Origin of the sequence: Desulfosporosinus fructosivorans (assembly GCF_004766045.1) — a bacterium.
Taxonomy (GTDB): domain Bacteria; phylum Bacillota; class Desulfitobacteriia; order Desulfitobacteriales; family Desulfitobacteriaceae; genus Desulfosporosinus; species Desulfosporosinus fructosivorans.
In genome coordinates, this window is record NZ_SPQQ01000004.1 from 346,028 (window position 1) to 403,698 (window position 57,671).

Annotated in this window: 60 protein-coding genes and 1 riboswitch (1 of these 61 cut by a window edge); of the genes, 5 read left to right on the top strand and 55 right to left on the bottom strand. The window is 43.8% G+C overall.

Going from position 1 to position 57,671, the window contains the following annotated elements:
- The 8 genes from E4K67_RS13665 to E4K67_RS13700 form a co-directional block, all read right to left on the bottom strand.
- Window positions 1–275, bottom strand: partial view of a segregation and condensation protein A gene (locus tag E4K67_RS13665; protein ID WP_135547569.1) — the beginning only. 493 nt of this gene lie to the left of the window's left edge; the window shows 275 of its 768 coding nt (coding positions 1–275); the start codon lies at window positions 273–275; its stop codon lies off the left edge, out of view.
- Window positions 276–1,250, bottom strand: a complete 975-nt coding sequence (gene trpS, locus E4K67_RS13670; protein WP_135547571.1) for a tryptophan--tRNA ligase — start codon at window positions 1,248–1,250, stop codon at window positions 276–278.
- 84 nt (window positions 1,251–1,334) lie between these two features.
- The gene (locus E4K67_RS13675; RefSeq protein WP_135547573.1) at window positions 1,335–1,985 is read right to left on the bottom strand and encodes a site-2 protease family protein; all 651 of its coding nucleotides are present in this window, start codon (window positions 1,983–1,985) and stop codon (window positions 1,335–1,337) included.
- Window positions 1,986–2,001: 16 nt separating this feature from the next.
- Window positions 2,002–4,554, bottom strand: coding sequence for a CBS domain-containing protein (locus tag E4K67_RS13680; RefSeq protein WP_135547575.1), 2,553 nt, complete (start codon window positions 4,552–4,554; stop codon window positions 2,002–2,004).
- 144 nt (window positions 4,555–4,698) lie between these two features.
- Window positions 4,699–5,661 (bottom strand): LiaI-LiaF-like domain-containing protein, encoded by a 963-nt coding sequence (locus E4K67_RS13685; protein WP_135547577.1) that lies wholly within the window; start codon window positions 5,659–5,661, stop codon window positions 4,699–4,701.
- A complete protein-coding gene (locus E4K67_RS13690; RefSeq protein ID WP_135547579.1) occupies window positions 5,658–6,134 on the bottom strand; it encodes a PspC domain-containing protein in 477 nt (158 codons plus the stop codon). The genes E4K67_RS13685 and E4K67_RS13690 overlap by 4 nt, the downstream gene beginning before the upstream one ends.
- Before the next feature lie 246 nt (window positions 6,135–6,380).
- Window positions 6,381–6,722, bottom strand: a complete 342-nt coding sequence (locus tag E4K67_RS13695; RefSeq protein WP_135547581.1) for a hypothetical protein — start codon at window positions 6,720–6,722, stop codon at window positions 6,381–6,383.
- A 79-nt stretch (window positions 6,723–6,801) separates the two neighbouring features.
- On the bottom strand, window positions 6,802–7,767 hold the full coding sequence (locus E4K67_RS13700; RefSeq protein ID WP_158408475.1) for a CorA family divalent cation transporter: 966 nt from the start codon (window positions 7,765–7,767) through the stop codon (window positions 6,802–6,804).
- 398 nt (window positions 7,768–8,165) lie between these two features.
- Here E4K67_RS13700 and E4K67_RS13705 point away from each other — a divergent pair, with 398 nt between their 5' ends.
- A complete protein-coding gene (locus tag E4K67_RS13705) occupies window positions 8,166–8,858 on the top strand; it encodes an HAD family hydrolase (protein ID WP_135547585.1) in 693 nt (230 codons plus the stop codon).
- Between the two features lie 185 nt (window positions 8,859–9,043).
- On the opposite strand, the gene E4K67_RS13710 is transcribed toward E4K67_RS13705, so the two are convergent.
- Both E4K67_RS13710 and E4K67_RS13715 read right to left on the bottom strand, forming a co-directional pair.
- On the bottom strand, window positions 9,044–9,226 hold the full coding sequence (locus tag E4K67_RS13710; RefSeq protein ID WP_135547587.1) for a hypothetical protein: 183 nt from the start codon (window positions 9,224–9,226) through the stop codon (window positions 9,044–9,046).
- Window positions 9,227–9,313: 87 nt separating this feature from the next.
- Complete coding sequence (locus tag E4K67_RS13715) at window positions 9,314–10,423, bottom strand: LCP family protein (protein WP_243454463.1); 1,110 nt, start codon at window positions 10,421–10,423, stop codon at window positions 9,314–9,316.
- A 407-nt stretch (window positions 10,424–10,830) separates the two neighbouring features.
- On the opposite strand from E4K67_RS13715, the gene E4K67_RS29755 reads away from it, so the two are divergent.
- Window positions 10,831–11,226 (top strand): hypothetical protein, encoded by a 396-nt coding sequence (locus E4K67_RS29755; protein ID WP_158408476.1) that lies wholly within the window; start codon window positions 10,831–10,833, stop codon window positions 11,224–11,226.
- A 229-nt stretch (window positions 11,227–11,455) separates the two neighbouring features.
- Here E4K67_RS29755 and lysA read toward each other — a convergent pair whose 3' ends face one another.
- From lysA to spoVAC, 8 genes are all read right to left on the bottom strand, one after another.
- Entirely contained in the window at window positions 11,456–12,790 is a 1,335-nt protein-coding gene (gene lysA / locus E4K67_RS13720; RefSeq protein WP_135547591.1) for a diaminopimelate decarboxylase, read from the bottom strand.
- Window positions 12,791–12,899: 109 nt separating this feature from the next.
- A riboswitch (Lysine riboswitch) is annotated at window positions 12,900–13,086 on the bottom strand.
- Between the two features lie 90 nt (window positions 13,087–13,176).
- The gene (locus E4K67_RS13725) at window positions 13,177–14,196 is read right to left on the bottom strand and encodes an acyl-CoA dehydratase activase (RefSeq protein WP_135547925.1); all 1,020 of its coding nucleotides are present in this window, start codon (window positions 14,194–14,196) and stop codon (window positions 13,177–13,179) included.
- Window positions 14,183–15,331, bottom strand: a complete 1,149-nt coding sequence (locus E4K67_RS13730; RefSeq protein ID WP_135547593.1) for a CoA protein activase — start codon at window positions 15,329–15,331, stop codon at window positions 14,183–14,185. The genes E4K67_RS13725 and E4K67_RS13730 overlap by 14 nt, the downstream gene beginning before the upstream one ends.
- Window positions 15,258–16,331 carry an acyl-CoA dehydratase activase-related protein gene (locus E4K67_RS13735; RefSeq protein ID WP_135547595.1) on the bottom strand — a complete coding sequence of 358 codons (1,074 nt, stop codon included), beginning with the start codon at window positions 16,329–16,331 and terminating at the stop codon, window positions 15,258–15,260. Before E4K67_RS13735 ends, E4K67_RS13730 begins: the two co-directional genes overlap by 74 nt.
- A gap of 183 nt (window positions 16,332–16,514) precedes the next feature.
- On the bottom strand, window positions 16,515–17,993 hold the full coding sequence (locus E4K67_RS13740; RefSeq protein ID WP_135547596.1) for a spore germination protein: 1,479 nt from the start codon (window positions 17,991–17,993) through the stop codon (window positions 16,515–16,517).
- A gap of 124 nt (window positions 17,994–18,117) precedes the next feature.
- The gene (spoVAE, locus tag E4K67_RS13745) at window positions 18,118–18,480 is read right to left on the bottom strand and encodes a stage V sporulation protein AE (protein WP_135547598.1); all 363 of its coding nucleotides are present in this window, start codon (window positions 18,478–18,480) and stop codon (window positions 18,118–18,120) included.
- Between the two features lie 17 nt (window positions 18,481–18,497).
- Window positions 18,498–19,505: a stage V sporulation protein AD gene (spoVAD, locus tag E4K67_RS13750; RefSeq protein WP_135547600.1), complete on the bottom strand. Its 1,008-nt coding sequence runs from the start codon at window positions 19,503–19,505 to the stop codon at window positions 18,498–18,500.
- A gap of 80 nt (window positions 19,506–19,585) precedes the next feature.
- The gene (spoVAC, locus tag E4K67_RS13755) at window positions 19,586–20,053 is read right to left on the bottom strand and encodes a stage V sporulation protein AC (protein WP_135547602.1); all 468 of its coding nucleotides are present in this window, start codon (window positions 20,051–20,053) and stop codon (window positions 19,586–19,588) included.
- Window positions 20,054–20,252: 199 nt separating this feature from the next.
- Between spoVAC and spoIIAA the strand changes: the two genes are divergently transcribed.
- From spoIIAA to E4K67_RS13770, 3 genes are read left to right on the top strand one after another with little or no spacing between them, the layout of a single operon-like run.
- The gene (spoIIAA, locus tag E4K67_RS13760) at window positions 20,253–20,597 is read left to right on the top strand and encodes an anti-sigma F factor antagonist (RefSeq protein WP_135547604.1); all 345 of its coding nucleotides are present in this window, start codon (window positions 20,253–20,255) and stop codon (window positions 20,595–20,597) included.
- Complete coding sequence (gene spoIIAB / locus E4K67_RS13765; protein WP_135547606.1) at window positions 20,597–21,034, top strand: anti-sigma F factor; 438 nt, start codon at window positions 20,597–20,599, stop codon at window positions 21,032–21,034. Before spoIIAA ends, spoIIAB begins: the two co-directional genes overlap by 1 nt.
- Window positions 21,035–21,045: 11 nt before the next feature.
- The gene (locus E4K67_RS13770; protein ID WP_135547608.1) at window positions 21,046–21,852 is read left to right on the top strand and encodes a SigF/SigG family RNA polymerase sporulation sigma factor; all 807 of its coding nucleotides are present in this window, start codon (window positions 21,046–21,048) and stop codon (window positions 21,850–21,852) included.
- A gap of 10 nt (window positions 21,853–21,862) precedes the next feature.
- On the opposite strand, the gene E4K67_RS13775 is transcribed toward E4K67_RS13770, so the two are convergent.
- The 37 genes from E4K67_RS13775 to amaP form a co-directional block, all read right to left on the bottom strand.
- Window positions 21,863–23,014 (bottom strand): D-alanyl-D-alanine carboxypeptidase family protein, encoded by a 1,152-nt coding sequence (locus E4K67_RS13775; protein WP_135547927.1) that lies wholly within the window; start codon window positions 23,012–23,014, stop codon window positions 21,863–21,865.
- Window positions 23,015–23,326: 312 nt separating this feature from the next.
- Window positions 23,327–24,094: a VanW family protein gene (locus E4K67_RS13780; protein WP_135547609.1), complete on the bottom strand. Its 768-nt coding sequence runs from the start codon at window positions 24,092–24,094 to the stop codon at window positions 23,327–23,329.
- Between the two features lie 270 nt (window positions 24,095–24,364).
- Window positions 24,365–24,856 carry a CoA-binding protein gene (locus E4K67_RS13785; RefSeq protein ID WP_135547611.1) on the bottom strand — a complete coding sequence of 164 codons (492 nt, stop codon included), beginning with the start codon at window positions 24,854–24,856 and terminating at the stop codon, window positions 24,365–24,367.
- Between the two features lie 268 nt (window positions 24,857–25,124).
- Window positions 25,125–26,426, bottom strand: a complete 1,302-nt coding sequence (locus E4K67_RS13790; protein ID WP_135547613.1) for a pyrimidine-nucleoside phosphorylase — start codon at window positions 26,424–26,426, stop codon at window positions 25,125–25,127.
- A 98-nt stretch (window positions 26,427–26,524) separates the two neighbouring features.
- On the bottom strand, window positions 26,525–27,355 hold the full coding sequence (locus E4K67_RS13795; RefSeq protein WP_135547615.1) for a purine-nucleoside phosphorylase: 831 nt from the start codon (window positions 27,353–27,355) through the stop codon (window positions 26,525–26,527).
- A 5-nt stretch (window positions 27,356–27,360) separates the two neighbouring features.
- Window positions 27,361–28,536: a phosphopentomutase gene (locus tag E4K67_RS13800; RefSeq protein ID WP_135547617.1), complete on the bottom strand. Its 1,176-nt coding sequence runs from the start codon at window positions 28,534–28,536 to the stop codon at window positions 27,361–27,363.
- 22 nt (window positions 28,537–28,558) lie between these two features.
- Entirely contained in the window at window positions 28,559–29,452 is an 894-nt protein-coding gene (gene xerD / locus E4K67_RS13805; protein WP_135547619.1) for a site-specific tyrosine recombinase XerD, read from the bottom strand.
- Window positions 29,453–29,909: 457 nt separating this feature from the next.
- Window positions 29,910–31,025, bottom strand: a complete 1,116-nt coding sequence (gene ald, locus E4K67_RS13815) for an alanine dehydrogenase (RefSeq protein ID WP_135547622.1) — start codon at window positions 31,023–31,025, stop codon at window positions 29,910–29,912.
- A 115-nt stretch (window positions 31,026–31,140) separates the two neighbouring features.
- Entirely contained in the window at window positions 31,141–31,740 is a 600-nt protein-coding gene (locus E4K67_RS13820; protein WP_135547624.1) for a stage II sporulation protein M, read from the bottom strand.
- A gap of 150 nt (window positions 31,741–31,890) precedes the next feature.
- Complete coding sequence (locus tag E4K67_RS13825) at window positions 31,891–32,427, bottom strand: NUDIX hydrolase (protein ID WP_135547626.1); 537 nt, start codon at window positions 32,425–32,427, stop codon at window positions 31,891–31,893.
- Between the two features lie 155 nt (window positions 32,428–32,582).
- Window positions 32,583–33,134, bottom strand: coding sequence for a 2-oxoacid:acceptor oxidoreductase family protein (locus E4K67_RS13830; RefSeq protein ID WP_135547628.1), 552 nt, complete (start codon window positions 33,132–33,134; stop codon window positions 32,583–32,585).
- Window positions 33,134–33,883: a thiamine pyrophosphate-dependent enzyme gene (locus E4K67_RS13835; protein WP_135547630.1), complete on the bottom strand. Its 750-nt coding sequence runs from the start codon at window positions 33,881–33,883 to the stop codon at window positions 33,134–33,136. The genes E4K67_RS13830 and E4K67_RS13835 overlap by 1 nt, the downstream gene beginning before the upstream one ends.
- Window positions 33,883–34,950, bottom strand: coding sequence for a 3-methyl-2-oxobutanoate dehydrogenase subunit VorB (locus E4K67_RS13840; protein WP_135547632.1), 1,068 nt, complete (start codon window positions 34,948–34,950; stop codon window positions 33,883–33,885). The genes E4K67_RS13835 and E4K67_RS13840 overlap by 1 nt, the downstream gene beginning before the upstream one ends.
- Window positions 34,950–35,165 carry a 4Fe-4S dicluster domain-containing protein gene (locus tag E4K67_RS13845; RefSeq protein ID WP_135547633.1) on the bottom strand — a complete coding sequence of 72 codons (216 nt, stop codon included), beginning with the start codon at window positions 35,163–35,165 and terminating at the stop codon, window positions 34,950–34,952. Before E4K67_RS13845 ends, E4K67_RS13840 begins: the two co-directional genes overlap by 1 nt.
- On the bottom strand, window positions 35,159–35,893 hold the full coding sequence (locus tag E4K67_RS13850) for a hypothetical protein (RefSeq protein ID WP_135547635.1): 735 nt from the start codon (window positions 35,891–35,893) through the stop codon (window positions 35,159–35,161). Before E4K67_RS13850 ends, E4K67_RS13845 begins: the two co-directional genes overlap by 7 nt.
- 94 nt (window positions 35,894–35,987) lie before the next feature.
- Window positions 35,988–37,055 (bottom strand): Glu/Leu/Phe/Val family dehydrogenase, encoded by a 1,068-nt coding sequence (locus tag E4K67_RS13855; RefSeq protein WP_135547637.1) that lies wholly within the window; start codon window positions 37,053–37,055, stop codon window positions 35,988–35,990.
- Between the two features lie 338 nt (window positions 37,056–37,393).
- Window positions 37,394–39,124, bottom strand: a complete 1,731-nt coding sequence (locus E4K67_RS13860; protein ID WP_135547639.1) for a sigma-54 interaction domain-containing protein — start codon at window positions 39,122–39,124, stop codon at window positions 37,394–37,396.
- Between the two features lie 571 nt (window positions 39,125–39,695).
- Window positions 39,696–39,860: an aspartyl-phosphate phosphatase Spo0E family protein gene (locus E4K67_RS13865; protein ID WP_135547641.1), complete on the bottom strand. Its 165-nt coding sequence runs from the start codon at window positions 39,858–39,860 to the stop codon at window positions 39,696–39,698.
- A 266-nt stretch (window positions 39,861–40,126) separates the two neighbouring features.
- Window positions 40,127–40,399, bottom strand: coding sequence for a DNA-directed RNA polymerase subunit alpha C-terminal domain-containing protein (locus E4K67_RS13870; protein ID WP_135547643.1), 273 nt, complete (start codon window positions 40,397–40,399; stop codon window positions 40,127–40,129).
- 339 nt (window positions 40,400–40,738) lie between these two features.
- Window positions 40,739–41,563 carry a sporulation transcription factor Spo0A gene (gene spo0A / locus E4K67_RS13875; RefSeq protein WP_135547645.1) on the bottom strand — a complete coding sequence of 275 codons (825 nt, stop codon included), beginning with the start codon at window positions 41,561–41,563 and terminating at the stop codon, window positions 40,739–40,741.
- Window positions 41,564–41,717: 154 nt separating this feature from the next.
- Window positions 41,718–42,989, bottom strand: a complete 1,272-nt coding sequence (gene spoIVB / locus E4K67_RS13880; RefSeq protein WP_199242542.1) for a SpoIVB peptidase — start codon at window positions 42,987–42,989, stop codon at window positions 41,718–41,720.
- 254 nt (window positions 42,990–43,243) lie between these two features.
- The gene (recN, locus tag E4K67_RS13885) at window positions 43,244–44,914 is read right to left on the bottom strand and encodes a DNA repair protein RecN (RefSeq protein ID WP_135547647.1); all 1,671 of its coding nucleotides are present in this window, start codon (window positions 44,912–44,914) and stop codon (window positions 43,244–43,246) included.
- Window positions 44,915–44,924: 10 nt separating this feature from the next.
- Window positions 44,925–45,377: an arginine repressor gene (argR, locus tag E4K67_RS13890; RefSeq protein ID WP_135547649.1), complete on the bottom strand. Its 453-nt coding sequence runs from the start codon at window positions 45,375–45,377 to the stop codon at window positions 44,925–44,927.
- Between the two features lie 78 nt (window positions 45,378–45,455).
- Entirely contained in the window at window positions 45,456–46,274 is an 819-nt protein-coding gene (locus E4K67_RS13895) for an NAD(+)/NADH kinase (RefSeq protein WP_135547651.1), read from the bottom strand.
- 2 nt (window positions 46,275–46,276) lie between these two features.
- Window positions 46,277–47,086, bottom strand: coding sequence for a TlyA family RNA methyltransferase (locus E4K67_RS13900; RefSeq protein WP_135547931.1), 810 nt, complete (start codon window positions 47,084–47,086; stop codon window positions 46,277–46,279).
- A gap of 216 nt (window positions 47,087–47,302) precedes the next feature.
- Window positions 47,303–49,216 (bottom strand): 1-deoxy-D-xylulose-5-phosphate synthase, encoded by a 1,914-nt coding sequence (gene dxs, locus E4K67_RS13905; RefSeq protein ID WP_135547653.1) that lies wholly within the window; start codon window positions 49,214–49,216, stop codon window positions 47,303–47,305.
- A 26-nt stretch (window positions 49,217–49,242) separates the two neighbouring features.
- Window positions 49,243–49,683, bottom strand: a complete 441-nt coding sequence (locus tag E4K67_RS13910) for a divergent PAP2 family protein (protein ID WP_135547655.1) — start codon at window positions 49,681–49,683, stop codon at window positions 49,243–49,245.
- A gap of 14 nt (window positions 49,684–49,697) precedes the next feature.
- Window positions 49,698–50,564, bottom strand: coding sequence for a polyprenyl synthetase family protein (locus E4K67_RS13915; protein WP_338031869.1), 867 nt, complete (start codon window positions 50,562–50,564; stop codon window positions 49,698–49,700).
- Between the two features lie 8 nt (window positions 50,565–50,572).
- Window positions 50,573–50,890, bottom strand: a complete 318-nt coding sequence (gene xseB / locus E4K67_RS13920) for an exodeoxyribonuclease VII small subunit (protein ID WP_135547657.1) — start codon at window positions 50,888–50,890, stop codon at window positions 50,573–50,575.
- Window positions 50,887–52,095 (bottom strand): exodeoxyribonuclease VII large subunit, encoded by a 1,209-nt coding sequence (xseA, locus tag E4K67_RS13925; protein ID WP_135547659.1) that lies wholly within the window; start codon window positions 52,093–52,095, stop codon window positions 50,887–50,889. The genes xseB and xseA overlap by 4 nt, the downstream gene beginning before the upstream one ends.
- 251 nt (window positions 52,096–52,346) lie before the next feature.
- The gene (locus tag E4K67_RS13930; protein WP_135547661.1) at window positions 52,347–52,982 is read right to left on the bottom strand and encodes a cyclodeaminase/cyclohydrolase family protein; all 636 of its coding nucleotides are present in this window, start codon (window positions 52,980–52,982) and stop codon (window positions 52,347–52,349) included.
- Entirely contained in the window at window positions 52,982–53,833 is an 852-nt protein-coding gene (locus E4K67_RS13935) for a bifunctional 5,10-methylenetetrahydrofolate dehydrogenase/5,10-methenyltetrahydrofolate cyclohydrolase (protein WP_135547663.1), read from the bottom strand. Before E4K67_RS13935 ends, E4K67_RS13930 begins: the two co-directional genes overlap by 1 nt.
- A 49-nt stretch (window positions 53,834–53,882) precedes the next feature.
- Window positions 53,883–55,295, bottom strand: coding sequence for an NADPH-dependent glutamate synthase (gene gltA, locus E4K67_RS13940; protein WP_135547665.1), 1,413 nt, complete (start codon window positions 55,293–55,295; stop codon window positions 53,883–53,885).
- Window positions 55,295–56,137, bottom strand: a complete 843-nt coding sequence (locus E4K67_RS13945; RefSeq protein ID WP_135547667.1) for a sulfide/dihydroorotate dehydrogenase-like FAD/NAD-binding protein — start codon at window positions 56,135–56,137, stop codon at window positions 55,295–55,297. The genes gltA and E4K67_RS13945 overlap by 1 nt, the downstream gene beginning before the upstream one ends.
- 281 nt (window positions 56,138–56,418) lie before the next feature.
- A complete protein-coding gene (gene nusB / locus E4K67_RS13950; RefSeq protein WP_135547669.1) occupies window positions 56,419–56,856 on the bottom strand; it encodes a transcription antitermination factor NusB in 438 nt (145 codons plus the stop codon).
- An 11-nt stretch (window positions 56,857–56,867) separates the two neighbouring features.
- Window positions 56,868–57,116 carry a DUF2273 domain-containing protein gene (locus tag E4K67_RS13955; RefSeq protein WP_135547671.1) on the bottom strand — a complete coding sequence of 83 codons (249 nt, stop codon included), beginning with the start codon at window positions 57,114–57,116 and terminating at the stop codon, window positions 56,868–56,870.
- Window positions 57,113–57,628 (bottom strand): alkaline shock response membrane anchor protein AmaP, encoded by a 516-nt coding sequence (amaP, locus tag E4K67_RS13960; RefSeq protein WP_135547673.1) that lies wholly within the window; start codon window positions 57,626–57,628, stop codon window positions 57,113–57,115. Before amaP ends, E4K67_RS13955 begins: the two co-directional genes overlap by 4 nt.
- Window positions 57,629–57,671 lie beyond the last annotated feature (43 nt).

The window sequence follows — 57,671 nt, forward strand, 5'->3', positions numbered from 1 at the left end:
TCTCCTACTTCACCTTGTTCAGTTTTTGGAGGTTTCGGCAAAAGTTCCCTTGATTTAATGTAAAGTAATTGGGCCGCGAGAACTAGAAATTCTGTAGTGAATTCCATGTCCATAGGCCCCATCTGGCGTACGGCTTCCACAAACTGGTCGGCAATACGCGCAATCGGGATATCATAAATATCAACTTTTTCTTGTTGAATAAGGGTCAACAGCAAATCAAGTGGACCGGTGTAAGCTGGTAGATCAACCTGGGGAATGGTTTGTTCGCTATCCATTTACAGGCCCATGACGCAGCGTACTTCTTTCATTGTCTCCGAGGCAGTTATCCGAGCACGTTCGGCGCCTTCTTCGAGGACCTTATCCACGCGACCAGGTTCCGCCCAATAATCTCGACGTTCTCTGAATGGGCTAATTAACTTCTCCAAGTTTTCCGCTAAATGTCGTTTACAAGCGACACAACCAACTTTTCCTGCGCGGCAATTTTCTTCAATTTCTGCGACTTCAGGTGTGTAAATCTGATGAAACTTAAACACAACGCATACTTCAGGATGACCGGGGTCATCTTTACGGAGCCGAGCCGGATCAGTCACCATTTGTTGGACTCTTGTTTTAAGCTCCTCAGGGGATGCCGTGAGGGATATTGCGTTATGGTAACTTTTACTCATCTTCCGCCCGTCAACTCCTGGCAAGAGAGGCACTTTCCCGACAAGATCTTTGGGTTCTGGAAATACCGTTCCGTAGAGATGATTAAAACGGCGTGCAACTTCGCGACAGAGCTCAACGTGTGGGAGCTGGTCTTCTCCAACCGGTACTACACTCGCTTTATACAGCAAAATGTCAGCTGCCATTAAAAGTGGATACCCTAAGAATCCGTACGTACCTAAGTCTTTTCCTTGTAGACTTAATTGTTGAATTTGATCTTTATAGGTAGGAACGCGTTCCAACCAAGACAACGGTGTAAACATAGAAAATAGCAAATGCAGTTCTGAGTGCTCTTTGACCTGGGATTGGACAAAGATAGCGCTTTTCTCAGGATCAATTCCCACACTTAACCAATCTAAAGTAATCTCTCGTCGTAGACTAGGATAGTCTAATCGGTCTTCATACCCTGTCGTCAAAGCATGTAGATCTACGATGGAAAAATAGCAATTATAGTTTTCTTGTAAGGCAACCCAGTTTTGGATTACACTTAGGTGTCCAATATGTAGAGCACCCGTAGGACGCATACCACTTAATATTCTTCCTTTCACGCTAACACCCCTTTTGATTATCATAGTAATCACTTAATATAATGTTTGTTAATTAACCTACATCAGATTGATTATGCAACACAGTTATCCTAAAAATGGGGTTAAAATCAACGTGATGATTGCCTGGTAGGCATAGGCAATCCCATATACAGCAGGAAAAAGAACTTTACCTAAAATATCTGTAAAGAGAAGAATGATTAAGATAAACATCCCATACTGCTCTATCACACGTAGCTGAGGAGTAAAGCGTTGAGGCAATACGCCTGCGAGAACGCCGAATCCATCAAGCGGAGGAATTGGTAACAGATTAAAGATCCCTAAACCTAGATTCATGAACAATGTCGCTTCAAACACATCTCCAATATAGATACTCCACTGTGATCCTTGAATAAAATGCATAGTCAAAATCCAAAGAAACATCACCACAAAGGCCACCAGTAAATTCATAATTGAACCGGCCAAAGAAACCATTATTTGCCCACGCCTTTTATCGCCTCTGTAGTATTGTGGGTTGGTCATCACTGGCTTAGCCCAACCGAAGCGGTATAAGAGGGCCATAAGGGTTCCAAAAAGATCTAAATGGGCGATAGGATTTAAAGTCAAGCGCCCTTGACTACGTGGGGTTGGGTCACCTAAACGGTCAGCGACCCAAGCATGAGCATACTCATGAAAGGCAAACCCAATCAGTAAGGCTGGAATATTAGCGATAATAGTCGGTAAATCAAAACCAAGCAAGTTCTTTAGCTCCTTTCTAACGGCGCAGAGTATTAACCCACTGTCGAACAATGCCCTTCTCTTCTTCTGCAGTACATATTCGACCTTCAAGCCATGCCATGCGCACTCGATCAAGAATTTCTCCTATGCCGGGCCCTTCTTTGATGCCCATCTCCAGAAGTGCTTTTCCATCTAAGGACATGTTAATCCTCTGACTGGCCTCCAACGCTTCCTCAATTAGCTTGCTAAATCGGCCATCCCGAGCTAAAACCATTACGACGCCCTTTGGGGCTTTATTTACCAATCGGTCAAGCTCGCTTAAAGTCAATGGTTCCTTTAAAGCCTCGCGCATACGAACAAAGGTCATGGTATCATCTCGAAGGGATTTGTTCAGGCATACTCGCTCGAGCAATTTACAGATTGCAATCGAGTCCATTTTAGAAAGAGCCATTAACCAACGCGTATTTAAGGACCAACTAGCACAGTCTTCTTGTTCCTCAAAGTCAAAATTCCAATCGTACTCCTTACCAAACCACGCCTTAAACAAGCCACTACTAATTAAGGCCCGACCCATCCCCAGATAGTTTATTTCTTTAAAAATAAGCAGAATTTCCTCAGTAAATCGTTCAACGCTGAGCTTGGAAAGAACGCCTGATTCTATCGCAGTATATAAAGCCTCTCGAGTTTCTTTGTCTAAATCAAATTGATAACGTTCGGAGAAACGTATAGCCCTTAGCATACGAGTTGGGTCATCTATAAAGCTAATATTATGTAAAAAACGAATTTTTCTTTGCTGTAAATCCCGTTTTCCGCCATAATAATCGACGAGTTCTCCATAATGCTCAGCATTCAAACAAATAGCCATAGAATTAATGGTAAAGTCCCGTCTAAACAAGTCATCACGCAAGCAGGATTCCTCTACTTGAGGAAGTGCTCCAGGGAAGGAATAATATTCCCAGCGCGTACTAGCTACGTCAAGATGACTCCCATCGGGAAAGATAATCTGGGCGGTCCCAAACTGTATGTGCTGGGTAAGTTTTCCGTCTGGCATGCGTTTCATCAATGCCGTTGCAAACTGACCACCGCTACCTTCGACAACAAAATCTAGGTCTTGAGTGGGGACAAATAGAAGCAAGTCTCTGACAAACCCTCCTACAAGATAAACGGAACACCCTTCTTCCTCTGCGGTATCTCGCACTGCTTCAAGGATCTTCCTTATTTCCTCTGGTAGGCCTGCTATTAAATCCAAAATATCCTGTCGCATCGCAACACTACGCTCTCGAACAAGTTGCGTTTCCATCGGAACTGAACCCCCATGAACGAGGCGCAAAACATCTGAGCGGGAAACGATTCCCACGAGATTTCCTTCTTCAACCACTGGGAGACGCCCAATATCATACTGGACCATCAAACGCTGGACCTCATCCCAAGGCGCCTCTACATCCACCGTAGTCACTTTCGTCGTCATAAAGCCTTTTACTGGTGCATGTCTCAGGCCGTGTTTAATGGCTTTATCAACATCACGACGGGAAATAATTCCCACCAAACACTTGTCAACAGTAACCGGGACACCGGTATGCCCATAACGCAGCAAGATTTGTTCAACCTCGCCAAGCAGTGTCTCCGGGGTCACAGTCTTAACTGGATAACTCATCATATCGCGCACCAAGTAAGGGCGTATCGCGCGGCTCTGGATCCCAATACGTAGTTGTTTCAACACTACCGATATTTCAGCGTCTTTAATGGTGGCAGAAGCAGCCCTGGCATGACCCGCCCCCCCAAATAACTGTACTATCCCATTGACAGGCAAACCTCTACCTCTCGAGCGACCCACGACGTATACCCGATTCTCCATTTTGACCAAGAGAAACCAAGTATCAGCGCTTTCAAGTTCCCCTACTCGATGAGCCAATAATGCAAGCCCGCCGACATACTCCACTGTTTCTGCATACGCTAGATACACTGGTAACCCGTCGAAGAATTCTGTCTGGCCGTGGTCAAGCAGTTCCTGTAATAGTTCTTTTTGTTCCTCTGCGAGCGGTCTCCGTAAATTTTCGGCAATAACCCCTAAATTCGCTCCTTGCCCCAATAAATAAGCCACAGCTTGAACATCTCGAACTGTGGTACTATCAAACAATAGGCTTCCAGTATCATCATAGATTCCAATAGCAATCAACGTTGCTTCAAAACTACTTAAGGGTAACCCAAGTGCTGCCAATTTCTCAACGAGAATTGTCGCACACGCTCCAACCGTTTCAATAACCATACCTTGTTTGAGTTCACCAGAATAGGGATGGTGGTCATAAATCTCCACCTGAACACTAGGAAGCTTAGCTAGCTTTTCTCCCAGCAAGCCCGCTCGGCGTAGTTCATGGGTATCTACTAAGATAATCCGCGAAACTTCGTCCACGTTAATGTCCTGAGCTTTGCGAAATCGCAATTGATCCTTCGATAGCGCCAAAAAATCTTGAACATAGACGTTAGGTTTTCCGTCCATGACCAACACGCTGTTTGGGTAAATTTTTTGGGCGGCCACCATCGACGCTAGAGCATCAAAATCGAGTTGGCGATGAGCCAAAATGATATCCATAACTACATCCTCAAATTCCTTATCAGCAGGATTTTTATAAATTATACCATCATATGCCTGTTTACAGCAACTTCAAAAAGATCGCCAAAAATGGGGAGAATTACACACTCCCCAAACTTCTCCTCATACTTTAAACTAATTTGCCTATTGAAGGCTGGTCTTCGAACGTTCTAAGCGAACCGAACCAGCAGCCATGGAAATATCTAAATCTATTTTTGTCAATGCATTAGCATACTGTGGACTTACCCAACTTTTATCGTCTAACAGTAATCCTGAGCCCATAAAATTTGTACTTGTGGCCACTCCGTTTAAACGAATGGTTATCCCAACATTTTCGGGGATGACCAACGTTAGTTTGGAAGCGCCACTATCAATTTTCCCACGGGTGGTAATTCCAGTGTCTCCAAATTCCATTTCGAAGTTACTTGCACCTGTACTGATTTTAAAATTATCAACCAAAAGGTTACTTAAATCCATCGTTCCGTTGATCGCTCCTGCAGCCACATCTAGGTCATAGTGTACCTTCCTAGATAAGTTAAGCTCTAAATCACTCCACTTAATGGGATCTGAATTTCTCCCAAATGCCGTGGATGACAATGTTACATCGAGGGTGTCTCCCGATTGCTGGGTACTTAAGTCCAATACTTCACGCCCAACGGCATCATTCTGTTTTGTGCCTTGATATTTTCCGGTCATAAGCTGAGGTTCACTGACTTCTGAATCAAGAGCTGTGACATACACCTTAGCTCCCCCCAATTGGAGGTCGACGCTCGCCTTTTTCACATCTGAAGGCAAGGGTACGTTTATTTGCTTAGATTCTGTCGTTCCAGTATGAAAAAAGTTATTCATTTGACCAGGTAAAGGCTTATCTCCCATAACCATAGAGTATCCCACCATGCTCAGAAGAAACACCAGCAAAACCGCACTGAGCGGAATTTTTCGGCTAAACAACAACCCTATTCCTGCTAAAATAAGAATTAGAGGCCATAGGTCCGCGACATGAAACCAGAAACTCCAAGATAAAATATCATAGTTAATCAGGAAAAAGATAACCCCAATCGCAATCAGGAGTAGCCCCCGGCTAATGGAAGTAAAAGCTGTTCTCATTTTCTTCCCCCCCGATAAATAATTGCAAGACCTATTAAGATAAGAAGGAGAGGCCACATTTTGCCCATATCAAACCAATAGGGAAAAAATCGTTCGAACAGGAAATACGCCCCTAATGCCACTAATATCCCACCCGCCATTTTCGAGCGATTTCCATGATTTTCTTGCATTTCGGGTTTCTCGTACTCCTTCTGCAAGTAAATACCCTTATCATTTACATCTGAGACCTTTCCATTGACAACCTCTCCCCTATCGTGGCCGCGATGATCTGTCTGCCCTCCTAGTTCAGCGGGATTCACTGGAACGATTACCCAAGCAGCCAAGTAGGCTAAGAAACCGACACCCCCTGCAAAGGTTGCAACTATCACAATGAGTCGTACCAAAGTGACATCGACACTGAAATAGTCAGCAAGTCCTCCACAAACCCCTCCGATCATCTTTTCTCGGCCCGAACGATATAATCTTTCTGTCATGTTCTTTTCCTCATTTCTAGATTAATTATTGTCTACACTCCTATTACGATAATGAGTGCTCAAATGTTTCAGATTAATATAAAGAAAACTCGGCTAGCGCCAAACCCAACAGGTGCCGACGGTAGCCTTAGTTGCACTTATGCTACCAGAAAGTATGTAACTGTAAGTTCTACTTTCTGCCTAGTACAAAAAAAAACATCAAACCCCTTTAGGTTTGATGTCCTCATTCAGCGAAAGCAGCTATCCTTAGATACTGGCGTTAATTTCTTCCGTTGCTTGCTCAATCTCCTCAGGGGACATTCCGTCTTTTCCCAGATTGAACTTAATTGCATCGGTCCAAAAAGCACATTTAGCGCTTATCTTCTTAAACGTTTTGGCAGTAGCTTTACTCTCTTTTGATCTAGCATCAGCATTAGACTGAACTATCGAACAGATATAGAGAGCTTTAAGACGATTTTCCCGATCAAGATCATTAAAAGTTTGGTTCAGTTCGGCAATAAGATCGCGATAATACTCCGAAAACTCTTCAAAAGGGATTTCAGTTTCCATTTTTAAGTATTCTTTTAATTTTTCTAGTAGCTTCTCCAATGTACACCCTCCAAAAAATTCAACCTTATAACAACTTATATATTGTATAACTGTTTAATCAAAAAGACAAGAGAATCTATTATTCAAGCCACTTTTTCTTCCAAAAATAGAGCACAACTATCAGGAAGATGGTAGCTGATAACCCATAAAAACCCCAGATGCCATAGGGGTGATGAATAAATGGCATGAACTCAAAATTCATACCAAAGTAGCCGGTAAGTAAAGTAATTGGTAAAATGATAGTCGCCACAAGTGTCAGTACTTTCATTATATCATTCGCCCGATTATCGACAGCTGCCTGATAGGCAGCTCTTAAACTCTCAATCATTTCATGTGTTTGGTGAGCATTATTGATTACGCGCTGCATCTCGAAATTTAACTCCTCTTGGAGATCTCCATACTCTGGTTTCTCAATATTCTTTAATCGTCCAAAAACACTTTGATGGGCATTTATAGATCGTTTTAAGCCCAGTACTTGACGGTGCAAAGAGATAATCTGTTTAAGCTGCCAGGCACGTGAATCTGTCAGAATTTGCTCTTCAATAACATCCATTTGATCTTCAATGCTTTCGAGTTGATTTTGATGATGTCGCAATACTCTGAGACCAAACGCGCATGCCAACTCCAGCGGGTTTGTCAGAATGCCGCGCCCTGCCCATTCGCTCAGGCGTTCCTGATCAGCCCCATTCCACCCTAGCAAAACACAAACTTTTGATGTTAGAAAACAACGAATCGGACGTTCATTCCGTTGCTCATCGATATCTCGAAAACACATATAATGCACATTCATGCTCAATCGTTCGAAACGAGGGTGAAAAGCCAAAGCACCTTCTTTAGCTGGCTCACTCAGTTCGACTGCGTCCCTCTCGCGTAAGCGTTCAATCCAATCCGATTGTTGTTCCAGGTGATCTGTCCATAAAAGCGGCACCTGGTCCCAGGCGTCAAGCCCCAATACAAAGAGCTTAAACCCATCCTCTACATCAGATTGCGGCTCACTTTCTCGGATTATTTTCATCCCCTGTGAGTTAATATAAAACGCTTCCATCCACCACATTCTCCTTCAATTAGGATACCAGCTTTTTGCAAGATTATGCTTTTTTATACTATATCATATTGTAGGTTCAATTAAGAGGGTCCACGAGAGACACATCTTCGGCCATGCGTTCATCCGGCTAAACGAAAGCTCATGCAAGCAGGCAAGGTTCCGGACAAATCGGACATCCTTATCCGGTTGCCGGCGGAACACATCCTTGGATTCCGCCCTCTTTTACGAAAAATGTTTAACGCCGATTTTGCCTACGACGTCCCGTAAGGCGTCGTAGTGTGAAATTGCGAACCCTCTGGACTTGGAATTCCTCGCGTTTTAGATTAGTCGATGTTACACTTTCTGCATACGACATACGATTCATTTTGACTTTGATACTGAAAGGAGATTTTTAGTACATGATTAAAGCCGCTATTTTTGATTTGGATGAGCTTATTATTGATTTAGAGAAAATTCATAAGGATGCAGAACGTCAAATTTGTTTAGATTATGGTCATTCCTTTGATGCCCTTTCCGAAGCACTCCGGTTAAACTCCTCAGGACTTCGTGAAAATGATATCCTAGAACGGATTAAGCAAGAATTAAAACTAACTGTTTCTTTACCAGAGATGATTCAAAGAAAACAAGCTCTTTTCGCTGACATGATGAACAAAGAAGTAATTGAGCCCATGCCGGGTGTCCTTGAAGCCATTAACTCTTTGCAGGCGCACGGTTACCTCTTGGCCCTAACCTCTTCAGGGTCCCGCCCCAGGGTAGAATTAGTTATCCAGAGAATAGGCCTTTGGGATGCCTTTGATATAACGATTTGTGGTGAAGACGTTCAACATGGCAAACCGAACCCTGAACCTTATCGCCTAACCGCAGAACGACTAAAAATTCTCCCGCACGAAGGAGTCGTTTTTGAAGACGCCAGTGTAGGGGTACAATCAGCCAAATCAGCAGGACTTTGGTGCATCGGCGTTCCTAATCCTGCCGCTGCAACCGTTCAAAACTTAAAACAAGCAGACCTCGTGCTCCCAGATTTTACTCATTTTTCCCTAGACATGATCCGAGAGACACCACCTCGACCATGCGAGCGACGTACCAAATAAGGGCTTTAAATCTTCATGAGATCGAGCAGAATTCATACCATATAAGCTGCTGTCCTTTTAGTTATGGACAGCAAGAAGGGACCTTGTCGAAGGTCCCTCACTTTCCCTCTTTCCTGCAACGCCTCCAAGCTCTACTTGTTTCCATGTGCGAGGTGGAACACGAAGTGTTCTGTCACTTCCCTATCTCAGGCAAACAACCGTTTTTCGTCCGTGTGTTTCTGTTCCAAGCCCGGGACGCAGTGCGACACGAGCGCGACATCTATTACGTAAGCAGTATAGCAAACTTCCGTGTAAGCGACCCCAAGTTCGGGGTTGAGCACAGGGATGTGCGAAGCCGCCAAGGATGGAGAATTTGGCGGAACACTCATTCGTGTTCCGCCCCGATCCCATCTAGGAGCTTACACGGTTAGTTTGCTCTGCGTCGTAGGCACCGAGCGCTGTGTCACACAAGTCTCCTAATTTTCAAAAAAGGTACTACTTGTCTTTCCCTCTTCGAAAAGCCGCTTAACTATAGCACGTGACTTCTGAGCATTAGCTTTCCAATAGCTAATATCGTTTTCTATGAGGAAATTACCTGGCAAGGTCTGGGATGCAATCTCTGGCTCTTGGTTACGAAGCAGATAATTCGTCATCCCCCATAATTGAGTTATTGAGAGGTTTGTTTCCACTGATTTAACGATTTGAGGAACAAGCCAAGGCAATTTAGGAATGGTCTTAACTTGCAGAAATTCCTTCCCTATTGCTTTAATGACTGCCTGTTGCCGCGCGGTCCTCGTTATATCCGCTAATGCATCTTGACGGAACCTTGCATATTGCAAAGCTTGTGCCCCGTTTAATCGTTGGGTCCCTTTCTTAAGATTAATTACACCGTCAGAGGAGTCTCCTGTGACATAATACATATTTTTTTCAACGTTGAGAGTTATTCCATCTAGTTTATCAATAATCGATTTAAATCCATTAAAATTTGTGATGACATACCCGTCAATGGACTGGCCTATTAAGTCTTCGATTAATGCGGTTGTTGTCTTAATTCCTTTACCAACTCGAGCAGCTGCATTTATTTTTTCCTTTCCATAGCCCGGTATGATGACTTGGGTGTCTCGTGGGATGGAAAGGAGGGCAACTTTACCGTTTGCGGTATTAACACTGGCTACTATGAGAGTATCAGTATTACTGAGCGTAGTATCACCAGGCCGACGATCTAGCCCGACTAATAAAACTGTAAAGCGTTCTCCTTTAAAGTTGGAAACAACCTCATGGTATGGCTCAAGCTGTTCTGGGTCTACAACAGAGTCATTTGAGTGTTCGATCGGCTCTTCTTCAATCGACTCTTCTTCGCTCGATTTTTCTTCGCTCGCATTCGTTTGTTCTTTTGATTCCTCCCTATTTTGGATCGAATGCTCAACAATATTTAAGATTGGCTTTTCTTCATTTCCTATTACTTGATTGACTAGGACGGCACCAAAGACTAAGCTAATTCCTAAAAACAGCCCCAGTAACATGGCTTTTTTGTAACCCTTTAATATCCCGAAAATTGCTCGGCCATAGGATTTAGTTTTCTGCATTCGAGTCCACTCCATTTCAAAGCTTTCTCTTTCTCTTTTCTTTCTCTTTAGCATCAATCATTCTACCTCTAAATATTCAATGCAAAATATGAAATATATAGAAAAAAACTGAAAGCTCTGTGGTCTAGAGGCTTTCTTATTATTGATCCTATTCGCGAGACAGCCACTTCTTGTAAGTGGCTGTAGTATCCCTTACTCTGCTTGGAGGAGTAGACCCTCCCTTCGTCGCAACTTGTTCCTCTAAGGATAGATGCTTCGCCAAGACTAATCTAGGCTTTCGTCATCGAGGTCTCGGTGTTTATACTTTAGTTTAACGAGTTCACTTTTCTGGAGGTACCCCTGCTTCTTTATTTACATATAATGCCAATAGGCAAGAGACTTTTATGGGCCTTAAGGGGGAATTGACCTTGAATTCTAAATACCCTCGTGTCTACGCACCAGTATTACGAAGTCCTCTACTCTTCCATCATAATACTGGTCTTTCCGCTCCCAACTATAATTCCGTGCAACCAAGGATACCTCATGCAACTCCTAACTTATATTATCCCCATCCTACTTCGCCCTATTGGCCCCAATCTCGACACATGGTTCAAGCCCCATTGCCCAATAATTCTCGATCATATCCCTACTACCCTGTTATGCCTAAGGCTATGGTTCCCGCACAAGTGCCCTTCTCTTCTTATCCGATTCCTACAGTAACGTATGCAACGACGGTTTCTTCAAATGGATTGGCCCTCATCCTGATTGCAACTCTTATTCTGGTTGCACTAGATCTTGTAATTGTTCGCCCACAGAAACGATAGAAAAAAGGCCCGTGTGCGTTTAAAACTAAAACGCACACGGGCCTTTTTTCAACTAGGCAGTTTAGAATAACTGGTTGTCGATTACATATTTTCTAAAGACCCTTCTCCCATCACGGGCCTTATGGTCCATGGTGACGCTCTGATCAGAAACATCGTTTTTCTAGCCTTGGTTACAGGGACACTCGACCATCCTTTGCATGAGCTGAAGAGAGACTAGTTTCGGATCATATTATCGACTTGCCATTTGTAAGAACTTCAAACGCGCAGGCAGAATATCATTTCGCAGCAAGTCCGAATGGGTCTCACGTTTTACGATCACATCAGCATGACCGTCCTTCACCAAAACCACTCCAGGCCTTGTAAGTCGGTTATAGTTCGAGGACATGGAATAATTATAAGCACCCGTACAGGAAACAGCCAATATATCTCCCGATATGGCTTTAGGCAAATCAATATCCCAAATCAACATGTCTCCGGATTCACAACACTTTCCAGTAATGGAAACAGACTCAACGGTTTCTTCGTTAGCGCGGTTAGCAAGAACTGCTTCGTAACGTGCTTGATAAAGTGCAGGACGTGGATTGTCTGCCATACCTCCATCAACAGCAACGTACTTACGGACCTCGGGAATCTCTTTAATGGACCCTACAGTATAGAGTGTGATTCCTGCTGTGCCCACGATTGAACGCCCTGGCTCAACAATTACTTTTGGACGCGGAAACTTCCGAGCCCGACAAGCATCCTCCAAAGAAGACTGTACTGTTTTGGCATAATCTGTTATTTGGGCAGGGTCATCTCCAGACGCATAATAAATCCCGAATCCTCCACCAAGATTCAATTCCTGCAGAAGGCAACCCGTACGCTCATGAATATCTGCCAAATAGTTAATCATAATCTGAACCTCGTGTCGAAAGGAATCTAATTCAAAGATCTGTGACCCGATATGAGCGTGAATCCCTTTTACTACGAGATGCGAATAGGATAGCGCTAAATCTAGCGCCCGATCTGCTGTGCCGTCTGGCAATGTAAAACCAAACTTAGAATCGATCTGGCCGGTCTGGATATACTCATGGGTATGCGCTTCAATCCCTGGCGTCACCCGCAGCAGAATGTCTACCTGTTGATTCAAATCTGTTGCTATTTCATTTAGTATACTCATCTCATGAAAATTATCGACGACAATTCGACCAACTCCTGCGTTGAGTGCCATTGCTAATTCCTCACGAGATTTATTATTACCGTGAAAGTAAATTCGTGCAGTTGGAAAATTGGCCTGAAGGGCAGTGTATAGTTCCCCACCGGAAACAACATCTAAGCCTAGTCCTTCTTCCGCAATAATCCGACACATGGCTAGCGTTGAAAACGCTTTAGAGGCATAAATAACCTCCGCATTTTCCATGTCTTCCACAAACGAACTATAGTACTGTCGGCAAATGCCCCGAATATGGGCTTCATCCATGATGTAAAGCGGTGTTCCAAACTCGTTGACTAATTGTACAGTGTCACATCCGCCAATCTCTAAATGTCCTTGCTCATTTACCAATTGTGTACCATGCAACCTCATTTCCTCTTCCTCCCTTTCCCTATAGGTTATTCAAAAAAATAAAAACGGCAACAGAAGGAGATCCTCTGTTACCGCACAATATGCACGTAAACATCGACCCTCTTCTCCTGTTGGGAGTAGCTCTCCACATGATGCTGGTCTAAACATCACGTGACAGTCCTGCAGCTCTTTACTACAGACCCAGCGCCAAAAACTACGTATTTTTGGGCTTCGGCGAAATTCCCTTTCCCATGGGCTCATCAGTTTCCGCAAACTTTCTCCACAGTACTTTTGTCATTCGCGCCTCTACCACACCTCCACAGAGATGAGGCATTATTAAATTTTATTAAGTGTATCAGAATCCTCAAAGAAGGTCAATCTTTTCATCCAATTTTTGAACCTTAAACTCAGGCTCCCTGTCGTTCACTTTCGCGACTCGAAATACCGGTTACAACAGTTGTTGCAATTGACCATTTTCCACAACGATCTCCCCACCTTGCTAAACTTATCCCCTCTTGCTGGATCTCCACAACCTCACAGTGGTTTGCACACCCAGAGCATTCAAAGCTTTTTGCTTGGAATTGAGTCTCACCCAAGTGTAGGCCTCGAAATTTGGTCCCGGTTTCTCCTTGCATGCCGACTCTTTCCTGGGCTAAGTACGCTGCCCCTAACGCACCCATGACACCATAATGTTCAGGCACAATCACAGGTTGTCCTAATTCAACTTCAAATGCTTTGCGGATCCCAGGGTTGGCAGCCACTCCCCCTTGAAAGAAAATCGGGCCTCGTATATCTTTGTTTTTACCTACGTTATTTAGATAATTTCTCACCATCGCTTGACATAAACCTGCTAAAATATCCGGGAGCGAATGCCCTAACTGCTGTTTGTGGATCATATCTGATTCAGCAAAGACAGAACAACGCCCTGCAATCTGCACTGGATGTTTTGCTTGTAGGGCTAATGGACCAAACTCTTCGATCGGAATACCCAACCTTGCTGCTTGCTGATCCAGAAACGACCCAGTTCCTGCTGCACAGACGGTATTCATAGCAAAGTCCGAAACGACACCATCCCTGAGAATGATGATTTTCGAGTCCTGCCCTCCAATTTCAAGAATTGTCTGCACCTCAGGATTTACTCGGGAAGCTGCGACAGCATGAGCGGTAATCTCGTTTTTCACAACATCGGCTCCTAATAAAGTTGCCGCAAGCTGACGTGCGCTCCCTGTAGCACCAACCCCGATGATTTCGGCCGAGTTCCCAATCTTAGAGCGCAAGAGTTTAATTCCTTCCTGTACTGTTTGCATGGGTCGCCCTTGTGTTCTCAGGTATAGAGCCTCTTTCAACGTATTGTTTGGTCGCAGTAGAACTATATTTGTACTGACTGACCCAACATCGACCCCTAGAAAGTACTTATCTTCCCCCAACACTTAGCACGTCCCCTCTTGTATGTTCAGTTCTTGGCTCAAAGTTTGCCCTTTCCAGCAGATCCACGAACGCCTCTAAACGCGTTTGCATCCCTGCATGTCCCGTGTGTTCATCCACAATAAGTGTCATAATAGGCACTTTATATGTTTCTTGGACTCTTGGTAAAACACTGGCTGCCACAATCTCTGGCATGCAAGATAATGGAAATAGTTGAATAATCCCGTTTACCCCTTCCTGAGCAAATTTTACGGCCGCGCCCACAGTTTCCTGACCATGCCCTCCCACAAAATGAGGTAAATAGGGCAATGCATGACCTGGATAAGATTTTATGGACCTGTACCCTGGGGCCAACCCTTGAAATACATGATTGCCTACCCACCCAGAGAGGTAAATCGATCGGTCCACTTCCACTCCCAAACGCCCTAGTTCCTCCTCTATACCCATTGAGGTATACGGATCTAGAATCGTGTAAATTTCCCCAATAATCCCTATGCGCAGAGGTTTGTAAAACCGTTCGGAAGGACTCAATTCCACTTGACGATCACGAATACTTTCTTGCACCCAGCGAACTGTTTCCTTAACTCCACTATTAGTCATAGTCTGCGCAATGCGAATTTTGGCAGCTTCATACAATTTCTCTGTTTCCCTCTGGTCAGGTAACCTTGGCCTTGCTGCATGAATCAGATCTTCGACTCGATCTAAGGCAACACTCTTCAGGTAGGCGAATCGTAAGGCCTTGAAGATTTTTACCCAAGAATTCTTTGATCCAGCTAAATAGCGGATACGCTCTGCTAGGCCAAGCAAGCTTCCATCAGGGGGCTCAAGTGTCACCACATCATAAGCATATCCTGCATCTCGAAGGATCTGCCTTTCCATTTCACCATAATACCCAAAACGGCAGGGACCGATTCCTCCCGTAATCACAATCGTGTCCGCACCTTCATTCACCGCTTCAATATAATTACCCAGATTTAATTTTAAGGGGAGACAAGCTGATTCCGGCGACAATCTTGTGCCTAATTGCAAGGTTCGTTTACTGTTAATGGGTGGAACCACAACTTCAACATTGAGGGATTCGAAGAGTGTTTGAATCACGATCCAGGCATTCCCCATGTGCGGAAACGTAACCTTCATGGACCTTCCTCCTTTCAACCATATCTAAAAAGGCTTCGAGGCGAGTGACAAGGCCCGCTTCTCCGCTGTGTTCGTCAAGGGTTATCACCATATAGGGTTTATGTCGTTCTCGCGCGAAACGCGCTAAAAGTTCTTGAATCATAGAATCAGTCCCACATCCAAAACACGATAAATATATGATCCCATCAATTTTCGGGTCAGTAACAAACTTGTTGCCTGCCCCAACAATTTGCTTAGCGTGATTCCAAAACAATTTCTTGCGTAAGCCCAACAAATGAGTATCGGCCTCTTCTTGCTTAACGTGTTGAACTAATTCCACCTCTGCCTTCTCATGCAGTCGCCCCAGAAGGTTTAGATTTGCATAGGGTTCATGAGTTAGGTAAGAATGCCCAACTAATGCGATTCTCAAGCGATCTGGATTCTGGACCCTAACAGGGATTCTCGGGATTGATTTATCTTTTTGCGAAGCCATTAAGCCCTTTGTAGCACTCCCAATTTCACGCATGCTCTCCTCAAAATTCCAACCCGTACCACTTGAATCTTGGTACCGCTTCTGCCACTCTTGACCTAGGGTAAAGGCTTTTCGAATATCCGCCTTGCCCTTCCCTAGCTCTAGTCCGAAGACCTGAAGATCTTTCAAAACCTGACTTTTGCCTTTCTTCCAGTTTACCGTTACGGTTAAGACCGGGATTCCAGCTGGCACGGCAGGAAATAGGCTCTCTGGGATTCCTAAGAATTTAGGACAATTGTATGAGTCCGCGTCAACACTAACCATACGAGGTAAAAAGATCGCATCGACCTTTTCGAGGGCTTGTATATGTCCTGCTAGGAGCTTTAGTGGTAAACAGGTTTCGTCACTGGCTTTTTTAAGGCCCTGTTCCATGATTTGTCGATTGGTGGGTGAAGAGGTCACTACTTCAATATCCAGCGCATGAAAAAATCCAGCCCAGAATGGAAAATAATCATAATAAAATAGAGCCCGCGGAAAACCGATTTTCACTATAATGCATCCTTTCACGTATCACCCAATTTCTAAATATGTTTCTGCAAATTGGTGATTTTTCATACTTTCAGGTGGAATTAGGCCCTAACGAGCATCTCAGAGGATGAAGACACCTCTTACGAAGCCCGTCAAAGCTCAAAGATCGCACAAGCACCCGTGCTTCGAACTTTACTTCTCAATTTATGGCTGACGATCTGGGTCTTGAGGTTTTAAGATACTCGGGCGTTGGTTTTTAATGGGTACTGGAGAGCGTACCAGAATTGCCCCCATCGCCTTAATGTCCATGGGAAGGAGGGGCCAGAGATAAGGAACACCAAACGATTTTGTTCGCCACAAAAGAAAGAACACCATAGCCGCACCAATCCAAAACCCTAGAAAGTTAAAGAGGCCTGTCATTATTAAGAGAAACAATCGCGCCAAGCGGTTGGCTAAACCCAATTCATAGCTAGGAGTCGCAAACGTTCCAACTGCGGCAATGGCGATGTACATCACTACCTCGGGGGCAAAAAGCCCTACTTTGACCGCGATATCCCCAAGCATGAAGGCGGCTATTAAACCCAAAGCCGATCCTAATGGGCCCGGTGTATGGATGGTTGCCATGCGTAAAAGATCCACCCCAAACTCCGCCATCAAGATTTGTGCTAGTAATGGTATTTTGGTTGGTTTAATAAGTCCAATAAACTGAAGCCAATCTGGTAGTAATTGCGGATTCAAGGCTGCACCAAGCCAGAGAGGAAGAAGGAAAATCGCAGCAAATATCCCACCGAATCGTATCCAACGTAGGTACGCCCCCACGATTGGCTCTTGTCTGTATTCCTCAGCATGCTGCACATGACTCCAAAAGGTCGCAGGTGCGATCATGACCGAGGGAGAAGTATCAACAATGATAACAACGTACCCTTCAAGCAGGTGAATCGCTGCAACATCCGGGCGTTCGGTATAACGCACACGTGGATAGGGATTCCAAAACTTACTTCCCAAGATGAATTCTTCGACACTTTTTTCCGCCATCGGAATCCCATCAATTTTAATGCCTTGAATGTCTTTCTGAAGCTTATCCACCATATCCAAGTTGGTAATATCTTCAATGTAAGCTATGCAAACATCAGTTTTTGAACGCCCTCCCACTTGGACCAGCTTCATGCGCAATTTAGGATCGCGCAAACGCCGTCGTATCAAGGCCGTATTCACAACTAGTGTCTCCGTAAATCCATCTCTAGATCCTCTAGTAACCCGCTCAATATCCGGTTCTTGAGGCTGACGAGCGGGATACGACCTGACATCAACAATGATTGCTTTATCTTGTCCCTCCACGAAAATCGCCATGGGGCCTGATAAAACAAAATAGAACACCTTATCCATTGTCGCAACTTCAGAAACCTGTAAATTTACGATGCTCCCCTTAACTAACTTTTCAAGCGAATTGACTATTAGGTCCGATCGTTCTAAGTGAATAAGTACCGATAATATGTAGCTGACCACGTTCGAATCTACCATTCCATTGACCGAATAAATCGCTACTCGTTTTCCGCCAATGGACATCTCCCGCAGAACAATATCGAAGCAATCAGGAACTCCTAATTCCCGATTTAGGTAGTCCACATTTTTTTGATAATTCTTACTCACTGGAACGTTTTTTTCACTCGAATTATTATCCATGCCTCTCAACTCCCCTTGTCATGTTCGAAGTTCATGGTTCGCGGTTCTAAATTCGGGCTCGAATTTGGCCCGTCGTATTATTTAGTTGGAACACGAATATCGAACATTGAGCATCGAATATCCCTTAGCCCTTGGGCTTAAACGCAACCGACATTAAATATCCAAAAAACACCGCAGCAGCAATCCCTACAGCCGTTGCTTCCACACCGCCGGAAAAAGCACCAATAATTCCCCGTTCGCCAACCGCTTCCATAGCCCCTTTGGCAAGGCTATACCCGAAACCCGATAGTGGGATCGTTGCCCCGGCCCCTCCAATTTTTACCAAGGGTTCGTACAGCCCTAATGCTCCAAGGATTGCTCCGCCTGTTACGAAGGCGACTAGAACATGCGCTGGAGTAAATTTTGGTTTTGTCAAGTCCATCAGAAGCTGCCCAATAACACAAATCACTCCACCTACAATGAAGGCTGGAATAATCATATTAAACATTAAGTATTCACCACCTTTTATGCCTCAATCACCACTGCATGCCCGATACCAGGAATGGATTCACCTTGCAGTGAGGACGTTGGGCTATGCAAAGCACCACTGCCCACCAGCAAGACTCGCTTTAACTCTCCAATTTTAATTCTTTGCATAATATCCCCAGCGAAAACCACCGATGAACAACCACATCCACTTCCACCTGCATGGACATCTTGGCTAGCATCGAAAATCATAACCCCGCAATCCGTGAACTTCGTCCCCATATCTAAACCACTTTTCTTGAGTAGTTCCGCAGCAAGTCCTAATCCGACCGCGCCTAGATCTCCCGAGACAATCAAGTCATAATCCTCCGGTTTACGCTGTAAATCATTTAGGTGGTTGAGGATTGTATCTGCAACCCCCGGAGCCATGGCAGCACCCATGTTGTTGACATCGCTTTCAGCATAGTCCACAACCCTACCAATCGTCGCTGATGTAATTCGTGGCCCAGTTCCATTCTTTCCTATGAGCAAGCTTCCAGCTCCAGTCACCGTCCACTGTGCACTCATAGCCCTTTGGGTACCCTGTTCCGTCGGAAAACGGTATTGCCGCTCTGCGGTATCATGGTGACTTGATACCCCGACAAGGACATTACGCGCGAATCCTCCGTCTAAAAGCATACTCCCGACAGCCATGCTTAAAGCCATCGTGGAACAAGCACCATATAAACCGATAAACGGTAAGGCCATTTGACGCGCGGCAAAACTAGCGGATATGATTTGATTGAGCAAATCTCCTGCTAACATAAAATCAATTTGTTCCTTAGGGAATCCTACTTGATCAATGGCCCCCTGCATCGCCTCTTGGAGCATTTTGGTCTCCGCGACCTCCCAAGATTTTTCTCCGTGTAGTTGGTCTTTCCAAACCTTACTGAATGTTTTTCTCAGTGGGCCTTGCCCTTCTTTAGGACCTACTACAGAATGTGAAGCTAAAATGACCGGAGGATTGGCAAACACTACGGTCTGGTTTCCCATTCGTTTCAAATCCACGCCTTAGTTCATCCCCATTCTTAAAACAAAAATTTTTAAATTTTTCATGTTTATTCTTATAATTACCTAACTCACGTGTGTCAGTGTAAAAGAAAATAGACGAGTCCTATCACAATCGATGTGGCAATCCCGTACACAAGCACAGGACCCGCGATTGTAAACAACTTTGCGCCAACACCTAACACATAACCTTCCCTTTTGAATTCCATTGCTGGTGCGACAATAGAGTTGGCAAACCCAGTGACTGGCACAATGGAACCTGCTCCTCCAAATTTTCCAATCTCATCATAAAGACCTAAACCCGTTAACAAAGCCCCGATAAAGATCATCGTTGCTGTTCCTGCAGTCGACGCTTCAATACTGGACAATCCAATACTGACAAAGAGATTAATAAAAATCTGACCGATCGCGCAAATAATTCCTCCCACGACAAAAGCCCGTACAACATTCTTAATAAGAGTTGGCTTGGGCGTGTATTGTTGCGATAACGTCTTATATTCTTCAGGGGTTATCGAAATCGCGGGCTTACGTAAAGTTCGGTTATCCATTCTGATTACTTCCTCCTTACTAAGGCAAGACTAATTTGTATTATTAATCTAAATGATCTAAATTATACTAAAAAGCCTCTATTCATTTTAGTGTCCCTAATTTCGACACAGCTTCCCAAGGAACTTTAAAAATATCTGCAGGAAAATTATGGGTAATAGCGAAATCATTAGCTATGAGATAAATTTAGGGGGAATGGTCTTGAAACTTGAAAAAAAGATAGAGCGCCTAACCCTACTCTTGCGCTTAGATGGAGAACTGGATATGCACACAGCTTCTATGGTTCGACAAGCCATTGACCTTGAGATTGAGAAACGAGGAATTCGTACAGTCATTCTTAATCTTCAAGACGTTCAATTTGTCGACAGTTCCGGGCTAGGCGTGATTATAGGTAGGTACAAGAAACTACTCCCCTTGGGTGGGAAACTAAAAATCACCAACGTCCCCCCACATATTTTCAAAATCATGGAATTGTCGGGACTACCTAAAATTATCAGTTTCTATGTGGACGAAGCGCACGCTTACGAGGAAGGAAGGGGAGCCTAATGAAAACCAATCAAATTAACCTAACATTTTCAAGTATCCCAGAAAATGTAGGCATTACCCGTTTGCTAATTGCTTCAGTTGGAGCCCAACTGGATCTTCCGCTTAATGACATCGAAGAACTTAAAGTCGCCGTTTCCGAGGCTGTTTCCAATGCTATAATCCACGGATATCAAAATAACCCTCATCACATCGTTTACCTTGATCTCGACATTTCTAATAACACCCTTAAGATTATTGTGACAGATGAAGGGTGTGGCATCCCCAATATTGAGCAAGCCATGCAACCTGCTTATAGTACGGATCCAGAGCGAATGGGCCTGGGCTTTGTCTTCATGCAATCTTTCATGGACGAACTTCAAGTAGAATCGACGCTTGAAGTGGGAACAACAGTAACCATGATTAAGCATTTAAAGCAAACACCCATCTCCTCGCATTAGGGGGGCGCGTTATGATTCAACGACTTACTGAAATGAATCTACCCCACTTCCCCCTGCTCAATGATAAGGAAATGATGCAAAACCTACACGCTGCTAAAGAAGGGGATACTGTTGCCCGCGAGCGTTTAATCAATTGCAACTTAAAACTTATTTTTAATTTAGTCCAGCGCTTTTCTCATCGCGGCTATGAGATGGAAGATCTCTTTCAAATCGGAACAATAGGACTAATTAAAGCCATTGACAAATTCGACTTTAGCTACGGGGTGAAGTTCTCAACTTATGCCGTTCCGATGATTATCGGCGAAATACGGCGTTTTCTCAGGGATGACCATCCAGTGAAGGTTCCTCGGTCCTATAAGGAGCTTGTATATAAAGTCAATCGCGCACGCGACGAACTTTCTGCAACGCTCGGTCGAGAGGCAACTATCGGGGAGATTGCGACGAACATCGGTGTTGACCGGGAGGACATTGTCGCTGCCCTAGAGGCAATCCAAAGTCCTACCTCAATTTATGATACCCTATATCAAGACGACTCAGACCCGATCTTCGTTCTTGATCAACTCTCAGAGGACAAGGGTCTTGACCCCAGTTGGTTAGAAAAAATTGCCCTTAATGAGGTCCTGGATAAACTGTCGGAACGTGAAAAGCGCGTACTGATGATGAGATTTTTCGAAGATAAGACTCAAAGCCAAATTGCGAGTCTACTCAATCTTTCACAGGTTCAGATTTCTCGTATCGAACGGGCAGCTCTCCTTAGAATCCGTGGCCTGTCTCAGATTAAAGATAGCTCAAGCAAAGACTCTACTGACTTGGACTAAAACGCTTCTGCTAATATCCAAATACACCTTTCAGGGTTCGTGCCATTTGCTCGACCAAGCCAGCCTTGTCGATAGGATGGTCCGCGATCAAATTCACACTGGCTTGCACCTGATCGTTGCGATATAGCAAAACTTCCCCTAACTTTTGACCTTTCTGAATTGGAGCACTAATAATTGGGTTGAGCTTAGTCTCGACCCATAAATTTTTATCGTTTCCTTTTTCCACAGTTGCGCCTAAGGGTTTTTCAGTGAGAGCGTTAACCTCATCCTCCATACCTTTTTGTACCTTAACCACTCCAAGCCTTTCTGCTACTGGAGCAAATTGTTTAAACTCGTATTTTGCAAAACCATAGTTAAATATTTTCATCGACTCTGCAAAATGCCCTCTCACCTGAGGTACCCCCATGACAACACAAATTAACCTTAAGCCATTTCTCTCCACGGTTGAAGCTAGACAATACTTCGCTTCATTCGTCCACCCTGTTTTAAAGCCGTCAGCCCCGGGGTACCACCAAAGCAACTTATTTGTATTCCAAAGCTTAAATTTCCCGTCTCGTAAGTCATATTCTTTCATGCTGGTCAATTTTCGTACTAAGGGATAATTGAGTGCCTCTTTAGAGATGACCGCCAGATCATAAGCACTAGTATAATGTCCTTCTGCGGGAAGCCCATAGGCATTTGCAAAATGCGTATTTTTCAAACCTAAAGCTTGGGCTTTATTGTTCATTTCTTCCACAAATGCTTCATGAGTTCCATTAATATGTTCCGCCACGGCGACACAGCCATCATTTGCTGATCCAACAGCAATGGCAATCAACAGTTGTTCTAAAGTGAATATTTCCCCTGGTTCTAGGTAGATCTGAGAACCCCCAAGTTTGCTGGCATTCTCGCTCGCAGTCACTTTGTCTGTCAAGTTTACTTTTCCTGATGCCACTGCATCCGCCGCTACCAGTAAAGTCATGATTTTCGTAACGCTAGCCGGTGGTAATTCTTTATGCGCTTCTTTTTCAAAAAAAACTTGACCAGAAGCCGCGTCCATAAGAATGGCACTCGTGGCCTCAGTCACAATCTCAACCCCCATTACCGGTTGCACGTTAGCAAAGCCAATGCTTCCAAACACAAAGACCATAACAGCCAAAACGATTGCTAAACTTTTCCGCATCATTGAACCCTCCTCAATTAAGTGTGATGTTCGTTATTATCCCCAAAAATATAAATTATATCTGATGAATGCAAACTAAAGCCCTTGGGTTGCCATTTATATACGCAACCCAAGGGCTTTTAACAGTCTAGACTAATCCGTTTGAGAATAGAAATACGGTCTCTACCCAATATTTTTTTGTTATGTCCCTTGCTTAGACTTAACACTGAACACATCTTAGTTATGGTTTGTTGAATAATGTCCATGATGATGATCAAACTAAGCATTAAAGGGAGGTCATCTGACTTGAAAATTGCAATTATGGGTGCAGGGCTATCGAAGCATTGGTTCGTACATCATAATTGCGTGATTCTCCGTGATAAAATCATCTCCAACTTCCTTATAATCATTGTCAAAAACCCTTCGTCTAATCGCATTATGGCGCATGTAACCACCCCACCACTCTTGTGAAATCAAATGGTCACTTTCATAAACCTCATAGGTTTGAACACTCGGCTGTTCGCTTCTCCATTCTCCATGCAGTTCCAAGTCAGTTATCCCAATCAGAAGCTGATAGTTTTGGCATGTATCGTTCCTGATTTGCAGGTCTATGTAGTTGTAAACAACTGTAGCCCCACTTCCGAATGGTTGTGTTCGGTTGGTATCCGGAAAAACGTCATGGGTATGCCGCCAGCGTTCTGTGACAGTCAACGGTGTATGAATTGTCATCCAATAGATGAGATTGGAAAGTTGACAAAGGCCACCTCCTATGCCAGGACAAAACGATCCGTTTGTTAGAACCATCCCTTCCTTGAATCCTTTTACCTTTGTTGGTTTGCCAACTAAACGCCAGAGGGAAAATGTTTCACCAGGTTTTAGTATTAGACCATTCATTTTGACTGCAGCCAATTTAAGATTGCTTGCTTTGTTTTGCTGGAGCCACATATCTACGTTCCGTAAGCGTCTATACAATGGTGTACTATGGACTGTTATGAGATAAGGAAGAGGAGTATCTTCAAGGATAGCTGCATACTTAATTGCTCTGCAAAATATCCACTGAAAATAACGACGCCAAGTAAAATATAATTTCCCTAGAAACATTCGTAATTCTGAACGGTTGACCGGACGTTCAGAGTGAAAAAAAGCCTTTAACTTCAGGACAACCCACTCCTCGTCATAGTTTCTCGATATGCTTATTAATTACTTTCCACTGAGTTCTATTTTTTTCTTTATTTTCCTTCTTTTAATTTTAATAGGTTAAAAGAAGGAAAATAACATTCTGTCTACTCAACCCTTAATAATCTTTATCTATACCAAAGTAAAGAGAACCCGCATTAGCGAATTCTCTCTACTTTATCTTTTAATTCCTCCCTACCTTCCAAACCGCTTCGAAGGCACTTTAGCATCTCTTAGACCGTGCCAATAACAAGGATTCAAATAGCGCATGCTGATAGGAGAGTATATAACGTGTCGAAGCACGCATCCGCGCACCACCTCAATTCCAGAGTTATCACATTCTAGTTGATATTCCTGAGTCCAGGTCTGTTCTTGAAACCAAATTTTGCAGGCTCCAGCTGCTGCAACATCGGAAACTAAAGACTTAAGTTTGTCAGGCAGAAGGCACGGTACAACAACTGTCACCTTATCCTTCAGTTGATCTAAATTCAGATAAACCTTGCTCCCGTCTAGGCGCTGTAAATTCTCTGCTACTGGATAGGCGACACACCCGAACTCTTTTAATGTCCGCCAAACCTTCCAGGCATGTTTATGCTTTTGGAATTTTTCTGCATCTCCAAGCACTGCATATGTATCCTGAGTTGTTAACCCCTTGGCCAAAGGGTATATCTTTTTCTCGCGCGCCATCAATAAAATCCCCCTCCATAGGGTACGATGCATCGTGCCCTTTCTCGTATATGCATACGAGAAGAAGAAAGATTTTATGATACTCGGTCATCCTGTTTCGATTGGCATTATACAGGGAGGGCAAGGGAAACAATGACAAGGGTCGAGCAAATACAAGGGGGAGGGTTCTCTTGTCTGAGGACAAGAAAAACAAAGAAAGACAGGGGGACGGTTCTCTTGTCTGAAGACAAGAAAGACAAGAGACCGTCTCTTGTCTACTTATCTCGCCCTACTGAATTACTTCCTCAATGAGCGGGGGCAACTCAGGGGCATCGCTTCCCACGGTAACTAGATTTTGAGCGAGCTTGATTCCCTCCTCCAACATTTCTTTATTACTACCATATAGTTGCAAGATAGGTTCCCCAGCTTCCACCCACTCTCCTGCCTTTCTCGTGAGAATAACCCCAGTTCCTAAATCAATCGGACTTGTTTTTGTAACACGACCTGCCCCGAGTGCCATGGCTAAGACTCCGATTTTATGCGCATCAAACAGCTGGACATACCCGGTTTCCTGAGCAAGAATCGGAAGATTCCACGGTGCAACCTGAAGACGACGCTCAACTACCGCTTGAGCATCCCCCCCCTGCTCTGTCAAAAAGGAGAGGAATTTGTTCCACGCCGTCCCACTTTTTATGCTTTGACGCAAACATACCTTCCCTGCCCCAACATTAGGTACGGCGTCTCCAGCTACCAGCATCCAAGCACCTAGCTCTATGCTGACCTCCATCAAATCTTCTGGCCCTTTTCCCTGTAACGCGTCAGCTACTTCAAGGATCTCCAGACTATTTCCCACTGCCCTCCCAAGTGGTTGATTCATATTGCTCAACACCGCAATTGTTTGACGTCCCAGTGTATTACCAATACTCACCATTGTCTTTGCTAGCATCCGAGCTTCCTCTACGGTCTTCATAAAGGCTCCTGATCCGTACTTAACATCTAGAACGATCCCCTGCGCTCCAGCAGCTATCTTCTTGCTCATGACCGAAGAAGCAATTAGGGGTATGGAACTGACTGTCGCTGTTACATCACGAAGAGCATAAAGTAATTTATCGGCAGGGACAAGATTTCCCGTTTGAGCGATGACAGACAGACCGATTTTCTTAACTTGTGCCACAAACTCTTCCTGCGAAAGCTCAACCCGAAAACCTGGCACCGCGCTGAGTTTATCAATTGTCCCACCGGTATGCCCAAGCCCTCTCCCTGACATTTTTGCGACAGGCACGCCGCAGGCGGCAACCATTGGTCCGAGGAGCAAGGTCGTCTTGTCTCCTACCCCTCCAGTACTATGTTTGTCCACAAACCGTCCTCCGAGGGTAGAAAGATCCAGTTGCTCCCCGCTTTGGGCCATTGCCAGAGTAAGTTCGGCGGTTTCTTTAAGCGACATCCCCCGAAAATAGATTGCCATAGCCCAAGCTGACATTTGATAATCTGGAATATCTCCCAAAACATAGCTATTAATAATAAATTGAATTTCCGCCTTTGAAAGGGCTTCCCCATCCCGTTTCTTTTCGATCAAATCGACCATACGCATATGAAATCACTCTTTTCTTTTGTCCAGCATACTGGAGACTCTCGCACTGGTGGCTTTTGTCACCGAAGTTACGATGTTCAACTTAGTAAGTGAGTTTCCTAAAGTACCTTTACTAGTGCCTGAACAAATTGCACAAATTGTTTCTCAACCCGCTCCGCGGTTTCCATGACTTCCACATGACTGAGTTTTTGCCCCAAGATACCTGCCGCCATATTTGTCACACAGGAGATGCCCAATACTCGCATTCCTCCATGGTTTGCTACAATCACTTCTGGAACAGTACTCATGCCAACCATATCAGCACCAATCGTACGCAAATATTGTATTTCGGAAGGGGTCTCGTAGTTTGGGCCGCTCACAGCCACATAAACCCCTTCCTGCGGATCAATCCCCAATTCTTTAGCGATCACTAAGGCCTTTTGTCGCCATTCCCTATTATATGCCTCGCTCAGATCCGGAAAACGCGGGCCTAAATTTGATAGATTCGCCCCCCGCAATGGATTATCACCCATCAAGTTAAGATGATCTTTAATAAGCACTAGATCACCCCCACTAAAAGAAGAATTTATTCCACCTGCCGCGTTCGTGACAATGAGCCCAGTCACTCCTAGGACTTGCATAACCCGAATTGGAAAGGTTACTTCCTGCATCGTGTACCCTTCGTAATAATGAAAACGCCCTTGCATGACCACAACTTTACGACCTTGAACTTTACCGAAAACCAATTGTCCTGCATGCCCTTCAACCGTGGAAATTGGAAAGTGCGGAATGTCTTTATAGGGAATCACCACTTGTTCCTCGACAAGATCAGCAAAAGCACCTAACCCCGAACCTAATATAACACCGAGTTCTGGTAACACTTCGACATTCTCCATAAGATAGCCGCGCGCTTCCGCCAGTTTTACACTATATCCCTTTTCCGATATCATCCATTTCATCCTCCTTTAATTTCTGAATAAAAGCTCTTCCCATTGGCTATCGGCTCGGTCCCTAAGTATTCAGCCACTGTTGCCCCTAAATCCGCGAAGGTGGACCTAACCCCTAGGTTAACCCCCTTCTTTAGCTTTTGACCAAAAACAAGTAACGGAACATATTCCCGGGTATGATCCGAACCAGGCATGGTAGGATCACATCCATGATCAGCTGTAATAATCAGCATATCTTCGGAGCGCAGAGCAGTATAGATTTCTGGTAGGCGTTCATCAAACTCCTCTATAGCCTGCGCATATCCTTCTACATTATTGCGATGACCATACAACATATCAAAATCGACAAGGTTGGTCATGATTAGACCAGCTTCCACCTTAGCCATATAGTCTAAGGTCTTTCTAACACCCTCCATATTCCCCTTTGTAGTTTCAGAATCAGTTATTCCTCTTCCCGCATAAATATCATAGATTTTCCCCACTGCGCAAACCTCAATCCCTCGTTCTTGCACATATTCCATTAGAATTTTATGGGGTGGATCAATTGCAAAATCATGCCGATTTGGAGACCGATAAAAGTGCCCGGTTTCACCTAGAAATGGCCGCGCAATTACTCGTCCAACTTGCATATCATCTAGCAGCATTGTTCGTGCGATCTGACAGATGCGCGTCAATTCCGCCAACGGAATAACATCCTCGTGGGCCGCCACTTGGAATACAGAATCAGCCGAAGTATAGACAATGGGCTTCCCTGTCCGTACATGTTCATCTCCAAGACGCTGGATAATTTCAGTCCCTGAAGCTACAACATTCCCTAAGACTCTGCGCCCGATTGCTAATTCATAGCGTTCGATAAAATCAAGAGGAAAGCCATGGGGAAAGGTCGGAAGTGGTCTGTCTAAAATTACTCCAGCCATCTCCCAATGTCCAGTTGTTGTATCCTTACCAACAGACCGTTCCGCCATTTTTCCGAAATTACTATCTGGGTTAGGATGCGCTAGAACTCCAAGAATAGAGTCAATATTCCCCAGTCCAAGTTTTTCAAGATGTGGGAGATGGAGTCCACCCCGCAGACGGGCGATGTTCCCCAAAGTGTGGCTCCCCAAGTCTCCATATTTCCCTGCATCCGGCATTTCTCCGATTCCAACACTATCTAGTACAATGATAATAACTCTCCGTGGCATGTTTACCTTTCACCCCTTATTCTTAATCCGCGCGCGGGTGTGACTTCTTAAAGACATCTAACAAGCGCTTTCGTGTCAGATGCGTATAAATCTGGGTTGTCGAGATATCCGCATGTCCCAGCATTTCTTGAACTGAACGCAGGTCTGCCCCATGATCTAGCAGATGAGTTGCAAAACTGTGACGAAACATATGGGGCGAAATCGTTCGCTCAAGGTTATGGGTCTTTCCCCATTTTTTCAAGATGTACACCATCCCCTGTCGCGTGAGAGGGCGACCATGAACATTTAAAAAAAGTATATCGCTTTCCAGCTTTCTGCACAAACGCTTGCGCAAGGAATTTATATAAACCTCCACCGCTCGAACAGCTGGGTCTCCTAATGGTATAATCCGCTCCTTATTTCCCTTGCCAAGACAGCGCACATATCCAACTTCCAAAGATACATCTGAGACGCGTAGCCCGATCAACTCAGAGACACGGAGACCGCTACTATAAAGAACCTCCAGCATCGCCAAATCTCGTAGGGCAAGATCGGATTCACCCCCTGCAAGTAACAGTTTATCCATTGTCGCTTCCGACAACACCTTCGGAAGCGGTTGATTTAATTTTGGTGTCACTAAATAAGTACTTGGGTTATCCTGTCTTATTCTTTCCTCCAACAGGAACGCAAAAAAGCCTCGTAAAGTTGCGTTGCAACGAGCAATACTTCGAGGGGACTTTCCGTTATCTTTCCACCTAAGAAGAAATAAAAATAGATCATTAGCCTCACATATGGTGAAATCTGTCCTCCTTTGGGTAAGGAAGATCGTTAGTTGGCGCAGATCTCGCTCATAAGCCTGACGTGTATTCTCTGAAAGCCCTCGTTCAACATCTAGGTAGATCATATACTGTTTCAGGATTTGTTCCTTGGAGGTCACTTTTCTCCCCCCCTTTCTTAGAGACGTTCTACACAGGAAGGGGATTTTCCTTTTCAACTGTTTATTCTCTAAAATTATCACTCTTTCTGGGTAGCGGAAATAACTGTATAACAGACTCACTCCACCCTGGCGCTTCAACACGCTGTGGGTTTCCGATAGGTCTTTGTTCATTATGTAAGCGTGAAGACATCCAACTATTACACACCTCAACTAACTTTGGCAACAGTATGGCTAGTATTATAAGGAGGATAAATACCCTTCCCAGGTAAATAAAAAAGTCACTCCAGCGTTTTGTTGGCAATGCACTCCCCCCTATCTCTAAAACCTATGCATCGCCGGATTGTCCTTATCCTAGAAAATGAAGATCATATAAAAAACGAGTGGAACCCGCTCAACGGATTCCACTCGAAAGATAAAGAATCTTCACTTCTTGGATATTCAAGATATGAACCTAAACTTAAAGTAAAGCTTCCTCTAGCGGAGTATACATAATATTAAGCCCTTCGGCGACTGCTTTATAGGTTAACTTTCTGTTAATGACGTTAATCCCTTTGCGAAGCGAACGGTTTTCCTGAATTGCTTTGAAATAGCCTTTATTGGCGATCTCAAGAGCATACTCCAGAGTTACATTGGTAAGGGCAAATGTTGACGTCCGAGCAACTGCTCCAGGTATATTGGCTACAGAGTAATGAACAACCCCATGTTTAATATATGTGGGATCACTATGGGTTGTCACACGATCAATAGTTGCTATACTACCACCTTGGTCGATGGCAACGTCGACGATGACACTTCCAGGCGTCATTGCTTGCACCATCTCTTCTGTGACTAAATGCGGTGCACGGGCACCAGGGATTAGTACAGCTCCGACCAGCAAATCCGCTTTAGCTACGCTATCTGCAATATTAAAAGGATTGGACATTAATGTTCTTACTCTACCATTGAAGGCATCATCAATCTCCCTTAAGCGCTGCGCGCTCCTTTCAACAATTGTAACTCTTGCGCCAAGGCCAATAGCCATCTTAGCCGCATTAGTGCCCACAATTCCGCCACCGATAATGGTTACATTGGCAGGAGTTACTCCAGGAACCCCTCCCAGTAGGATCCCTTTTCCGCCAAAAGGTTTTTCAAGTAATTGTGCTCCGATTTGAATCGCCATCCGCCCTGCTACTTCACTCATCGGAATCAGCAGAGGCAATGAACCATTATCTAACTGGATGGTTTCGTACGCTATCGCAACCACTTGCTTATCCATGAGTGCTTTGGTTAATTCTGGTTCTTTGGCCAAATGTAAATATGCAAATAAAATTTGCCCCGGCTTAAAAAAAGAATATTCACATGCTAGCGGTTCCTTAACCTTTATAACCATGTCAGCATTCCAAACCTCTTCTGCTGAATCAAGAATCTGAGCACCCTCGTGGATATACTCCTCATCGGTAAAGCCACTACCTTCACCTGCGGATTTTTCGACAACAACTTGATGCCCAGTCAATGTAAGAGCATGGACACCTGCTGGGGTAATAGCTACCCGACTTTCATTGTTCTTAATCTCTTTTGGTATTCCAATCAGCATAATACTACCTCCATCTCAATCATTAAACCCTCGTCTAGTTATTATAATGCAAGTCTTAACCCATACGCAAGCAAATTAATGTACTCAACAGCTAAGCACCTACACTATCAATTATTTAAAGGCCAAAAAAGCGAACTCCCAATATTGAAAAATACCCTTGCACTACGCCTACTGCGACTGCTCCAATAGTAACAAACGTTGCTGCAGCCGTATAATAAAGAAATTCTCTGCGTAGCGATTCCCCTCTAGCCTTCCCTCGAAGTAACAGAAATGAAAAGATAGTGGCAAGTCCTGCTCCAAGCAATAGTAACGGAATGGCTAAAAAGGCGGGAACAAGAACGGTTATTAGGATTAAGCCAAGCCCAAGCGTTCCTTTTACTCCAATAATAAAACTTACGGTAAACCCAAGAATAAATCCCCGTGTGAAGACAATGAGATAGATCAAAGGAGCGCCGATGATGGTGAGTCCTAAAATCCAAATTCCAGCCATCATTATAAACATATCCCTAGCAAGCTGTCCTAAGAAAATCGGATCTAGTGCTACGGGTTGGCTTTTTAAAAGTGTGTCCAAAAACTTCCCCAATTGAGATGTTTCTGATACCCCCAAGGCACCGACTCCGACCGCCCCAAACACCACACCCGCAAGATAGACACTCGAAAGCGTGAGATAAATGACCCAATATTGACGAATATGCTCGCCAAGTTTTTTCCTCATCCTTAGCATCCCTCCCCGTACATCCTATGGAATTTTATTCCACAGATGGGGAAAGTATGTCCACAACTCTATAACTTAAACCCAAACACCCTCTATGAGTTTACCCTTACACCCCCTCTAACCTTTTACACCCTTCTCAAAATGTATAAATTATCCCATCCGACCCTTGACAAGCAAAATTCCAAGTACAGTTTTAGCGTCTTTAAAATCGTTGTGTTGCGCCCTTTGTACAGCCTCATCCCAAGGAATTCTTTCCACCTCTATGAATTCGTCCTCATCTTGAGCCAGTGGATCCCAGACCAAATCCTGAGCAAGAAAAAGATGCATTACTTCATCTGAAAACCCGGGTGTGGTATAAAAGGTACTGATATGTTCCATCGTCCCTCGGTACCCAGTTTCTTCCCGAAGTTCTCTCACCGCACAGTCAACGGGGGTTTCTTGTGGGTCGAGTTTTCCTGCTGGGATTTCCAAGGTTTTTTGAGCGATAGCATAACGATATTGCCGTACCAAGAGCACCTGTTGATCCATCAAAGCAATGATCCCGACGGCACCTGGATGCCTAACAACTTCTCGAGATGACGTAAGTCCATTAGGTAATCGAACTGTATCCCGTTCCACGCAGAGCAATCGCCCCTTAAAAATCACTTCACCACGGATGCGCTCTTCATGTTGGTCTAGCTCTTCCACTGTGTTTCCTTCTTTCTAAAATATCACTGCTGTAGTTATTTTACCCCATATTCGGAACTAAAGACAAAGAAAAATTGCACTCAGGAGGCAATTCATGAATTGCCCCCTAAAACGACTAACTACTTTCTTTTTTACAACAATCACTTTTCCAGTGCTCACGAATGATATTCCTGAGCTAACTCGATTCCTATCTCCAAAGCTTGCCGATTAAGCGGAATGAGATTATGTCGATATTCTGGCAGAACCTTCTTTAAGGCCCCAATCACTGACTCAATCGTCACCGCCCGGGTTAAACCCACAAAAGCTCCGAGAATAATCATGTTGGAAACTCGAGAGTTTCCCAATTTCTCATTGGCGAGCTCAGTTGCAGGTATTTTTAGGACATTAAGATCTTGACGCTTGGATTCAATGTCGATCAGTGAAGAATTAATGAGGAGCCAGCCGCCGGGTTTGACATCTTTTTCAAATTTTTCTAAGGAAGGACGGTTCAATACTATCAACGTATCTGGTTCGGTAATAATCGGTGAACTCACCTCTACATCCGAGATCGTAACGGAACAATTGGCTGTTCCGCCTCGCATTTCTGGCCCATAGGAAGGAATCCAACTCACATGTTTATCTTCTACGAGTCCAGCATAAGCCAGAAGTTGTCCCATGGACATAACCCCTTGCCCCCCAAAGCCGGCTAGGATAATTTCTTGGAGCATTAAGCCTTCCCCTCCTCTAGCGTTTTTTTGACGCCGAGCGGAAAAATCGGAATCATGTTATCGACTAACCATTTTATTGCTTCCTTAGGCGTGTATCCCCAGTTTGTCGGACAGGTCGATAAGACCTCTACTAACGTGAACCCACGCCCTGCGATTTGTAGTTCAAAAGCCGTTTTAATTGCCTTCTTAGCTTTGGCTACTTCTTGAGGATTGTGTACCGAAACCCTTGCAATATATGCCGCACCTTCTATGGTAGCGAGCATCTCCGAGACACGTAGGGGATATCCTTGGATAGCAGAGTCTCTCCCCTTGGGGGACGTTGTGCTTACTTGTCCGACAAGTGTCGTAGGGGCCATTTGTCCACCAGTCATGCCATATGTGGCGTTATTGACAAAGATCGTTGTTATTTTCTCGCTTCTAGCGGCGACATGCACAATTTCAGCAGTACCAATGGAAGCCAGATCACCATCCCCCTGATAAGTAAACACTATCTTGTCAGGATGGACTCGTTTGATTCCCGTAGCGACAGCTGGTGCCCGGCCATGAGCTGCTTCTTGCATATCAACGTTAAAGTAATTATAGGCCAAGACTGCACATCCTACCGGAGATACCCCAATGGTTTCTTCCTGCACTCCCAGTTCATCGAGCACTTCTGCAACCAGACGGTGGATGATCCCATGTGTACACCCTGGACAGTAATGGGTTCTGGCAGCAGTAAGGGCTTTAGGACGTTCAAAAACAGTGATCATTAGTTTTCCTCCTTCCCGCTTTTGACCCAGCGTATAATCTCTTCGAGAACAGCTCGGGTGGTTGGAACCATCCCTCCCGAGCGCCCGTAGAAATGCACGGGAACTTTAAACTCTAGGTTATAACGAATATCTTCTACCAACTGTCCCATACTCATCTCCACCGTAATAACATGGTCTGCTTGCTTACAAGCCTCCTGAAGAGCCTCCTTTGGAAAGGGGAATAAGGTTATTGGACGAAATAAGCCAGCTTTGATCCCTAAGGCTCTTGCTTGATCCACCGCTGCCTTGGCAATTCTAGCCGATGAACCATAACCAACTAGCACCAGTTCCGCATCATCCGTCTGATAGTTTTCCCAAAGGACTTCTTTAGCCATGCGATCATATTTAAGTTGAAGGTGATGATTATGCTTCTCGAGTTCTACCGGGTCAAGGAATAATGAGTTGATAACATTTGGCTTACGTCCTTTAGCTCCTGTCGTCGCCCACGGTTTTTCTGCTAACGTCCCTGGAGTTTCATCGGCTGGTAAATCCACACCTTCCATCATTTGTCCAAGTATGCCATCTCCTAAGATCATAACTGGGTTGCGATATTCATCTGCTAGGTCAAAGGCTTTCCCCATCAAATCAACCATTTCCTGAATGGTTGCAGGGGCCAGAACGAGCAGTTTATAATCCCCATGCCCACCACCTTTGACTGCTTGAAAATAATCCGATTGTGCAGGTTGAATGCTACCAAGCCCAGGTCCTCCCCGTTGCATATTTACAATGACGCACGGAAGTTCCGCACCGGCAATGTAAGTAATACCTTCTTGTTTAAGGCTGATCCCCGGACTTGAGGAGGAGGTCATTACGCGAGCTCCGCACCCTGCTGCCCCGTATACCATGTTAATCGCTGCTATTTCAGACTCTGCTTGGAGAAACACTCCCCCGACTTCTGGAAGGCGCTTAGCTAGATACTGTGGGATTTCATTTTGCGGGGTAATGGGGTACCCGAAGAAATAACGACAGCCAGCGCGAATCGCCGCTTCCGCTAAAGCCTCATTTCCTTTCATAAGTACCTTCGCCATTACTTTGTCTCCTCCTTTCGTACAGTGATCACGACATCTGGGCACATTCTGGCACAGAAGGCGCAAGAAATACACTTTTCTTGCTCAATCACCGTAGCTGGATGAAAACCCATCGCATTAAAATGATCTGCCATTATAACGATATTTTTCGGGCAGGCGTCTGTACAAAGCTCACACCCTTTACAGCGATCTTCATCGAACTCAACTTTTAGCATTCTATGCCCCTCCTTATATGTGACAATGTTAAAGAAGGATCCATTTTGAAGACTTGACCCTCTTCCAGTTCCCACGGGGGTAAAAGAAAATTCTTTACCGTCTGAATAAGCCCATCTAATTCACTAACTAGCAGATCTGCATACCTTTCTGTGATCGTTGTCAATGAAATTGGAAGCCCTAAGACCTCCGCCATCTCTTTGACAACCGGTAATCCAAGCAGTAAATCCTCTAGCAATGTTCCTCTACCGAGATTAGGATTGCTAATGATCCCACATACTTTTAAACGAGAAGCTGCTTCAATGTCGCGAAGCATCTTAGTTACCATGGGGATATCCTTAGTAAAAGGTCGATAAGGGTTTAGGACAAAAAACATTTCATAGCCCTGGCGTCCAATCAATTGCGCAAAGGCACCTAAGACAGTGGCCCCCATAGGATCTCCGCCAACATCAAACAAAATTTTACCCTGAGCACTACTCAGAGCACCAAGAACCTTGGGACTGATCACTGGTAGATCCGCATTTTCCAGTTCTCCTCCAGGAGTAATTAAGTTGATCCCACTCTCTTTTAGGAAATGCCGAACTTCTCGCGACCTAAAATAAGGTTTAACAATATCTAGATCCACAAGGTGTACGGTTTCGCCCTGACCAGCATACGCCAATGCGCGGTTGAGAACGACCTCTGTTTTCCCACTGCCGAAATGTCCAGTATAAATTTCAATCTGGGCCATAAATTCTCCCTCGCTTTCCTTATGCGGATCTGCGTGATGCTACTAAAGGATTGGCAACTTATTAAAACAAGCCCAAGTGTTTAATACCGAAAAACTAGCGCAGATAGTTTGAACGGACTCTTCCAATCTTCTCAATACGCTCTTCAGCCATACGATCAGCGGCTTTGTAGGTAGGGATCTGATCCCTTTTTGCAATTTCAATGACTTTTGCCACATTATCATAGACCATTTCGACTTTTGCAAGAGCTCGCTCATAATTATACCCTTCCAATTCATCGGCAACATTGATAACACCGCCGGCATTAATCACATAGTCAGGTGCATAAATAATTCCAAGCTCATGCAACTTATCTCCATGTCGATCCTCATTTAATATGTTATTAGCAGCACCTGCAATTATTCTAAACTTAAATTGGGGAATTGTTTCATCGTTTATTACTGCCCCCATTGCACAGGGCGCGAATATATCTGCTTCAACTCCAAAGATTTCATCACATCCAACAACTCTCGCTCCCATTTCGTCCACGACACGTTTTATGACATCATCATGGATATCTGTGACAATGAGCTTTGCACCCTCTTCATGCAAGTGTTTCGCCAAATAATAACCCACATGTCCCAATCCTTGAATAGCGATCGTTTTTCCATTCAAAGAGTCGCTGCCGTAAGCTTCCTTTGCGGCTGCTTTCATTCCCCGCCATACTCCACGAGCTGTCATAGGTGAAGGATCTCCAGAAGCGCCACAGGAAGAGGAAACGCCTGTCACAAACTTTGTCTCCAGATGTACCCAGTCCATATCTCGTACGGTTGTTCCAACATCTTCAGCCGTGATATAACGTCCACTCAAGGATTGAACATAACGTCCGAAAGCCCGAAATAATTCTTCGTTTTTTTGTGTACGAGAGTCACCGATGATCACAGTTTTTCCGCCGCCAAGATTAAGACCTGCTGCTGCATTTTTATACGTCATCCCCCGAGCCAACCTCAAAGCATCCAGAATTGCATCTTCTTCACAATCATAATTCCACATGCGCGTTCCGCCAAGAGCTGGCCCTAACGTAGTATCATGAATACATATAATTGCTTTTAATCCCGAAGTCTGATCCTGACATATTACCAGCTGTTCATAATCGTACTTCTGTAAATATTCAAAAATTTTCATATACATCCTCCTTAGGCTTCACTAAATTATTACATCCTTTAACAACACACTTCATAGTTATGCAATATGCGCGCCATATCTTGAATAATTGTCAGTTTAGATAGGGGAATTATTTTATGTTTGAATTATCTGATTTTTAGTGATATATGCAGAAAGCACTTTCCAAAATCAAAACCAATTAGGACCATATTCCCCATTACCGTGATTGTCTAATAGTGCAATATTTTTCATATGCGCAAAAAGATGCTTGCAAAATATTGCAAGCATCTTTAAGTCACTTTGATATATGTTCTTTAGTGAGACTCCCACTTCTACATAGGCAGCGAACGAGTTCACTCTTAGTTTAACCCATGCCGTTCCAGTTTGTAGTAAAAATTACGGATTGACATTTTTAGTTGCTGAGCAGCCTTCGTTTTATTTCCCCCAGTTCTTTGTAAAGTGACTAACAGGAGAGCGCGTTCCCACTGCCGCTGCAATCCATCAAATCCGCCTTCTTCCATTGACTTTGTGGATTTTGCCGGTTCAATAAAACATGCCTCAGAGTCATTGGCAATAGGAAGGGTTAAAATTGGAAGATGATGTTTTTCCACAACAGTCTCACCAATTCGCATGTTGATAATTGCTCGGCCCAAAATATTTTCTAATTCACGTACATTCCCCGGCCAATGATATCCCATCAAAATTTGCAATGCATCATCAGTGACCCGCTCGACTCCCCGACCGTAGTCCTGATTAAAACTCCCAATGAGATGATGGACAAATAAGGGAATATCATCTCGGCGTTGTCTAAGTGGCGGAATTATAATGGGTATTACGTTTAAACGATAATATAAATCTTCACGAAATCTACCAGCTCGTAATGCCTCTTCTAAATTTGCATTCGTTGCAGCAATGACTCTAACATCCACGTTAAATGAACGATTATCTCCAACTTTTACGATTTCTCGTTCTTGAAGAACTCGTAAGAGTTTAGATTGGAGGTTTTGACTGATTTCTCCAATCTCATCGAGAAAGATAGTACCCCCGTTTGCTTCTTCAAAAAGGCCCACTTTTCCACCACGTTTGGCTCCAGTAAATGCCCCTTCAACATAACCAAACAGCTCGCTTTCCAAAAGGCTATCTGCTAAGGCAGCACAATTAACTCGAATAAATTGTCCCTTTTGTCGTTCACTTGAGCGGTGAATGGCATGAGCGAACAATTCTTTGCCCGTCCCGCTTTCTCCGCGCAAAAGTACCGTAGCCGGTGTCACTGCTGCACGAACCGCTTGTTCAATCGTTGCCTTAATGGATTCACTTTCACCTACGATATCACTAAAAGTATATTTTGCTTCCAAATGACGAATTAATCGTTTTGCTCTTTCCAATTCCTCGGATAGTCTATGAATCTCGGAAATATCATGAAGCACGCCTACAGTTCCTCGCAACTGACCTGAAACAATAATTGGAGCAACATTGACAATCACTTCTTTACGTTTAGGACCTACTTTCATCGAAACGCCTTTAACTGCTTGACGGGTTCTTAATACCTGGATATGCATACTCTCGCCTTCAGCAATATCTACTGTCGGTGGTTTACCAATGACGTCTTCCGCAGTCAAGCCAGTCAAGCGGGTGTAGGCAGGGTTGATTAATATTCCAAGTCCATTTTCATCCACCACCGAAATGGCATCCTGAGTTGAGTTAATAATAGCGGTAAGAAGTATCCGAATCTCCTGAAGAGTATTGACTTTACCTTTTAGTTCCTCATATTCTGTCATATCTCGTAAAAAAGCCACAGCACCGATCACGCGGCCTTGATCGTCATGGTAAGGCATGCGACTTATAATAATCATCTTGTTGCCAAAGGGACTTATCTGGTTAAATTGGATCGATTCAGAGTCCCTAACTTGAGGGAGCGAATCGTCAGGCATGAGTTGCCATAGATCTTTGCCTAAAATTTCTGGAATCGATGATTCTAATAATTTAGCTGCAGGTATATTACAGATCACAATTTCATTTAATAGGTTAATGCCTAAGATCGCATAATTCGCTTTTTCCGCCATTTTCTCTAATTGGCTACGAATAAACATCCCCTTACCCCTTCCACTGAGACCCGTCTATTTAGCTTATGATAATTTTATAGACAAGTCAATCTTCTGAAAAAAGGGGGAATGATAAACTTCATAGAATGTAAATAAAAAGACCCTCGCGTCCGAGGATCTTTTGCGCAATGTCCCATAGGCTTGCCTTGTTTATGGGACAAGACTTTCGAAATTGTTTTCTCCGTTCATTTCCATGGAGCGGAGGTAGCGGAGGATAAATTATTATACATTATCCATTATCCATTTTTCAACTCCGTTAGACTTAATTTATCTGCTGTTACATTTTATTCTTTCCTAGTTTTCTCCAACAGTATAAATCATTGCCTTAGAATAGCATAACAATCTCCATAAGTCAATTAAACCGATATATATATATTTAATATGCGTTTAAGAAAATTTTACACATAAAAATTTACGCTTGAATCAAATACTTGTAATTTAAATAAACTTTATAATGATTCAACTCTAAGATACGTGTTTTTTTATGAAATAGATTCGCTTAAAAGGATTAAATAGCATTATGTCCATTTTAAAGCATATGACATTGGAAAAGGATATTTCACTTTTTAACTTGACCAATAACAATTGAATAATATTGAACTATCAGGCAATCGAGCTTTTGACTCAGCTTAACTACTTCAGGCGAGACAAAACTTTTTGCAGATACGAAGGAGTTTAACCTTCGGCGTAAATTCTCAATCTCATGCAACAAATCTGTCCGCATTTTCCTATCTCCTTTTTTTCTCTCAAAGAAATATTTACCTGGTGGAAAATATTTCAATCCTTATATAGTTATACGTAGACAATTACTCCAATAGGGGGGTATAGAAATTAAACAGCGCATCGAGAAGCTAGATTAGAATCGATCTCATCTAGCTTCCCGATGCGCCCACCTCTATATTCCTTTTTTTGATAGCAATTTCACACTCCAAAATGCCCTTTCACGCCTTAGCAAAACTATTGCTTTGTTACCTGCTCACTAATTAACCCTTAACCTCTAAACTGTAATAATTTATAGTGCAATTCATGTAGGCTTGCTTGCCCAAAGCCTTTCAGCTTTAATAGATCACTTTCGGTTGCTGAGCGAGCCTCATCAAGAGTATCTATTCCAGCAATCTTCAGGATGTTATAGGTTCTTTGAGTCAAACCCAAAATGCTTATTTCCTCAGATTTTTTTGAACAGCATACCTCACCTTTTTCGACATCTCCCTTGCTTTCATATGTCCTCTGACAAAGAGGACAGGCATAAGCGGTAATAACCATCTTGCACCCTCTCCTATCTTCAAATTTTAGACCACTACCAGTGGTGGAACCTTCTCAGTCCAATTCACCGCCTTTGCATCCCTTTTCGCTTTCACAAGTAAAGATTATCATTGTGTACAAAATTTGTCTATAGCTAATCGTTATGGCATCAATCGATATATTTTATGGCAAAGGTGTAGGGACATGGCATTACTCTCACTTGTGGAAAAATGAGAGTAATACGATTTAAAGCCCCGAAGAGATATTTTCTCTGCGGGGCTTAGTTCCAAACAAATATTAAAATAGTAATTGTCTCCTTGGTCTCAAATTACGTTTAAACAAAGAACATGTTCTCTTTCCTTAATAAATCATCGACATCCGTAATTTATCAGCGACCATCGCCACAAATTCCGAATTTGTTGGTTTCCCCCGATCCACATTGATCGTATAGCCAAAAAAATGATTCATGAAATCGACGTTTCCACGATCCCAAGCTAATTCTATAGCATGACGAATGGCACGTTCAACACGACTTGGGGTAGTCTGATATTTAACAGCGATCATAGGATAAAGCTCTTTGGTTACAGCGCCTAGTAACGATACGTCCAGAACTACACTAACAATAGCATCCCGTAAATACTGGTACCCTTTGACATGCGCAGGTACCCCCATCTGATGAATCATTCGCGTGACTTCAACTTCATGATTTTTCGTTGTTGGTGGCAATATACCATTTGAGTATTGAGAATTGGACATATTTCTCCCATTTGACCCTGCATTCGTTTGTTGAACACCATTAAATGAATCCGAAAAGTCATCTTGTAATTGGCGAATTCTTTTCCCTAATGTTTCCAAATCAAAAGGTTTTAATATGTAGTAATTCGCTCCAAGGTTAACAGCTCTGTGGGTCATTGATTCCTGTCCAAACGCGGTTAGTATAATGATCTTAGGTCTTTGCGAAGAATTTTGAAGTTTTTCAAGAACACCCAAACCGTCGAGATGGGGCATAATGATGTCTAATAGTACAACATGGGGTTCTTCACGGGAAATTAATTCCAGAGCTTCATTTCCATGATATGCTACCCCAACTAAAGTCATATCTTCTTGACGTTCAATAAATTCTTTGACTATCTCGACAAATTCCCGGTTGTCATCTGCCAATAAGACTCGAATAGGCCTTTGCATTTCCCAGGATCCTCCTTATTTATGACATATTAGATTTATTATTTCGACAATAGTTTTCTATACTCCTTCTTTTGAAATCATAGTTTATATAAAAAAGAGCAGCTTTTTTTAAAAGACTGCTCTTTTTTATATTGTTTTTACTTATTTGACTCGTTTAAGCTGCTTTGTTTTTTACAAGTTGGCTAGTTTCATTAAGCATATTTTGGATAAACACACCATAACCACGTTGACTATCGTTGACAAAAACGTGCGTAACCGCTCCAATTATTTTACCATCTTGTACAATAGGACTTCCACTCATGCCTTGAATGATACCACCAGTAGCCTCCAATAGCCTTGGATCAGTCACTCTAACAATCATGTTTTTGCTGTCAGTACGATTGTGCATCACCCGGTCAATATTCACCTCAAATTCTTCAATCTTTTCCCCCTGGATTACTGTATAAATCTTGGCTGGACCGACCTTAACTTCAGATTCCCATCCCACTGGAATTGCTTCTTTATAATAAGGGTTTACTATTTGGCCAGTTATTGAACCAAAAATACCAGTTAGGGTATTTTTTTCAATTGTTCCAGTAAAAGTCGAATTGTTAACAAAAGATCCAATTTTTTCTCCGGGATGACCTCGTTTCCCTTTTTCGATAGCATAGATTGTTGATGCAATAATTTTCCCGTTGTATACTTCAATTTTCTGATTTGTGTCTGCATCTGTGATCACATGTCCCAGTGCGCCATATTGCATAGAAATTGGGTCTAAAAAAGAAAGGGTGCCAACCCCTGCCGCTTCATCACGAACAAATAAACCCATGCGATATCGACCTGTCTCAACACAAAAAATTGGTTTTATAATTTTTTCCACGATCTGGTCATTGTGCTTGTAAATGACGCTAGCGTTTCCTTTTTGTTCTCCAGCCATATGAATGGCATTAGATACTTCCTGATCTGTGCGAACATCTAAGTTATTGATCTTCAATAAGATATCTCCAACTTCGATTCCAGCTTCTTTGGCAGGAAACATTTTTTTTCCCGACTCGTCAACTACTGGTGCCTGACCAACCACCATAACACCTTTTGTTTGAAGAGTTACACCAATGGATTGTCCACCTGGTATTAATTTTATAGGATTCATCACTTCGACCTCGCCAGACCTTAGAGGGAAAATCCCAAAAAGCTTGTAAGACACTTCTAGCTTTTCTGACCCCAAATAATTAGACATTGCGGAGGATACTGTGACAATTTGATCGTTTTCTACCTTCACAAGTTTAGACCAAACACCTTTTAGTTGAATTTGTTCTTTACTGATTAGATAATGATCAGGAAATTTAACTAACTGTTGAAAGTTTGGGTCGAAACTAAGGAAGGTCCAAAACAAGAGACTGATAAAAAAAATAACGCTCTTTTTTTTCACTTTCTTATCATCCTCCACTCTATTTCTCCCCAATTTTTCTCTCCCTTTTCCCTCATTTAGAGCGTGTAATAAGTTTAAGTGAATTCTATGTTAAATTAACCAATTTCGATGTATTTCATCCTGTAAAATACGTTCCAAATTTTCAAAAACAATGCCAATTAAGACAGAAAAAAGACTGCATACTTATTTTTGCAGTCTTTAAACAAGGTAATTAAATTTAAATATTTTATCCATCGTGAGACTCCTACTTCTACAAGTGGCAAGCATAATGTTTACCTATGTTGCCCGGACCGCTGCCATAACTCTTGAGCGTGTTTACGTGTAATTTCGACTTCCCCGCCTCCAAGCATCCGGGCGAGTTCCTCAATGCGCTCGAGCTCTGGCAATAGTTCAACTAGTGTCCGTGTCCTTTCGCCATTTACTTCTTTAACAATGCCATAATGAACATCAGCGAAGGCTGCCACTTGCGCAGCATGAGTTATGCAAAAAACCTGTTTACTATGGGAAATTTTCGCTAGTTTCTCACCCACTTTGTGAATTGTCCTGCCGCCAACCCCGCTGTCAACTTCGTCAAAGATGAAGGTTCCAACAGACTCTACTTTAGCCAATAAACTCTTGAGGGCCAACATTAAGCGGGACATTTCTCCTCCTGACGCGACTTTTACCAAGGGCTTAGGCGGTTCTCCGAGATTGGCTGAGAAATAGAATTCGACTATTTCTGCCCCCCCGGTTGTTGGCTCTGTGTTCGGCGCAAACCGAACTTCAAATCGACTTCTCTCTAAGCTCAGATCTGCAAGTTCGAGGGTTAGCCCACTCTCGATACGTTCAGCTATTTTTAGACGTTTCTGGCTTAGTTGCTCTGAAACAGTTTTATAGGCAAGAAGTGCTAATTTCTTTTCTTTATGAATTGTTTCAAATTGTTCCTGAATATGAGTAATTTTATCCAATTCTTCAATCATGCACAACCGCCTATCCAAGACGTCATTCAAGATTGTCCCATATTTACGGAGCCTATTTAACTGAATAAGCCGCTCTTCAATCTGGTCGAGCCTGCCCGGTTCAGAGTCAAAGTTATCCTTATAACCTCTTACTTGATCGGCCAAATCTTCTACAGCATAATAGATGGATTCGACTTGATCAATTACATTAAACTCTTCATCTAGTCTAGCCAGCTCTTGAAGGGCTTTACGCGCTTGACCTAACAGGTCAAACACTGCAATCTTGCCCGCTGAACCCTCGTAAAGCGCAACGTAGGCTTCTGACACCAAATTTGTAATGCGTTCTGCATTAGTTAAGCGTTTCTTCTCTTGGGTAAGTCCTGCCTCTTCTCCCGGAAGTGGGTTAATTAGATCGATTTCCTCAATTTGATAACGAAGAATTTCTTCTCTCTTTTGACGTTCCTCTTCAGAAATAGATAACTCCCGTTCCTTGCGGATAATTGCGTGATAAACTTTCGCGGCGTCATTGACTAAGATGACATCGTCATGAAGCCCCCCTAGCGCATCCAATAGGTCTCTATGGGTTTCAGGGCGAAAGAGAGACAGATGGTCTATTTGTCCGTGAATATCCACAAGTCCTTCACAAAGTGAACGATATAGGGTTAAAGGAATTGTCCGCCCTTGAAGGCGGCAGATGTTTTTTCCTGAGACATTTATTTCACGATAGAGAAATAATTGGCCATCTTCTACGGGATAACCTGCTAATTCAAGCCGTATTAAAGATTCTGGGACAAGATCTTCGAAGATCCCTTCAACCCGAGCCTGCGCTTCCCCATGTCGGATAAGATCTGCGCTGGCCCGTCCACCCAAGAGAACCCCAAGCGCATCAATCAGCATTGATTTTCCTGCGCCAGTTTCTCCCGTGAAAACTGTTAATCCACGGCCAAACTTCAAGCGTACCGCTTCCATTAGACCGAAATTCTCAACGTTCAACTCAGCTAGCATAATGCCCCTCCTATCCAAGCAAGGTGGTAATTCGCTCTAAGACCGTCGAAACTGCTTCTTTTGGCTTAATAACCAGAAGAATCGTGTCATCCCCTGCTACAGTGCCGATGATCTCTTCCCAATTGCTATTATCCAGGACTGCTGCTAAGGCATGAGCATTCCCTGGGATTGTTCTAATCACGACTAGACTTTCTGTGTCATTAATAGAAACCATCGTTTCGCGAAGTACACGCTTGAGACGATCTTGTAGGTTAGTCGGATGCACTTCTGTCGGTACAGCATAGCAGTAATCGTCACCTGCACTAGGGACTTTAATGAGACCCATTTCCTTAATATCTCGGGAGACCGTCGCCTGAGTGACATTAAAGCCTGCCAAGTGCAATTTTTCCGCAAGATCTTCTTGAGTGTGAATGATCTCCTTGGTGATAATTTCCTGAACTTTCATCTGGCGTCGTGCTTTCATTACTAGCCTCCTTTACGCGATTTCGCGATTTTCGATCTCGTTTTCTGCGCATACAGTTCCTAGCTCGTGCCTCGAATTCTACTCATGCCAACGATCCCTCAGTTTCTCTCGAACCACTTGGGGAAAACTTCGACTACCTAACCGAATTAGTTGAGCTTTTACCGTAGCAGTTTTTATAATGACTGTTTCTCCTGAGCAAATCCTGACGCTATTCCGTCCATCGAAGGTCACCATGCATTGCTGACCACTTACTAAAATAATTTCTAGTTCCTCCAAATCCGAGACAACTACAGGGCGGGCAGACAAGGAATGCGCTGCCAAGGGCGTTAGTAAAATCGCTTGAACATTGGGACTAACAATTGGTCCACCTGCCGAAAGCGAATAGGCCGTAGAACCCGTCGGAGTCGAAACTATTAAACCATCAGCCGGGTAACTTATGGTAGGTTCCCCTGACAGATTCGCTTGAAGTGTGATTACCGAGTCGGTGCTTTCTCTAGAAAACACCACATCATTTAAAACGAGGAGCATTAAATCGTCCAAGCCATCACGCTTAACAACGGCACTCAACATCAATCGTTCTTGAATTATATAGTCCCCACTCAGAACCTTTTCTAGCGCACCAAAAACATCTTCCCTCTCAATTTCGCACAGAAATCCTAATTTTCCAAAATTCACTCCTAACACCGGGATCCTAAACGAGGCTCCCTCTCGAGCGGCTTGAAGAAGCGTCCCATCCCCACCAAGAGAAATAAGAAATTGTGCTCGACGTTCAATTATATCTTTCCACTCTGTTAGAACAGTCCATCCACGGGCCTCAAACCAAGGTCTAATTTGGAGGCTGAACGTCTGGGCTTCTGGTTTACTCATGTTGAGCCATAAACCAACGACTCTTTCCATCGTTAACCCGTCTCTTTCTGAGCATTTTGAACAATACGTTCAAGCTCTACATGCCAATCTATTCCAGGACTCTTTTGTAACCCCAGCCAAGCAAGGTATTCTATGTTTCCTTCTGGACCACGAATTGGAGAATAATCCAAACCTAAAACTTGAAAGCCCACATTTTCCGCTTGGCCGAGAACATACTCCAAAACCTGTTTATGAACCAAGATATCTTTTACGACGCCCTTTTTACCCACATGTTCACGGCCAGCTTCGAACTGGGGCTTAATCAAAGACAACACCTGCCCGTCTGATTTAAGAATGGCAAGCATAGCTGTGAATATCTTAGTGATGGAGATAAATGCTACATCTGAAACAATCCAGTCTACTTGTTCAGGAAGAGAATCTTTATTTAGATAGCGGGCATTCACCCGTTCCATCGAAACAACACGGGGATCTGTACGGAGTTTCCAATCCAACTGTCCATATCCAACATCTACGGCATAAACTCGTTTTGCACCGTTTTGCAAGACACAATCAGTGAAGCCACCAGTCGAAGCTCCTATATCCGCGACCACTTTATCCTTAAAGGGGAGGGAAAAAGCTTCTACCGCTTTGGCAAGTTTTAGTCCACCTCGAGAAACAAACGGCAAGGCTTGCCCCTTTAGTTCGATCAAAACATCTTCTGATAGTTCCGTGCCAGGCTTGTCCACGCGTTGTCCATTGACAAAGACAATCCCAGCCATTACCGTAGCTTTGGCTTTTTCCCGACTCGTTGCTAACCCGTTTTTAACCATTAAAACATCAATACGTTCTTTCCCTTTAGCCACAATATCCCTTCCGTCCCTTCCAGTACCACTTCTACGAAGCGGGAGTGGTACCCCGTACAAAACGAGCACTTGCCCATAACAGATGGCTTCAGCGCCGCTGTAAAGAAAACTTGGCTAGCGCCAAGCCTTCAGGCGCCGGCGGTCACCTTAGTTACACTAATGCTTCCAAAAGTATATAACTATCAGTTATACCTTCTGTTCTGGAAAAACCCATTTTCATTTACCAGTGGTACCGCTCAGCGGCATGGGGGTCTGACTAGTGTGAAACAGGCGCAGGCGTTCTGCTGCTTTTACAATTCCTTTAACCGATAAGCCATGAACGCTATGAAGTTGGGAAATCGATCCCTGGTCTACGAAAGCATCATACCCAATACGTTCAAGCGTTACTCCTTCAATTCCTTCTTCTTCCAGAAGTTCTAAAATAGCGCTTCCCATCCCCCCCTTGAGGATATGATCTTCCACCGTTATGATTTTCTTGGTTTGTCGTGCATAGTGTGACAATAATTCGCGATCGAGCGGACTAATAAAACGCAAGTTAATTACTGCAGCTTCCACGCCGCGATGACGCAACTCCTGAGCTGCCAGAAGACAGGTATTAACTATAGGCCCGATCCCAATTAAGATTACATCCCTGCCTTCGCGCATAACTTCTGCTTTGCCGATTGGAATTTCCTTTAACGGTTCATCCATTGACACACCCTGACCCACAGATCTTGGATACCGCAACGCTACTGGTCCGCGGTGCTGAAGAGCCGTATAAAGCATATGTCGCAATTCGTTTTCATCTTTTGGAGCCATAAATATTAGATTAGGAATAATCCTAAAGATTGAAATATCAAAGACTCCATGGTGTGTCGGTCCATCATCCCCAACAACACCAGCACGATCAATCGCTAAGACAACATTGGCCTGTTGTAAACAAACATCGTGGAGCACTTGGTCATATGCCCGCTGATAAAAGGTTGAGTAGATGGCGACGACAGGTTTAAGGCCCCCAAATGCCAAGCCAGCTGCAAAGGTGACGGCATGTTGTTCTGCAATTCCGACATCATAAAAACGATCTGGAAATTGACTAACAAAGTCTTTAAGTCCGGTTCCACCTGGCATAGCCGCACTGATTGCCACGATCTTAGGATCTATCTTGGCAAGAGAACAAAGAGTTTCTCCAAAAACGGCCGTATAGGTCGGTGGAGCAGATTTCTTAATGATTTTTCCGGTTTCAGGATCAAACGGACTAACCCCGTGAAATATATCTGGATTTTCCTCTGCGGGTTTGTACCCTTTTCCTTTACACGTTACAACATGGACAAGTACCGGGCCCTTTTTATTTTTAGCCTGGGTTAGAAGTTGTTCAACCAAGGCTTGATCATGTCCATCAATCGGTCCCAAATAGGTGAAACCAAGTTCCTCAAAAATCAGTCCTGGAACTAGTAGGTATTTCAAACTATCTTTAGCTTTAGCAACCGCTTTAGCAACTTGCGTTCCAATAACTGGAATCCGTTTTAATAGGTACTCGATATCCTCTTTTCGCTTATCGTACCGTGGGTCACTCCTCAATCGACTTAGGTAGGATGACATGGCTCCCACATTTGGGGAGATGGACATTTCATTATCATTTAATACCACAATCAGATTGGTTTCACTATGTCCAGCATGGTTTAATGCCTCAAAGGCCATACCACCTGTCATTGCCCCATCTCCGATCACAGCTATAACACTGTGTCTCTCGCCTAGGACATCTCGTGCTTTGGCAAATCCGACGGCAGCAGATATGGATGTACTAGAATGACCTGTTTCAAAGCAATCACAGTCACTTTCTGCCCTTTTAGGAAAGCCGGAAAGGCCATGATATTGGCGGATGGTCTTAAACCTATCCAAACGGCCAGTCAAAAGTTTATGTACATAAGTCTGATGACCGACATCCCAGATAATCTTGTCACAAGGACTATCAAATGTCCGGTGTAGCGCCAAGGTTAGTTCTACGACCCCTAGGTTCGGCGCCAAATGTCCACCATTCTTAGAGACCACGTCTATCATTTCTTGTCGAATCTCTTGCGCTAGCTTTATAAGTTCTTCCAAATTTAACACGCGCAAGTCTTTCGGCGCATGAATACTTTCGAGCAGTCCCATTTTTTTGCCCCCTTGTTTAAGTCAGTCTATATAAGAAGCCCTACAATGATTCCTACACTCACACCCCCAAAGACTTCTAACGGAGTATGCCCAATAAGTTCTTTCAATCGATCTTGGTCAAAATGAAGGCTCGGATGCAAGCGTTCAACCAACCGATTGAGGACTTCTGCCTGTTTCCCCGCGGCTCGTCGAACACCTGCCGCATCATACAACACTATCATACCAAAAACTGCAGATACAGCGAATATCGGAGAATCCCACCCATAGTACTTCCCGATACCTAAAGCCAAAGCGCTCACTGTTGCGGAGTGGGAACTTGGAAAACCGCCTGAGCTAAAAATGAGTTGTACATTCAATTTTCTCAACGTTATTAAACTCACGACGACTTTGAGAATTTGAGCAGTCGCCCAAGCTGTCACAGCTGAAACTAGAATTGTATTATACAGTATTCCAGGTATAATCGGCATAATAACGACCTCTTTCAATGCTGGCGTTGTTGAATAAAGGATGCTAGCTCAGTTAGAAAAATGGCGCCTTCATTAAATGGTTTCAAAGAAGATTGTGCCTTAAGGATTTGATCATGCAATTGATGCTCAGCGCCTTCGAGCCCTAGCAAAGAAACGTAGGTCGCCTTGCCCTGACGAAGGTCACTCCCAGCTGGCTTACCGAGTATTTCACTGTTCCCAACCACATCTAAAATATCGTCTTTTATTTGAAATGCCAATCCCAAGGCCTTGGCATAATCAGTCAGCGCCTTAACCTGCTTCTCCGTCCCTCCCGCTAAAATTCCTCCGAGTCGAGCAGACGCAGTCAACAATGCTCCAGTTTTCCCCTTATGAATCTCTTCAATTTGGTCCAAGTTTAAGGTTTTTCCTTCTCCGGCCACATCTGAAACCTGCCCTCCAACCATACCATCTTTTCCGGCAGCTACAGCAACTTCACGAATAATACGAAGTTGTCTCTCAGGCAGACCCACGCCTGGGTCTGCGAGCAGTTCGAAAGCATAGGTCAATAACGCATCCCCAGCCAGAATTGCGTTGGCCTCTCCAAATACCTTATGATTTGATAGTCTCCCTCTTCGATAATCATCATTATCGATAGCCGGTAAATCATCATGAATTAATGAATATGTGTGAATAAGCTCCAATGAAACTGCGGCAGGTAGGATCTTTTCTGGATCTCCTCCAACAACTTCTGCAGAAGCCAGCGCCAAAACTGGACGAATACGCTTTCCGCCCCCAATTAAGGAATAATACATGCTCTGGTTTAAAATATCTTTGTCCCACAGCAATTTGCCAAGGAACTGATCGATCATCGTTAGATATCGTTGATAGGTTACCTTGAACACGTTGACGTTCATCCTTCCGTTTCAAAACTTGCTGGTTTTACCTGCAACTGACCATCGGGACCTTCAAGGAGTATTTCCATCTGTTTCTCCGCTAGATTCAGTACGTTAGAGCAGTACTGAACAAGACCCACCCCGTCCTTGAATAAATTCAAGGCTTTTTCCAAGGGGAGATCCTTTTGCTCAAGTGTTTTAACAATCTTTTCTAAATGTTGAAGACCTGTTTCCAGCGAAACAACTTCTTCTTCCTGTTCAGCAAGCGTATATGGTGATTTTTCAAGCTCAGAAGGCTCCACAAAAAGGTCATCCGTCCACGTTTCGTTACTCATTGTTTAATCTCCTTCTCTAACACTTGACAATGTAAAGTGCCTTCTCCTAAATGAATTCTTATCTGCTCATTCAGAGTTACTTGGCTTGATGAGCGCAAAAGGAATCCTTTTGCATCGTAAGTCAATGAGTATCCTCGGCCCAGAATAGCCAAAGGACTCAGTAAATCCAGTTTAGCAGTCAATAAATTCAGTATACCATTTTTATCAGTTAGAAATCTAGTCATGCTCTCCTGTAGGCGCGTTTGCAGGGTATCTAAGCGTTGTCGATTCTGATCGATACGCCAAAAAGGATCTTTGAGGGGCCCCTTGTTGGCGATCCCTTCAAGAATCTGACGTTTCCGCTCGATGAGCATCCCCATCCCAGCTTCCAGGCGGGCGCTCAGTTGTGCCACATAAAGCTGCAAATCTTCTAAAATAGGTACGGCGAGTTCAGCCGCAGCCGAAGGGGTTGGCGCTCTCAAATCCGCCACGTAATCTGAGATAGTCACATCCGTTTCATGTCCCACAGCAGAGATCACTGGTATGACGGAGGCTGCTATAGCCCGGGCGACTACTTCCGTGTTAAAGGCCCATAGTTCTTCAAACGAACCCCCACCACGGCCAAGGATAATAACATCAACTGCTCCATGGCGGTTAAGCCGAGCGATTGCTTGGGCTAATTCCCGTGGTGCTGCCTCACCTTGGACTGCAGAAGGCGCTAAAATCCAGGACATCCCTGGATGTCGACGACCCATAACATTAATAATATCACGAATAACCGCTCCGGTTGGACTCGTCACAATCCCAATACGTTTAGGAAAACGCGGGATTTCTTTTTTCACTAAAGGGTCAAATAGCCCTTCTTCAGCCAGTTTCTTTTTAAGCTGCTCAAATGCCAAATAGAGTTGGCCGAGTCCGCTCGGTTCCATCTCTTCTGCGTAAAGTTGAATCGTTCCCTCCCGCTCATACATACGGATATTTCCCCGAACCATTACTTTCAATCCATCCGCAGGCACAAAACGCACGCGTTCGGATCGGCTTTTAAACATGACCCCTTTTAGACTAGATGACTCATCTTTCAGCGTAAAATACCAATGCCCGGAAGCACGGTGGTTCTTAAAGTTTGAAAGTTCACCACTGATCCAGCAGTTTTGCAAATCCGCTCTATCCTGCAGAACTTGACCTATTTGGCTGACAAGTTCTGATATTGTCCATATTTTGGGCATCTCTTTCACCTCAATGTCTATTATAACCTAAAGAAAACTTGGTTAACACCAAGTCTTCAGGCGCTGCCATAGATGGACGAGTGTCCCTGTAGCCATGGAGGGCGAGAAGGGACCACTGGAGATAGCCTTAATTGAAGTATACAGCGTTTACTTATACTTTCTGAATAGTAAAAAAAAGAGGTATGGAAATAATCCCGCACCCCTTCTCAATATTATTTAAGGTTGGAACCAAGAACTACGAACATCGGGTTTTACATTCGGCTTTGAACCATAGCCACAGTCTCAGCACAAAGAACAGCTGCTTGTTCAAACAGTCGTGTACGTTCGGCCAACACTTTTTCTTTATAGACCTCATTTTTAATTCCAGGAAGGTTTATATCTACACTAAGCATGGCTGATTTCAGCGCACTTTCCGCTAAATAGGCCGCGACGCCAACGTCACTAATCGCTCCTTTGTTGCCAATTGGAGCGAGTTCTTGTGCCAATTGTAAGATCTTATAACAATTCTGAGAAATCCCCAGCGGAGTATCTGTGGCTGAGACTAGCACCTCTTGCAGTTTCTCAGTGCGCACGGTTTTTTCCTCTTCAGTGCTTTTGGGTAATTTTAAAACGGCCATGAAATTCGAGAATTCGGCAATATCCTGACTTAATCCCGTCTTTAATAAGGAAAGTACCATTTCAGCCTGAGATAAAATCTCCTTTACTTGTGGTTCTACCTCTTTATACTTTTCCTTGCCTATTGTGAGATTAGCGACCATACAAATCATCGATGCAGCCAGTGCTCCAACATAAGCGGAAACACTCCCTCCACCTGGTGTAGGTGATGAGCTAGAAGACACCGTCAGAAATTCTTCCGTCGTCCATTCCCAAACTTTATTTGTGTCCATTAACGTGTCCCTCCTTGCAGAACGATTCCTTTAAGAACGTTACGCATAAGCAAGGCAGTCGTCAACGAACCGACTCCACCCGGCACTGGCGAAATTAACGAAGCCACTTCTTGGACGCCTTCAAAATCTACATCTCCACAAATTCCACCTGGAATTTCATTGATACCCGCATCCACAACAATCGCACCTGGTCTAACCATATCCTTTTTAATCATCTTAGCTCGACCTACGGCTGCGATTAAAATATCGGCCTGGCGAGTGAATGCCCCTAAATCTGGTGTTTTAGAGTGACAAATGGTCACAGTGGCATTGTACTTTAAAATCATAAAGACAAGAGGTTTACCAACAGTTTCCCCTCGACCCACTAAGACTACGTGTTTTCCAGCAATCTCAACACCCGAGCGCAGAAGTAATTCTATACAACTTTCTGGGGTAGCCGGAAAAAGACCCTCTTCACCACTTAAAATATATCCTCGATTGATAGGATGACCTCCATCGACATCCTTATTTGGTTGCACTGCTGACGTAATTACATTTTTTGAAATTCCCTTTGGAAGGGGAAGTTCAATCATAATGCCATGAACGTCTTTATCGTTGTTTAAAAGGTTAATTTGCTTTAAAATATCTGCTTCTAGTGTATCAGAAGGCATCGTGAAGAGTTCAAAGGCCATACCCATACCCTCAGCAACTTTTTGCTTTGACCGCGCATATACCACGGAAGCAGGGTCATCTCCAACTAAAATCACCGCCAGTTTAGGCTGTACCCCTTTTTCTTTCCACTTTGCAATTTCCTCACGAACTTCTTCTTTGAGAACCTTTGCCACTGCTTTACCATCCAATAACTGAGCCAATTGACACACTCCTTTCGAAAAATCCCTATCTATAATCCAAGCAATTTACTTACTTTGTTTTAAGATACGAATCGATGCCTACAGCAGCCTTTTTACCAGCGCCCATCGCCAAAATTACAGTAGCAGCGCCAGTAACAATATCTCCACCCGCAAAAACACCAGGCTTAGACGTCATAAGAGTTTCAGGGTCGGCGACGATGTTACCCCGTTTGTTCAAATCCAATCCTGGAGTGGACGTTGTCACCAATGGGTTCGGTCCCTGCCCAATTGCCACAACCACCGTATCCATCGGAATCTCAAATTCTGATCCAGGAATAGCAACTGGGGAACGTCGTCCGGAGGCGTCCGGTTCTCCAAGTTCATAGCGCAAACAAGTTAAGCTGTTAACCCACCCACGCTCATCTCCAACGATTGCAACAGGATTCGTTAAAAGACGGAATTGTATCCCTTCTTCTTCCGCATGTTCAAGTTCTTCATTCCTTGCTGGCATCTCAGCGCGAGAACGACGGTAAATAACATAAACATTTTCTGCACCTAAGCGTAAGGCTGTGCGTGCCGAATCCATAGCGACGTTTCCTGCGCCGAGAACTGCTACGTTTTTCCCTACTTTAACTGGGGTTGCATAGTCAGGGAACTTATAACCCTTCATCAAATTAGTCCTGGTTAAAAATTCGTTCGCGGAATATACTCCATTTAGGTTTTCTCCAGGAATATCCATAAAGTACGGAAGTCCTGCGCCTGTCCCAATGAACACTGCGTCATATCCGTTGGCCATCAGTTCATCCACCGAAGTGATTTTGCCGACCACTTGGTTCGTAAGAATTTCAACTCCCATTTTCTTAAGGTTTGAAATCTCCGTCTGCACAATTTCCTTTGGTAAACGGAACTGAGGAATTCCATACATCAATACGCCACCAGCAACATGCAATGCTTCAAGGATCGTTACAGCATGTCCGGCCTTCGCTAAATCACCTGCGCAAGCCAATCCTGCAGGTCCGGCCCCGATAATGGCCACACGTTTACCAGTCGGCTCCACTTTCTCGGACTTGGCTTCATTCGACTTCATGCCAAAATCCGCAGCAAAACGCTCTAGACGACCAATAGCTACTGACTCCCCTTTAATTCCCAAGATACATTTACTCTCGCATTGGACTTCTTGAGGGCAAACTCGACCACAAACTGCCGGTAAAGAATTCTTAATCTTTAGAACCCTTGCCGACTCTTCAAAATCTCCTTCAGCAATCATTTTAATAAAATCCGGAATAAGTACTTCTACAGGACATCCTGAAATGCATAATGGCTTCTTACATTGCAAACATCGCTTGGCTTCTTCCATAGCCGTTTCTTGTGTATAGCCCAGAGCTACTTCTTCAAAGTTATGCGCTCTAACCAGAGGTTCTTGGCAAGGCATTTCGTGGCGAGGTATTTTTACTTTCTTTGTTTTTTCTATAATCTCTGCCATTAATGATGCCCTCCTTCGTGGTCACATTCCAACCGAGCCTTGGCCCGGTTCTCTTCGTCTTTAAAAAACGCTAAACGTTTCATAGCCAGATCAAAATCGACCAGATGTCCATCGAATTCCGGTCCATCTACACAGGCGAATTTAGTTTCATTACCAACACTAATCCGGCAAGCACCACACATTCCAGTCCCATCAACCATAATTGGATTCATGCTGACAATCGTTTTGATACCCAAGGGTCGGGTATAATCCACAACTGCTTTCATCATTACCATGGGACCGATTGCCCAAATCACCTTAACCTGATGCCCTTGAGCTAAGACTTGAGCTAGCCCGTCTGTCACGAACCCTTTAACGCCCTTGCTACCGTCATTCGTGGCAATAACAACTTCATTACTCACTGCACGCATTTCTTCTTCTAAAATCAGAAGATCCGCACACCGTGACCCTAAGACGGAAATCACATGATTTCCTGCATCTTTTAAAGCCCGTGCAATCGGATAAATGGGGGCAATCCCCAACCCCCCACCAATGCAAACAACGGTACCATGATTTTCAATTTCTGAAGCTACTCCTAACGGTCCAACAAAATCTTCAAATTCGTCCCCTTCATTCATCGCAGTAATGAGGGCCGAAGAATATCCTACGTCCTGTACAACAATAGTAATGGTCCCTTTTTCTCGGTCAAAGTCCATGACAGTTAGTGGGATGCGCTCACCCAATTCATCTACACGCACAATAACAAATTGGCCTGGCTCAACTTTGGCGGCTACAGCCGGTGCGTCAACTTCTAGCAGGGCAATGGCCGGTGCCAACAGTCTTTTTTTAACAACGCGGTACATTTAACTCCTCCTCAATGTCTATATAATTTACCATATCATTATGTTTATTCGAGATGTTAATGCGTTTTCCCTTCAATGTAACAACATTATTTCGATTAATTTAGAAGATTAAGTTATCAACATTTTTTTTGATTCCTATATCAAATTAGCCGACTAAATTTAGTTCATTATATGAATATTTCAAATATTCATATAATGAACTATTACTTAAATTGATACTTCTAGAGTATCAATTTAAGTAATGGCTGGTAAGGTAAAATAAAGTTAAAAGCCCAAAACAATTACTTGTTTATGGGCCCTTTTTGTTCTACTTTCGAGACACTTGCAACGACTCGGTCAAGAATTCCATTCACAAACTTTGCCGATTCCTCGCCTCCAAATCGTTTCGCTAATTCGATAGCCTCATTAAGAGTCACTCGTCCAGGAATATCTGGACAAAACAGAATCTCATATGTAGCTAGACGCATCACATTTCGGTCCACGTTTGCCATACGGCTAAGTGTCCAATCCTGAGCAAATGAAGCAATCGTCTGATCGATTTCTTCCTGATGGGCTATCGTTCCGTCAACTAAGCTCTGGGCAAAGGGCCTACTAGCCTCAGGTACTACAAATTCCGCTGCCCAACAATCTACGATCTCGGCAGTAATTAGGGTTTCTTTCGTCAGGTCCCTTTGAAAAAGTACTTGCAAGGCAGTCTCACGGGCTAATCTTCGACTCAAGGGAATTCCTCCTAGTACTTTCTAAAATTTTTTTCTAACCATGTTGTAATAATTTTATTATCATCTTGTCGTTTTCCTAAGACAAATCCCAGAATAGCAAACAAGGCTAATATCACTGTACGCCAGAAACCAAGTGTCACCATTAGTAAACCCAATACAAATCCTAGAGACGTTCCTATCAGTTTACCCGGATGATTTTCGATGGCCCAAACTAAAAACTTGGTAATTATCTCTCCAGTTTTCGACCAAAACTCACTCATCTGGCGCGTGTCAGATGGGCCTTCTCCAGACGTTGCACCAGCACTTTCACCTCTGTCACCATAATTCCTGTATAAAGTTCCACATCTTCCTTAACCTTCGCTTGAAGTTCTTCGGATATTTTTGGGATGCTCTCGCCCTGCTCAAATTGGCAAGAAATCATAATCTGAAGTCCAGCGTCTCGCTCTCTCAGGGTTGATTGGACATGTAACACATTCGGCAGCGCCGTTGCACTTCGTGCAATAATTTCCTGTAATGCATCCTGAGAAATCCGCACATTTCCTCCTTTGGATGACGTTTGGAAGGAACGATCCGAACGTTCGTGCGGTCGCATAAACAGAAGTAATCCCAACATGAGCAAAACAGCAGCTACAACAGTAGTTTCCCATGGGTTTACTTTGAACCACTGGACTCCATGAGCAAGCAGAACGTAAGGAAGCCCCCACCCCGTTGCGATGGCTAATATCCAAAGAGCCCCAAGTATTAAAAGGAATCCCAAAATATACGCAAACATTTGTCGTCCCCTCTTTCAGAAGCCGTTGCTAAATACTATGTAT

What these genes read in the sequence shown, in the direction of transcription:
- E4K67_RS13680 (WP_135547575.1), bottom strand. Translation starts at nt 4,554, where the DNA reads ATGGATATCATTTTGGCTCATCGCCAACTCGATTTTGATGCTCTAGCG.
- E4K67_RS13685 (WP_135547577.1), bottom strand. Translation starts at nt 5,661, where the DNA reads ATGAGAACAGCTTTTACTTCCATTAGCCGGGGGCTACTCCTGATTGCG.
- E4K67_RS13690 (WP_135547579.1), bottom strand. Translation starts at nt 6,134, where the DNA reads ATGACAGAAAGATTATATCGTTCGGGCCGAGAAAAGATGATCGGAGGG.
- E4K67_RS13700 (WP_158408475.1), bottom strand. Translation starts at nt 7,767, where the DNA reads ATGGAAGCGTTTTATATTAACTCACAGGGGATGAAAATAATCCGAGAA.
- E4K67_RS13705 (WP_135547585.1), top strand. Translation starts at nt 8,166, where the DNA reads ATGATTAAAGCCGCTATTTTTGATTTGGATGAGCTTATTATTGATTTA.
- E4K67_RS13710 (WP_135547587.1), bottom strand. Translation starts at nt 9,226, where the DNA reads ATGAGTGTTCCGCCAAATTCTCCATCCTTGGCGGCTTCGCACATCCCT.
- E4K67_RS13715 (WP_243454463.1), bottom strand. Translation starts at nt 10,423, where the DNA reads ATGCAGAAAACTAAATCCTATGGCCGAGCAATTTTCGGGATATTAAAG.
- lysA (WP_135547591.1), bottom strand. Translation starts at nt 12,790, where the DNA reads ATGAGGTTGCATGGTACACAATTGGTAAATGAGCAAGGACATTTAGAG.
- E4K67_RS13730 (WP_135547593.1), bottom strand. Translation starts at nt 15,331, where the DNA reads ATGAAGGTTACGTTTCCGCACATGGGGAATGCCTGGATCGTGATTCAA.
- E4K67_RS13740 (WP_135547596.1), bottom strand. Translation starts at nt 17,993, where the DNA reads ATGGATAATAATTCGAGTGAAAAAAACGTTCCAGTGAGTAAGAATTAT.
- spoVAE (WP_135547598.1), bottom strand. Translation starts at nt 18,480, where the DNA reads ATGTTTAATATGATTATTCCAGCCTTCATTGTAGGTGGAGTGATTTGT.
- spoVAC (WP_135547602.1), bottom strand. Translation starts at nt 20,053, where the DNA reads ATGGATAACCGAACTTTACGTAAGCCCGCGATTTCGATAACCCCTGAA.
- spoIIAB (WP_135547606.1), top strand. Translation starts at nt 20,597, where the DNA reads ATGAAAACCAATCAAATTAACCTAACATTTTCAAGTATCCCAGAAAAT.
- E4K67_RS13770 (WP_135547608.1), top strand. Translation starts at nt 21,046, where the DNA reads ATGATTCAACGACTTACTGAAATGAATCTACCCCACTTCCCCCTGCTC.
- E4K67_RS13775 (WP_135547927.1), bottom strand. Translation starts at nt 23,014, where the DNA reads ATGCGGAAAAGTTTAGCAATCGTTTTGGCTGTTATGGTCTTTGTGTTT.
- E4K67_RS13780 (WP_135547609.1), bottom strand. Translation starts at nt 24,094, where the DNA reads ATGTTTCTAGGGAAATTATATTTTACTTGGCGTCGTTATTTTCAGTGG.
- E4K67_RS13785 (WP_135547611.1), bottom strand. Translation starts at nt 24,856, where the DNA reads ATGGCGCGCGAGAAAAAGATATACCCTTTGGCCAAGGGGTTAACAACT.
- E4K67_RS13790 (WP_135547613.1), bottom strand. Translation starts at nt 26,426, where the DNA reads ATGCGTATGGTCGATTTGATCGAAAAGAAACGGGATGGGGAAGCCCTT.
- E4K67_RS13795 (WP_135547615.1), bottom strand. Translation starts at nt 27,355, where the DNA reads ATGATATCGGAAAAGGGATATAGTGTAAAACTGGCGGAAGCGCGCGGC.
- E4K67_RS13800 (WP_135547617.1), bottom strand. Translation starts at nt 28,536, where the DNA reads ATGCCACGGAGAGTTATTATCATTGTACTAGATAGTGTTGGAATCGGA.
- ald (WP_135547622.1), bottom strand. Translation starts at nt 31,025, where the DNA reads ATGCTGATTGGAATACCAAAAGAGATTAAGAACAATGAAAGTCGGGTA.
- E4K67_RS13820 (WP_135547624.1), bottom strand. Translation starts at nt 31,740, where the DNA reads ATGAGGAAAAAACTTGGCGAGCATATTCGTCAATATTGGGTCATTTAT.
- E4K67_RS13830 (WP_135547628.1), bottom strand. Translation starts at nt 33,134, where the DNA reads ATGCTCCAAGAAATTATCCTAGCCGGCTTTGGGGGGCAAGGGGTTATG.
- E4K67_RS13835 (WP_135547630.1), bottom strand. Translation starts at nt 33,883, where the DNA reads ATGATCACTGTTTTTGAACGTCCTAAAGCCCTTACTGCTGCCAGAACC.
- E4K67_RS13840 (WP_135547632.1), bottom strand. Translation starts at nt 34,950, where the DNA reads ATGGCGAAGGTACTTATGAAAGGAAATGAGGCTTTAGCGGAAGCGGCG.
- E4K67_RS13845 (WP_135547633.1), bottom strand. Translation starts at nt 35,165, where the DNA reads ATGCTAAAAGTTGAGTTCGATGAAGATCGCTGTAAAGGGTGTGAGCTT.
- E4K67_RS13850 (WP_135547635.1), bottom strand. Translation starts at nt 35,893, where the DNA reads ATGGCCCAGATTGAAATTTATACTGGACATTTCGGCAGTGGGAAAACA.
- E4K67_RS13855 (WP_135547637.1), bottom strand. Translation starts at nt 37,055, where the DNA reads ATGAAAATTTTTGAATATTTACAGAAGTACGATTATGAACAGCTGGTA.
- E4K67_RS13860 (WP_135547639.1), bottom strand. Translation starts at nt 39,124, where the DNA reads ATGTTTATTCGTAGCCAATTAGAGAAAATGGCGGAAAAAGCGAATTAT.
- E4K67_RS13865 (WP_135547641.1), bottom strand. Translation starts at nt 39,860, where the DNA reads ATGCGGACAGATTTGTTGCATGAGATTGAGAATTTACGCCGAAGGTTA.
- E4K67_RS13870 (WP_135547643.1), bottom strand. Translation starts at nt 40,399, where the DNA reads ATGGTTATTACCGCTTATGCCTGTCCTCTTTGTCAGAGGACATATGAA.
- spo0A (WP_135547645.1), bottom strand. Translation starts at nt 41,563, where the DNA reads ATGCAAAGGCCTATTCGAGTCTTATTGGCAGATGACAACCGGGAATTT.
- recN (WP_135547647.1), bottom strand. Translation starts at nt 44,914, where the DNA reads ATGCTAGCTGAGTTGAACGTTGAGAATTTCGGTCTAATGGAAGCGGTA.
- argR (WP_135547649.1), bottom strand. Translation starts at nt 45,377, where the DNA reads ATGAAAGCACGACGCCAGATGAAAGTTCAGGAAATTATCACCAAGGAG.
- E4K67_RS13895 (WP_135547651.1), bottom strand. Translation starts at nt 46,274, where the DNA reads ATGGAAAGAGTCGTTGGTTTATGGCTCAACATGAGTAAACCAGAAGCC.
- dxs (WP_135547653.1), bottom strand. Translation starts at nt 49,216, where the DNA reads ATGGGACTGCTCGAAAGTATTCATGCGCCGAAAGACTTGCGCGTGTTA.
- E4K67_RS13910 (WP_135547655.1), bottom strand. Translation starts at nt 49,683, where the DNA reads ATGCCGATTATACCTGGAATACTGTATAATACAATTCTAGTTTCAGCT.
- xseB (WP_135547657.1), bottom strand. Translation starts at nt 50,890, where the DNA reads ATGAGTAACGAAACGTGGACGGATGACCTTTTTGTGGAGCCTTCTGAG.
- xseA (WP_135547659.1), bottom strand. Translation starts at nt 52,095, where the DNA reads ATGCCCAAAATATGGACAATATCAGAACTTGTCAGCCAAATAGGTCAA.
- E4K67_RS13930 (WP_135547661.1), bottom strand. Translation starts at nt 52,982, where the DNA reads ATGGACACAAATAAAGTTTGGGAATGGACGACGGAAGAATTTCTGACG.
- gltA (WP_135547665.1), bottom strand. Translation starts at nt 55,295, where the DNA reads ATGGCAGAGATTATAGAAAAAACAAAGAAAGTAAAAATACCTCGCCAC.
- E4K67_RS13945 (WP_135547667.1), bottom strand. Translation starts at nt 56,137, where the DNA reads ATGTACCGCGTTGTTAAAAAAAGACTGTTGGCACCGGCCATTGCCCTG.
- E4K67_RS13955 (WP_135547671.1), bottom strand. Translation starts at nt 57,116, where the DNA reads ATGAGTGAGTTTTGGTCGAAAACTGGAGAGATAATTACCAAGTTTTTA.
- amaP (WP_135547673.1), bottom strand. Translation starts at nt 57,628, where the DNA reads ATGTTTGCGTATATTTTGGGATTCCTTTTAATACTTGGGGCTCTTTGG.